A 57671-nucleotide genomic window follows, 5' to 3' on the forward strand; every position below is an offset into this window, starting at 1 on the left:
GTGCGGTCTGGTTCCCGATCAAGCAGCGCCGCACCATCCTGCATTTCCTGCGCAAGGCCACCGCACTGCCGGTGAAGTCGGCGATGACCATCGAGTTCCTGGTCCGCCCGGACGACTCCCCGCTGCGCCTCAACGGCAGCGGCATGCTGGTGCTCAATGCCCCCTGGCAGTTCGACCGTGTGGTCGGCCCGGCGCTGCCGGCCCTGCGCCAGCATCTGGGCGAGCCCGGTGCCAGCACCCGCCTGGACTGGCTGAAGACGGCCGAATAAGGGCCTTCACGAGGCTGTACGACCGTGAGCCTTTCGTTCACGGAATGCAGCCCCGGTGATGACACAATCGATGGACCACCAAGGAATCACCCGGTATGGCCACTCGCAACCGCATGCCGCCCTGGCATGAGATCTTCAAGGCTCCCAGCGGCCACGAGCTGCTGATCCGCCCCATCCGCCCCGAAGATGGCGCGCCGCTGCAGGCCGCCTTCAGCCTGTTCGGGCCGGAAGAAATCCGCGACCGTTTCCTGCAATCGGTGACCGAGCTGTCACCGGAAACGACCCAGCGCCTGACCCATCCCAACCCGAAGACCGAGATCACCCTGGTCGCCGCCGAGTCGCTGCCGGCCGGTGAGGCCGTGGTCGGCGCGGTGGCCCGTGCCTCGATCATCCCCGGTACCCGCGAAGCCGAGTACGCGATCCTGATCAGCCGCTTCCTGATCGGCCAGGGCCTGGGCCGCCAGCTGATGCGCAAGCTGGTGAAATGGGGCCGCGGCAAGTACCTGGACCGCCTGTATGGCGATGTCGCCGCCGAGAACGAGCCGATGAAGCAGCTGGCCGCCTCGCTGGGCTTCAAGCCGGTCCCCCATCCGAACGGGGCCGAAGGCCTGGTGCGGATGGTGCTGGAACTGGACAACTGACGGCAGCGCCGGGCCCTGCCCGGCGATGTTGATCCGGCCGCTGCGCTCGCCGGGCATGGCCCGGCGCTACCCCGGTCACGTAACGATCATGGGCCAGGCGGGGGCTTCTGCTAAAATCCGCGGTTCATGTCGCGTACTCAATACCCCGCCCCGCCGCTGCCACGTGCCGGCCAGCTTCGCGCCTGGTGGCGCGCCCCCGCCTCGCCCACTGCCCTGGCCTGGTACCTGGCCCAGGCAGCGCGCACGCATGACGCGCCGCTGCTGGTGGTGGCCCGTGACAACCACGGTGCCAACCAGATCGAAGCGGATCTGCATACCCTGCTGGGAGGCGACCCGAGCCTGCCGGTGGTGGCGTTCCCGGACTGGGAGACGCTGCCCTACGATCGCTTCAGCCCGCACCCGGACATCATTTCGCAGCGCCTGTCGGCCCTGCATCGCCTGCCCACGCTGAAGCGCGGCCTGGTGGTGGTGCCGGTGCAGACCCTGCTGCAGCAGCTGGCTCCCCGCAGCTATGTCATCGGCGGCAGCTTCAATCTTGAAGTCGGCCAGCGCCTGGACCTGGAAGCGGAGAAGCGTCGCCTGGAAAGCGCCGGCTACCGCAACGTGCCGCAGGTGATGGACCCGGGTGATTTCGCCGTGCGTGGCGGCCTGCTTGACGTCTACCCGATGGGCGCCGACGAGCCGCTGCGGGTGGAACTGCTGGACGAGGACATCGATTCAATTCGTGCGTTCGATCCGGAAAGCCAGCGCTCGCTGGACAAGGTCGAGGCGGTGCACATGCTGCCCGGCCGCGAAGTACCGATGGACGACGCCAGCATCGCCCGGGTGCTGGCGACCCTGCGCGAGCGCTTCGACGTCGATACCCGGCGCAGCTCGCTGTACCAGGACCTGAAATCGGGCCTGGCCCCGGCCGGCATCGAGTACTACCTGCCGCTGTTCTTCGAGCGCACCGCCACCCTGTTCGACTACCTGCCTGCCGGCAGCCTGCCGGTCGTCTGCGTGGGCGCCGCTGAAGCGGCAGAGACGTTCTGGACGCAGACCGGCGAGCGCTACGAGCAACGCCGCCATGACGTTGAACGGCCGCTGCTGCCACCGTCGGCGCTGTACCTGTCGCCGGACCTGCTGCGCGAGCGTTTGAACGACGCACCGCGCATCGAGGTATGGGCTGCCGATCACGCCCGCATCGCCGAGGCGCATGCGCTGGGCGACCAGCCGTTGCCGCCGCTGCCGGTGGCCGCGCGCGAGGCGCCGGCCGGTGACGCGCTGAAATCCTTCCTTGGCCATTACCCTGGCCGGGTGCTGATCGCCGCCGATTCGCCGGGCCGTCGCGAGGCCCTGCTGGAAGTGCTGCAGGCCGCCGAGCTGAAGCCACCGGTGGTGGCCGACCTGCTGTCCTTCCTGGCCAGCGACGAACGCTTCGCCATTGCCGTGGCGCCGCTGGAAGACGGCTTCGCCCTGGATGCGCCGCACATCGCGGTGCTGACCGAACGCCAGCTGTTCCCCGAGCGCGCCGGCAGCACCCGCCGCACGCGCCGCGCCGGACGAGAGCCGGAAGCGATCATCCGCGATCTGGGCGAACTGACCGAAGGCGCGCCGATCGTGCACGAGGACCATGGCGTCGGCCGCTACCGCGGACTGATCGCGATGGACGTCGGCGGCATGCCCGGCGAGTTCCTCGAAATCGAGTACGCCAAGGGCGACCGCCTGTACGTGCCGGTCGCACAGCTGCACCTGATCAGCCGCTATTCCGGCGCGTCCGCCGAAACCGCGCCACTGCATTCGCTGGGCGGCGAGCAGTGGAGCAAGGCCAAGCGCAAGGCCGCCGAGAAGGTGCGCGATGTAGCCGCCGAGCTGCTGGAGATCCAGGCCCGCCGCCAGGCGCGTGCCGGACTGGCACTGCAGGTGGACCGCGCGATGTACGAGCCGTTCGCCGCCGGTTTCCCGTTCGAGGAAACCCCGGACCAGCTGGCTGCCATCGACGCCACCCTGCGTGACCTGGCCAGCAGCCAGCCGATGGACCGTGTGGTCTGCGGCGACGTGGGCTTCGGCAAGACCGAAGTCGCCGTGCGCGCCGCGTTCGCTGCGGCCAGTGCCGGCAAGCAGGTGGCGGTGCTGGTACCGACCACGCTGCTGGCCGAGCAGCATTACCGCAATTTCCGCGACCGCTTCGCCGACTATCCGATGAAGGTCGAAGTATTGTCGCGCTTCAAGAGCACCAAGGAGATCAAGGCCGAGCTGGAGAGGGTCGCCGCCGGCACCATCGACGTCATCGTCGGTACCCATCGCCTGTTGCAGCCGGACGTGAAGTTCAAGGACCTGGGCATGGTCGTCGTCGACGAGGAGCAGCGCTTCGGCGTGCGCCAGAAGGAGGCGCTGAAGGCACTGCGCGCCAACGTGCACCTGCTGACCCTGACCGCCACGCCGATCCCGCGCACGCTGAACATGGCCATGGCCGGCCTGCGCGACCTGTCGATCATCGCCACCCCGCCGCCGAACCGGCTGGCGGTGCAGACCTTCATCACCCAGTGGGACAACGCGCTGCTGCGCGAAGCCTTCCAACGCGAGCTGGCACGCGGTGGCCAGCTGTATTTCCTGCACAACGACGTGGAGAGCATCGGCCGCATGCAGCGCGAGCTGTCCGAGCTGGTGCCCGAAGCGCGCATCGGCATCGCCCATGGGCAGATGCCCGAGCGCGAGCTGGAAAAGGTGATGCTGGACTTCCAGAAGCAGCGCTTCAACGTGCTGCTGTCGACCACGATCATCGAATCGGGCATCGACATCCCCAACGCCAACACCATCATCATCAACCGTGCCGACCGCTTCGGCCTGGCCCAGCTGCACCAGCTGCGTGGCCGCGTCGGTCGATCGCACCACCGCGCCTATGCCTACCTGGTCGTACCCGACCGTCGCTCGATCACGCCGGATGCGGAAAAGCGCCTGGAAGCGATCGCCTCGATGGACGAACTGGGTGCCGGCTTCACCCTGGCCACCCACGATCTGGAAATCCGCGGCGCCGGCGAACTGCTGGGCGAGGACCAGAGCGGGCAGATGGCCGAAGTGGGCTTCAGCCTGTACACCGAGCTGCTGGAACGCGCAGTGCGCAGCATCAGGCAGGGCCATCTGCCCGACATCGATGCCGGCGAAGAAGCGCGGGGCGCCGAGGTCGAGCTGCACGTGCCGGCGCTGATTCCGGATGACTACCTGCCGGATGTGCACACCCGCCTGACGCTGTACAAGCGCATTTCCAGCGCGCGCGACAGCGATGCGCTGCGCGAACTGCAGGTGGAGATGATCGACCGCTTCGGCCTGCTGCCGGATGCGGCCAAGAACCTGTTCGCCATTGCCGAGCTGAAGCTGCAGGCCAACACGCTGGGCATCCGCAAGCTGGACCTGGGCGAGAACGGCGGCCGCATCGTGTTCGAATCCAAGCCGAACATCGACCCGATGGCGGTGATCCAGCTGATCCAGAAACAACCGAACCTGTATGCCATGGATGGTCCGGACAAGCTGCGCGTCAAGCATCCGCTGCCGCTGCCCGAAGACCGCTTCAATGCCGCGCGGGCACTGCTGTTGACCCTGGCCCTGCGCTGATCGATCTGCAGGGTGCCGGTCCGCCGCGGGCGGCAGGCCGGCACCCCTTACGTTTCCTGTGCCCGCGACAAGGAGTGTTGCCGTGAATCGTTTCGCCCCCCTTCTGCTCGCCACCAGCCTGGGCCTGCTTGCGGCCTGCCACAGCGGCATGAGCAACCGCGATTACCTGCATGAGAATGTCGCCAGCTGGAACGGCACGGTCAGCATGGTCGAGCAATGGACCAACGGCCCGAACGGCGCGTCCTTCCATGCGTCGCTGCAGGACGGCAAGAGCATGCAGCAGCATCGCTTCGGCCTGAAGAACGCGCACAAGGAAATCGCCGACCGGCGGGTCTTCGTTCAACAGTTCACCCATGGCAAGGACGCCGATGCACTGCACCAGAACCTGCTCGATTCCCTGAAGAGCACCGAACACATGTTCGCCGTGATGGAACAGCTGGCCGCCCTCCCCGATGGCTACAGCGAAGAACAGGTCGCCCCGCTGCTGCAGACGCTGGACGAGGCCGTGACCAGAATGGACGAAGACATGCAGACCCTGAGCGACGCGCAGGACGCCTTCGCCAAAGCCCACCGCATCCACCTGCAGACCACCGGCTGATCCGCGCAGCCCCGGTTGCCGATGCGGCCGGGACCAAATGCTGCGTGCGACTGAACGCACAGCCCCACGCGGGACCGTCGATGCCCCCCGCGTGACACCGATGCGGGTACCCTATGCGCCGCCCCGGCCCGCTCTCGCGGGCCTTTCCGTTTTCTGCGCAGCTTCGCCGCGCCGCCAGTTCCGATGCCCCAGCCCAGACCTCCCGACCTCCTGCACGCGCAGGCCTGCCTGATCGACGCCCTGTCGATGTCGCTGCAGATGCGTGATGCCTATACCCGCTACCACTGTGACCGCGTGAGCCTTCTTGCGCAGCACCTTGCCCTGCATTGCGACCTGGATGAGGAGGCCTGCGCGCAGGTCGGCCTGGCTGCGCGCTTCCACGACATCGGCAAGATCGGCATCCCCGACGAGGTACTGCTGAGCCCGCGCCGGCACAGCGACGAAGAGCGCGCGATCATGCGCGAGCACCCGGTGCGCGGCGAGCACATTTTCCTGGCCACCGGCCGCAGTGATGCCGCGCCGGTCGCGCGACTGATCCGCGCCCATCATGAAGCGTTCGATGGCAGCGGCTATCCCGACGGCCTGCACAGCGAGGCCATTCCGCTCGGCGCCCGCATCGTCACCATTGCCGATGCCTACGATGCAATGACCAGCGTGCGCCCTTACCGCGCGGCGATGGAGCATGAGACGGTGCTGCGCATCCTTGATGAGCAGGCCGGTGGGCTGATCGATCCCTACGTGCTGCAGCGTTTCCACGGCATGCTCAGGAACGAGCCGGCGCTGGCCTGAGCCTTCACCGGCTGGACGGCGCCTCGCTTGCGCAGCCGCGACGATCCCCGCAAGCTGAGGGTCGGCCGCAGACGGCCCTGCTTACGAGGAGCATCACCCATGAAAGGAAACACCCGTATCGCCGCACCGCTGGGCCTGTTGCTGTTGGCCCTGGCGCCATTCGCGCAGGCCCAGCAGGATGGCACCGCGCCAGCCGCCGCATGCCTGTCGCGCAACCAGGTCACCGCTGGCACCTCACCTGCCACCCTGATGAATGCCCTGCCCCGCTGCGTGCAGGATGGACGCATGCAGGACGCCATCGATCTCTACAACATCGCCGGCGTGTTCGCCCATTTCGATCGCCAGCGCGTCGCAGACGAGACGGGGCACGGTGCCTACAACGCGCTGAAGGCGATGGCCGGTTCGGCCATGGGCGAGGAGAATCGCGGCCGCTTCGACAGCGCATTGAAGGCGCAGCTGAGCCCCGACAAGGCGCCAGCCTACGTCGCTGGCATCTGCACCTTCAGCAAGCGCATGGGGCCGCCCTCGTACACCCCGACCTACATGCTGGCCCATGGCATGTCCAATTTCACCGGCAAGGGCGGTGGCCTGGTGCCAGGCTTCGACCCGGCCAGCGCATGGCAGGCCACATTGTCGCAGTACCTGAAATGCCCGGGCTGATCTGCCGCCTGTTCTAGCCGACTGCAACGAGAAGGCCCGGCATTCGCCGGGCCTTCTGCTTCACGCGTTACCGGCGATCGCTTACCAGATCACCACGCGCTTGTCGTCCGCACGCACCATCGCATCGCCGGCCTTGCACTGGAACGCGGCGGCATAGGACGGCATGTTCGACGGCGCGCCGTTGGCACGGAAGTTCGCCGGTGCATGCGGATCGGTGTTCAGGCGCACGCGCAGCTCACCGTCGGTGAAGTTGCGACGCCACACGGTGGCCCAGTTCATGAAGAAGCGCTGGTCCTGGCTGTGACCATCCACCTCGACGTTCGCCTTCGGGTTCTCCTTCAGCGCCATCTGCAGGGCATCGTAGGCCACGGTCAGGCCACCCAGATCACCGATGTTCTCGCCCAGGGTCAGCTTGCCCTTCACGAACACGCCCGGCACCGATTCATAGCCGTCGAACTGCGCGACCAGCTGGTCGGTGCGTTCGGTGAAGGCCTTGCGGTCGCTGTCGGTCCACCAGTTGTCGAAGTTGCCGTTGGCGGCGAACTGGCTGCCCGAGTCGTCGTAGCCGTGCATCATCTCGTGGCCGATGACCGCACCGATGCCACCGTAGTTCAGCGCCGGATCGGCCTTGGCATCGAAGAACGGTGCCTGCAGGATCGCCGCCGGGAACACGATCTCGTTCTTGGTGGCGTTGTAATAGGCATTGACGGTCTGCGGGGTCATGCCCCACTCGGTCTTGTCCACCGGCTTGCCGATCTTGTCCAGCATGTAGCGGTAGTTGAACGCACGCGCTGCCTGCATGTTGCCCAGGTAGCTGTCACCGTTGGTCTGCAGGCCCGTCCACTCACGCCACTTGTCCGGGTAACCGATCTTCGGGGTGAAGCTGGCCCACTTTTCCAGTGCCTTCTTCCTGGTTTCCTCGCCCATCCACGGCAGCTGCTCCAGGCGCGCCTTCAGCGCCACCGACAGGTTCTGCACCAGGTGCTGCATGGCCTCCTTCGATTCGGCCGGGAACACCGCGTCCACGTACAGCTGGCCGAGGGCCTCGCCCATGCCGCCGTTGACCGACTCCAGCACGCGCTTCCAGCGCGGCTGCATTTCCTGCTGGCCGCGCAGGGTCTTGCCGTAGAACTCGAAGTTGGCCTTCTCGAACTGGCTGCTCAGGTACGGCGAGGCGTCGTCGATGGTGTGGAAGCGCAGGTAGGACTGCCAGGTGGCGGCCGGCACGTCGGCCAGCATCTTGTCCATTTCGCTGAAGAAGCCCGGCTGGGCCAGCGAGAACTTCTGCGCGGCCGGCACCTTCAGGGTGTCAAACAGCGCGGTCCAGCTGAAGTTCGGGGTCAGCTTGTCCGCGTCGGCGGCGCTGAGCGGGTTGTAGCGCTTGGCCGGGTCACGCATTTCGATGCGCGACATCGAGGCCTTGGCCAGGCGGGTCTCGAACGCCATCACCGCCTTGGCCTGTTCGGCAGCCTGCGCCGCGTCCACGCCGGACAGCGTCAGCACCTGCGCGATATAGGCCACGTAGGCGTCGCGGATCCTGGCCTGCGCGTCGTCGAAGTAATAGCCCTTCTCCGGCAGGCCCAGGCCGCCCTGGCCGACGTAGGCAATGACGTTGGCCGAATCCTTGTAATCGGCATTGGCGAACAGCGAGAACAGCACGCCCTGGCCCTGCGCCTGGCTGTCGCGCAGGTACTGGGTGATGGCGGCGGTGTCGTTCAGCGCGCCGATCTTGTCCAGCGTCGGCTGCAGCGGCGCCAGGCCGGCGGCCTCGATCTTCGCTTCGTCGTTGCCGGTCTTCCAGATGTCACCGATCTTGGCTTCCACCGAGCCGGCCTTGGCCTGGCTGGCGGCGGCCTGCTGCACCAGCGCGTGCTGCACTTCCAGCGAGCGCTCGCGCAGGATTTCGAAGCTGCCCCAGGTGGTCTGGTCGCCCGGCACCGGGTTGGCTTTGAGCCACTTGCTGTTGACGAAGCCGTTGAGGTCGGTACACGCGGCGATGGACGGATCCAGATCGGCGCTGTTGAGGCTGATCAGCGCGGTCTTGATCTGCGACTGGTCGAACGCCGGCTTGGCGGCGTCCGCAGCGGGAGCGGTCTCGTTCTTGCCGCAGGCGGCGAGCGAAGCAGCGATGGCGATGGTCAGGCCCAGCGGGACCAGATTGCGGACGTTCATGGCATGTCTCCAACGGCGAATCGTCCAGCGTAGCCGCTGCGGCGATGGTGGGGACCGGCCAAAGGTCACAGGGGGAACCCCCGTGGTCGCAACCGGGTGTGTACGGACCGTTGGTCCGCACACACCCTGCAGGGGAATACCCGGCAACGGTGGGTATCTACCGCGCCTTGCCCTGGTTGGCCACGGCTTCGGCGGCCTTGCGTGCCGCTTCCGGATCACCCAGGTAACGGAACGACTTCACGGTGAGGTCATCGTTCAACTCGAACAGCAGCGGAATGCCGGTCGGGATGTTCAGCTCGAGGATTTCCTCGCGCGAGACGTTGTTGAGGTACTTGTACAGCGCGCGCAGCGAGTTGCCGTGGGCGGTGACCAGCACGGTCTTGCCATCCTTCAACTGCGGCGCGATGGCGTCGTGCCAGTACGGCAGCACGCGGTCGAGCGTCGTGGCCAGCGATTCGGTGCCCGGCAGCGCGTTGCGATCCAGCCCGGCATAGCGGCGGTCGTGGATCGGGTGGCCCGGATCTTCCAGGTCCATCGCCGGCGGCGGGATGTCGTACGAACGGCGCCACACCTTGACCTGGTCCTCGCCATGCTTGGCGGCGGTCTCGGCCTTGTCCAGGCCCTGCAGGCCACCGTAGTGGCGCTCGTTGAGGCGCCAGGACTTGTTCACCGGCAGCCAGTCCTGCTCCAGCTCGGCCAACGCACCCTGCAGGGTGTGGATGGCGCGCTTGAGCACGGAGGTGTGGGCGACGTCGAACTGCAGGCCTTCCTCGCGCATCAGGCGGCCGGCGGCAGCCGCTTCCCGGCGCCCCTGCTCGGTCAGGTCGACATCGACCCAGCCGGTGAAGCGGTTGTCCAGGTTCCACTGGCTCTGGCCATGGCGCAACAGTACGAGTTTACGGGTCACTGCAGGGTCTCCAACGCGAGGAAAGGCAGGCGGCCATTGTAGCCCCGGCGCCCGCTCACCGCGCCGTGGCGGTGTGGATGTCATCCTGTGGCCGATGAATACACTGATCGACCCCGGGCGCTGGGAAGGCAGCGTCAGCGCCGCCCGCGAACAGCAGAAGCAGCTGGCGACCCGCGTGCAGCGGCAGGACCGGCTGCCCGCTACCGTGCGCTGGCTGGCCGGGCTGGATGTCGGCTTCGAGGAAGACGGCGCAATCACCCGCGCTGCGGCCGTGTTGCTCGACGCGGACACCCTGCAGCCGGTGGCGCAGAAGATCGCCCGCATCCCCACCGTGATGCCCTATATACCGGGCCTGCTCAGCTTCCGCGAACTGCCGGCGCTGCTGGCTGCGTTGGCGTTGCTGCCGCGCGCACCGGACCTGGTGTTCGTCGATGGCCATGGCATCAGCCATCCGCGCCGGCTGGGCATTGCCGCACACCTGGGCGTGGTGACCGACGTGCCGAGCATCGGCGTGGCCAAATCGAAGCTGGTGGGCCGCTTCATCGAGCCCGACCCTGAGGCCGGCGCGCACACGCCGTTGCTGGACGGCGGCGAGCAGCTCGGCTGGGTACTGCGCAGCAAGCTGCGCTGCAAGCCGCTGTTCGTCGCCGGCGGGCATCGGGTCAGTGCCGATACCGCGCTGGCCTGGGTGCAGCGCACGCTGCGCGGCTATCGCCTGCCCGAGCCGACCCGGCTGGCGGATCGGCTGGCCTCGCGGCGCGACGAACAGAGGTAGCGCCGGGCACCGGCCGCCACACCCGCTTCAGCGATGCACGTGACCGCGATGGCCCTGCGCATCGGCAGCGGCATGATCGTGCCCGGCGTGATCGTCGTCCTTGCCCGCCGACGGCTGGCCACAGGCTTCGCCGCAGTGGTCGGCTTCGATCTGCAGGGTCACGTGTTCGATACCGAAATCATCGTGCAGGCGATCACCGAGTTCGCGCCGCAGGCGGTCGGCGTCGTCGCCTTCGCGCATCACGATGTGCGCGGTCAGTGCCGGCGTGCTGGACGCCAGCGCCCACACGTGCAGGTCATGCACGTCCAGCACTGCGTCGTGGTCGGACAGGCGGTCGCGGACCCTGGCCACGTCCATGCCTTTGGGCACGCCTTCCAGCAGCACGTTGATGGCTTCGCGCATCAGCACATACGTGCGCGGCAGTACCCACAATCCGATCAGCACGGCCAGGATCGGGTCGATCGGCCTCCAGCCGGTCCATTGGATCAGCAGTGCGCCGGTGATCACCGCCACCGAGCCGAGCATGTCGGCCCACACTTCCAGGTAGGCGCCCTTCACGTTGAGGCTTTCACCGCTGCCGGCCTGCAGCAGGCGCATGGAGATCATGTTGATCACCAGGCCGACCGCTGCAATCACCAGCATGCCGGTGGAGGCGATCTCCTGCGGCTGGCGGAAACGACCGATGGCTTCCCACAGGATGTAGCCGGCAACCACGAACAGCATTGCGCCGTTGATCATCGCGCCCAGTGCTTCAAGACGGGCATAACCGTAGGTGCGGCGCGCATCCGGCGGGCGCCGGCTCAGCCGCACGGCCACCAGCGCGATCATCAGCGCCAGGGTGTCGGTAGCCATGTGCGCGGCATCGGACAGCAGTGCCAGACTGTTGGTCCAGAACGCACCGACCACCTCCACGACGAGGAAGGTGGAGGTCAGGCCGAGCGCCCACCACAGGGGTTTCTCGTGGCGGATCTCGGATGGCAGGTGATCGTGGTCGTGACCCATGGCAACAGCTCCTTAGCGATGGGAGTCAGGCTACGCCGGCGGGTGTCGGGAAACTATCACGGTGTTTATAACATTGCAGGCCACCGATACCTTCGCCGGGCATGGCCCGGCGCTACCGGGTAGCGCCAGGCCATGCCTGGCGGGCGTAGCCGAACAGCAGCCGCGCGCGGTCAGAAGCCGAAACGCAGGCTGGCCCAGTACGCGCGGCCGGGTTCGTTGTAGGTCGCCGCACCGGCGTCACTGCTGTTGGCCTCGCGGAACAGGCGCTTGTCGGCCAGGTTGTTGACGCCGAAGCCCACGCTGACCATGTCGGTCACCTTGTAGCGCGCGCTCACGCCCCAGACGTTGTACGCGCCGCGGGTCTGCAGCACGGTGGACGCATCGCAGTTGGCGGTGCAGCGCGGATCGTTGTTGATGTTGGCCGTGGCCGGTTCCTGCTTGCCGTAGAAGGTGCCGGTCAGCAGCAGCGACAGCTGCTCGGTGGCCTGCCAGTCCAGCATGGTGTTGACGGTGTACTTGGGAATCACCGACAGCGGCTGGCCGGTGCTCTTGTTTTCGTTCTCCACCATGTAGGTGAAGTTGTTGCTCCACTTCAGGTGGTCGCCCTGCTCGCCCAGCAGCGGGATCACCAGGTTGCCCTCGAGCCCCTGCACGATGGCCTTGGGTGCATTCTCCCAGCGGAAGATGCGGCCCTTGCGGTCGGCCGTCAGCCCGATCTGGGTGTAACCGGCCTGGATCTTGTCCTTGTAGTCATTGTGGAAATAGGTCAGCGAGGCCTGCCAGCCGCTCTGCGGTGCCCACTCCACGCCCAGTTCCTTGTTCAGGCTGGTCTCTGCCCTGAGATCCGCATTGCCCTGCATGTAGCAGCCGGCGCCCAGGCTCGGCAACGCGTTCGGGCAGCCGTTGCCACGGGTGTAATACAGATAGTCCGGGTTGGACTGGTACAGGTTCGGCGCCTTGAAGGCGCGTGCGATGCCGCCCTTGACCACCCAGTCACTGTTGAGCCGGAACTGCGCGTTGAGGCTCGGACTGGTGTTGTTGCCGAACTGGCTGTGATGGTCGAAACGCAGGCCCGGGGTCACGATCCAGCGCTCGCCGAGGTAGATGTTGTCTTCCACGTAGACGGCGGTGGTCTGTGCATCGGCCTTGCCGCGTGCACGATCGGCCGAAAGACCCGGAATGCCGCCACCGCTGCTGCTGGACTGGCTCATCGAATAGGGATCGGTCAGCCGGCTGTCGAGGTACTCGAACCCCAGCGTCCACACGTTCTCCGCGCCGCCGAGGGTGGTCGGGAAGCTGACTTCGCCGTCCAGCTGGTAGTTGCGCAGGCGCGAGGTCGACCAGTCGGCGCCATTGAAGCTGCCTTCCGGGCCGCCGGCCAGGCCTTCGTTGATGCGCGAGTTGTTGACCCCTTCCACCGCTGCGGTCAGCCGCGAGCTGACATCGCCCCAGCGTCCGCGATGGGTGATCGCGCCGGTGGTGCGATACATGCGGTTGGTCTCGGCCTGCTGCTCGGCCAGCGCGGCCAGGTCGACACCGGTGGAGGTACCAGTGGTACTGACCGCACGATCGCCGGCATAGATGTTGCCCTGGCGGCTGGTACCGGCCTCGAACTCGACCACCTGGTTGGCGGTCACGTCCCAACGCAGCAGCGCGTTGACGTCGCGGTTCTTGACGCCTTCGCGGCCCGCCGGCGGTACCGCATTGGCGCCGGTGGCGAAGTCGCGGTTGAGATCCAGCGAATCGGCATCGGTCTTGTTGAGGTTGCCGTACAACCGGAACGACAGCGTGTCGGTCATCGGCCCGCTCAGCTGCAGGCCGAGGCGCTCGCTGCCGCCCTCGGCACTGTGTTCGGGCACCAGGCCGTACAGGTCAACCGCACCGGTCAGGTCGCCGGTCGGGCGCTTGGTGATGATGTTGACCACGCCACCGGAGGCACCCGAGCCATAGCGTGCCGCCGCCGGGCCACGCAGCACTTCGATGCGTTCGATCATTTCCGCCGGCACCCAGTTGGTATCGCCGCGCGTGTTGCGCTCGCCACTGCGGCCCATGCGCACCGCGTCGCGTGCACCCACGCGCTTGCCGTCGATCAGGATCAGGGTGTTTTCCGGCCCCATGCCGCGCAGATCGATCTGCCGGTTGTTGCCGTACTGGCCCGATGCACTGTTGCCGGTCAGATTGACGCCGGGCATCGTCCGCAGCAGTTCGGCGATGTCGTTGACCGGCGGCCGCTTGGCGATGTCCTCGGCGGTGATGGTGGAGGTGCCCAGCGCCTGCCGCGCGATCTGCGAGGCAGTGACATGCACGGTGTCGATATCGGTGGCATCGGTTTCCGCATGGGCGGTGACGGCAGCGGTGGCCAGCAGTGCAGCGACGGCGAGCGCCAGCGGGCGCGGTGAAAGAGTGTTTGCAGGCATGTTCTGAACCTTCTGGCAGGGCAACGGAAGCCTCTGGCATAGGGCACGAGGCGGCGACGGGGGAGGCGGAACGATCACTGCGGGATGCCTGCAGGTCGGTTCCTGCCGTCATTTTTTCATAAATGCGATTGATTCTCAAATGCGTCAACGCATTGCGGCATCGGCCGGCGTGTGCTTCATCCGCGTTTTTCGGCCTGCATGGCGCTTAAACTGGCCGGCTTCCCTGCCATCAACCGTCGACAGCTGCGGCCGATACCGTGGTCTGTTGTGCGCCGTTAGAGATCGACGTGGATACACCCCAACTGGACGAAGCCAGCCAACCGCTGGCCCAGGCCTGGCAGCAGTGTCTGCTGCTGGCCGGCCCCGCCGCCGCCGCGCTGCTGCATGCCGTGGCCGCCGATGCACCGCCGACGCTGGCGCAGCGCTTCTACGAAGTGCTGCTGCAGGACACGCGTGCGCGCCGCTTCCTGTCCCACGAACAGGTCAAGCAGCGCCTGCAACCAGCGATGCAGCGTTGGTTGGCCCAGCTGCTGACCACCGATGCGGATGGCATTGCCGCTACCGTCGCCGCACAACGGGTGATCGGCGATGTACACGCACGGGTCGGTATTCCGGTGGACCTGGTGGCCCGCGGTGCGCGCGTACTCAAGCACGAGCTGTTCATCCGCCTGCGCGCCGATGCCGCTGACAACGACACCGCCTTCGCCGCCATCGATTGCCTCAGCGCGATCATGGACATCGCCATGGAAGGCATGACGCTGGCCTATACGCACGCCCGTGAGCGGTCTTCGCGCACCGATGCGGCGTACCGGCTGTTCTCGCTGGTGCAGAACGTCAGCACCGAGCGCGAGCGCCAGCGCGCCCTGCTGCTGGATTGGGAAAACAGCCTGCTGTACACCCTCGCCGGCCATGCGACCGGGACCGACAACGCCAGTCTGGCAAGCTCCGAGTTCGGCCTGTGGTTCACCCACAAGGGCATTCCCAGCTTCGGCGAAAGCAGCGAGACGCAGCAGGTGGGCCAGCTGATGGCACGCATCGACAGCCGCCTGCAGCGCGCCACCGATGAAGATCCGGCACGGCGGCTGACCGCCCTGCCGATGATCCGCGAAGACCTGGCCACCATCCGCAACCTGATGACCCTGCTGTTCGAACGCATCGGTGAACTGGATGCGGGCAGCGATGCGTTGACCAACCTGCTCAACCGGCGCTTCCTGCCGACCGTGCTGCGCCGGGAGATCGAGTTGTCCACGCGCAACCACACGCCGTTCTCGTTGTTGCTGCTGGACCTGGACCATTTCAAGGCGATCAACGATGGCCACGGTCATGACGCCGGCGACCGCGCGCTGCAGCACGTTGCCGCCCTGCTCGGCCAGCAGACCCGTGGCAGCGACTACCTGTTCCGCTACGGCGGCGAGGAGTTCGTGGTGGTGCTGGTGGCGGCAAGCGAGTCGCAGGCGGAGGTGATCGCCGAAAGCCTGCGCCGGCAGATCGCGCAGTCGCCGATCACCCTGCCCAACGGACAGACGCTGGGCCTGACCGCGAGCATCGGCGTGGCCGGACACGATGGTCATCCCGATTACGAGCGGCTGATGGCGCGTGCCGACGCAGCGATGTATGCCGCCAAGCGACAGGGCCGCAACCGGGTGGTGGTGGCCGACGACGCACTGCCGGAAGCTCCGGGACGACGCGCGCTGCAACGTTGAGCCTGCAGCGCGCGTGACGTGGCGTCGGACGGTCTCGACGCTACGCAGCGTCCTTGCGCGGTATGCGCCACGTCGCCCACCACGTCAGTGCGACCAGCGCGATGCCCGCGCCCAGCGCGCACACCGCCGGCCACCCATAGCGCGCCTGCGTCCAGGTGCCTGCCGCAGCCCCCACACCGCTGCCCACGGCATAGAACAGCATGTACAGCGCCACCAGGCGTCCATGCTGTTCGGCCGGTGCACGCAGCAGCAGGGCCTGGTTGGACACATGCAACGCCTGCCCGCCCAGATCCAGCACCACTACGCCCAGCAGCAACAGGGCCAGCGAATGCGGCAGGCCCAGCAACGGCACCCAGGCGACCAGCATCAGCAGCAGTGCCCCCAGGCTCACCCGGTGGGCAAGGCCACGATCCATCCAATGCCCGACCCGCGCTGCCAGTAGTGCGCCGATGATGCCGGCCAGGCCCAGCGCGCCGATGGCAGCGGTCGACCAGTTCAACGGCGGCGCCGACAACGGCAGTGGCACCGCGGCCCAGAACACGTTGAGACCGGCAAACAGGAACAATGCCAGCGGCCCGCGTTCGCGCAGCGCGCGATCCTGCCGCAGCATATCGGCCATCGAACGCAGCAGGTTGCGCCACGACGGCGGCATTGCGGGCACCGGCACGTGCGGCAGGCGCTGCCACAGCAGCAGTGCCAGCGCCGCCATCAGCAATGCCGACAGCAGGTACACCGCGCGCCATCCCGCTACGGCGGCTACCGCACCTGAGACCACGCGCGCCGATAGGAGGCCGATGAACACGCCGCCCTGGACCATGCCGACCACCCGCCCGCGTTGCTCCGGTGCAGTGAGGTTGGCGGCGTAGGCGATCAGTCCCTGGGTGAGCGCGGTACCCAGCAGACCCGCCAGCAGCATGCCCGACAGCAACCACGCGGTACTGCGGGCGGCGGCCAGCCATAGCAGCGCCACCACCAACGCCAGCAGTTGCATCCGCAGCAACCGACGGCGATCGCCACGGTCGGCCAACGGCAGCAGCCCGAGCAGGGCCAGCACGCTGCCGGCCTGGGTGGCAGCCAGCACTGCACCGGCCACGGCGGCATCCAGGGCGAAATCATGGGCCAGGCGCTCCAGCAGCGGCTGCGCGAAATAGACATTGGCCACGCTGGCACCGGCAGCAATGGCGAGCAGGCCCAACACGGGGCGGGACAGCGAAGGCATCATCAGTGCGGTTGCATTTTGAAACCAGATGCACGGTAGCGCCACTGGTTTTAAACTGCAACCACAATCGATGGAGTCCGCCATGCACGCCAACAGCCCCTGCCCCGTGGCCCGCAGCGCCGATCTGCTCGGCGACCGCTGGGCGTTGCTGGTCATCCGCGATGCCTTCGATGGCGTCAGTCGCTTTGGCGATTTCCAGCGCAGCCTGGGCGCGGCGCGCAACATCCTCAGCGACCGCCTGCGGCGCCTGGTCGAGGCGGGGCTGCTGGTGCAGCAGCCCGCCGCCGATGGCAGCGCTTACCACGACTATGTGCTGACCGCGGCCGGCCAGGACCTGTTTCCGCTGCTGGTGGCCCTGCGCCAATGGGGAGAACGGCATTGCTTCGCTGCTGGCGAAGCGCACTCGCAACTGATCGAATCCAGCAGCCGCCGGACACTGCCCTACATGCAACCCCATGGCCGTGACGGCCAGCCCGTGCGCGCCGCCGATACCCGCGTGCGCAAGCTCAAGGGGGAAGGCGGCCGGGCCTGATCCGCCCGTTCGCGCACACCGGTGGCGTCCGTGGGCGGTTAGCATCGCTCGTCTCCTGCCGCTGGATGCCGCCGATGCCGAACCACGCCCGAACCCTGTCGATCCTGCTGCCACTGGTCCTGCTGCTGGCCGCACCACTGGCCTCTGCCCGCGACGTGGCAGCACCTGCAGAGCACGTGGACAGCGACGGCCCTTACCTGTTCCGTGAGGGCGCGCAGCTGAAAGCGCAGTGGATCTGCCAGGACCAGGTGGAAACCCATAGCGTGCAGGCCGGCACCGATGGCACGGAGGTTACCGCGCGCTGCGGCTACCCGCATGCGGTGCATGTGCTGCCGCCGAACGCGCCGTCGGCATCGGTGCTGCCGGCCGTGCCGCGCATCGTCGCCGTGTCCGACATCCACGGCCAGTACGCACTGCTGGTCCGCCTGCTGCGCGCCAACCGGGTGATCGACACGCAGGACCGCTGGGCACTGGGCAGGGATACGCTGGTGATCGCCGGCGACGTGTTCGATCGCGGCCCGCAGGTGACCGAAGCGTTCTGGCTGCTGTATGGCCTGCAGCAGCAGGCGGCCGCCGCCGGTGGCGCGGTGCATTTCGTGCTCGGCAACCACGAGACCATGGTGCTGTACGACGACCTGCGTTACGTCAATCCGAAGTACCTGCGCAGCGCGCAGCTGCTCGGTCGCAGCTACCCGCAGCTGTATGCTGCCGACTCGGTGATCGGCCAGTGGCTGCGCACGCGGCCGGTGCTGCTGCAGATCGGCGATACCCTGTTCCTGCACGGCGGCATCTCGCCCGAAGCGGTGCAGATGGCATTGGACCCGGCCCACACCAATGCCGCCTACCAGGCCTCGCTGGGCATTCCCAAGGCCGAGGTGAAGGCAGACCCCGCCACCGCACCGTTGTACGACGGCAAGAGCAGCCCGATCTGGTACCGCGGCTACTTTGACGGGCGCCTGGACAGCCAGAGAGTGCAGGCGGTGCTCGACCGTCTCCAGCTCAAGCGCATCGTGGTCGGCCACACCTCGATGCCACACGTCAGCAGCTTCCACGACGGCCGCGTGATTGCCATCGACAGCAGCATCAAGAATGGCGAGAACGGCGAACTGCTGTTCATCGAGGACGGCAAGCTCAGCCGTGGCCTGCTGGACGGAACGCGGGTGCCGCTGGCCAAGGGCGAGCCCGGCCTGCAGGACTGAACGAAGGGCCAGCGCCGGGTGTGCCGGGGGCCCCCACGCCTGCCACCTCCACCCCGTTTGCCGCTACCCTCGGCAGCCGAGAGGCCCGCCCTGTCCAGCGGGCGGCCCATCCGCCCCCAGGAGCCCCGCGCATGCGTGTACTCATCGCAGAAGACGACCCGGACATCGCCTCTGGCCTGTGCGCCTCGATGCGCCGACAGGGCCACGTGGTCGACCACGTGGACAATGGCGCGCATGCCGATGCGGCCCTGAACTCCACCCAGTACGCGCTGCTGGTGCTGGACCTGGGCCTGCCCCAGCTGGATGGCCGCGACGTGCTGCAGCGGCTGCGCCAGCGCGGCGATGGCTTGGCCGTACTGGTGGTCACCGCACGCGATGGCCTGGCCGAGCGCGTGCGCGTGCTCGACCTGGGAGCCGACGACTATCTGGTCAAGCCCTTCGCGCTGGACGAATTCGAAGCACGCGTGCGTGCACAGCTGCGCCGAGTCACCAGCAACGGCAACCCCGACCTGCGCATCGGCCGGCTGCGCCTGGACCTGACCGGCCACCGCGTATGGATAGACGAGCAGACACTGGAACTGACTGCGCGCGAATTCGGCCTGCTGTCCGCCCTGGCGGTGCGCGCCGAGCGCATCGTCTCGCGTGCGCAGCTGGTGGAGGCCCTGTGCGACTGGGGCCAGGACCTGACCGACAATGGCCTGGACATCGCCCTGCACCGCCTGCGCCGCAAGCTGCAGCCGGGCGGCATGGGCATCCGCACGGTGCGTGGGCTGGGCTACATGCTGGAAGACGCCAGCGCGTGATCAGCGGACCGCCCAGCCTGCGCCGACGCCTGCTCGCCTTCCTGGCGCTGCCGATGCTGGGCCTGCTGACCTTCAACACGCTGCTGGCCTACTACATCGCGCTGGACTACTCCAACCGCATCCACGACCGCAACCTGACCGATGACACCGTGTCGTTCGCACAGATGCTCAGCACGATGCCGGTCAGCAGCGACCTGTCCCCGCAGGCACGTTTTCTCATCGAATACGACCCCGACGGTCATCGCTACTTCAACGTCGACAGCAGCCGCTTGGGCACCATCGCCGGCAACGCGGATTTCAGCGCCTATGCGCCCTCGCAGGACTGCAGCGGCATCCACCCGGCGCTGTACGAGGGTGAATTGAACGGCCAGCAGGTGCGCATGTCGACGGTCTGCACGCAGGCGATGAACGATCCACAGGACCAGCTGGCGGTGACCGTGGCCGAAAGCATGGCCGACCGCCGCCAGCGCGCACGCGAAATCCTGATGATCGTCATTCCGCTGATGGCCATGCTGGCGCTGGGAATGGCCGCGCTGGTCTGGTTCGGCGTCACCCACGGCCTGCGTATCCTGACCCCGCTGACTTCGCGCCTGGCACAGCGCCGCGGCGAGCTGGCACCGATTTCCGACGCGGACGTGCCCGAGGAAATCCAGCCCCTGATCAGCACCATCGATGGCCTGTTCGCGCGGCAGGCGGAAATGATCACGCTGCAGAACCGCTTCATTGCCGACGCCGCCCACCAGTTGCGCTCGCCGCTGGCGGGCATGGCACTGCACGTGGACCAGGCACTGGCGCACGGCGATCCAGAGACCGTGCGCGAAGCGCTGCAGAACATCCGCCGGCTCAACCAGCGCACTGCACGCGTCAGCACCCAGCTGCTGGCGTTGAGCCGGGCACAGACCGTGCCGGAGACGGTAGAGGCGCTGGATGTATCCGAGCTGGTGCCGCAATGGGTGGGCATGCGCGTGCCCGAAGCGATCCGCGATGGCATCGACCTGGGCTACCTGGGTCCGCAGCAGCCGGTACGGATACTGGGCAACGGCGCACTGCTGCACGAGGCGCTGGACAATCTGATCGACAATGCCCTGCGCTACGCCGGCGCGGATGCGACCGTCACCGTCGGTGTGCAGGCCCTGGACGACAACGATGTCGAGCTGTACGTCGAAGACAACGGCCCGGGCGTGCCCGGGGACGTGATGTCGCGACTGGGGGAGCGCTTCTTCCGCGCGCCTGGCACTGCCGCCAGCGGCACCGGCCTGGGCCTGGCCATCGCCCATGAGGCTGTCGAACACCTGGGCGGACGCCTGGGCTACCTCAACCGCCCCGGCGGTGGCCTGAAGGTGTCCATCACCATACCGTTGCTGAAGGGATCTTGATCCAGACGGACCGTTGAAAGGTTGCCGAAAATCGCGCTTGCGATGCTGACCTTCCCGACTGCCGCGCTGGAGCCGACTGGTGCCCGCACCCCATGAGTTCTTTCTTCCCGGTGGCCCGCAGGGTGTCCTGCTGATCCATGGCCTGACCGGCACGCCCGCCGAAATGCGCATGCTGGGCAAAGGGCTGAACAACGCGGGCTTCAGCGTGCATGGCGTGCAGTTGCCGGGTCACTGCGGCAGCGTCGAAGACCTGCTGCAGACCCGATGGGAACAGTGGTACCAGGGCGTGGAAGATGCGGCGGCGGACCTGCGTGGCAAGGTCGACCAGCTGTTCGTCGGCGGCCTGTCGATGGGGGCTGTACTGGCGCTGGCGCTGGCCGCGCGGCGGCCGGACTGGGTCTCCGGCGTGGGGGTGTACGGCGCCACCTTCCGCTACGACGGCTGGAACATTCCGGCGGTCGCACGCTTCTCATTCCTGTTGCCGTGGTTCAAGCGCCTGGGCATCGGCCGCGACCGCATGTTCATGGAAGAGCCGCCGTATGGCCTGCGCGACGAGCGCCTGCGTGCGCAGGTCAGCGCCGCCATGCTCTCTGGTGACAGTGCCGCTGCCGGCCTGCCAGGCAACCCGTGGCATGCCCTGGCCGAAATGCGTGCACTGAGCACCTGGACACGGCGTCACCTGCACCAGGTCACGGCACCCTGCCTGGTGATGCATGCCCGCGAGGACGACGTGGCCAGCATGGGCAATGCCGAACTGGTGATCTCGCGCGTAAGCGGACCGACCGAACTGGTGGTACTGGAAGACAGCTACCACATGATCACCATTGATCGCGAACGGCGCGAGGTGATCCGCCGCAGCGCGCGCTTCTTCAGCGACATCGGCGAACGTGCGGGCGTGCTGCAGGCGGTCGCCTGAGATGGGATCGCTTGCGACCCTGCTGTGGCTGGTCAACGTGGTGCTCGACACCGGCGGCCAGTTGGCCTTCAAGGCTGCCGCCAGCGACCCGCAGGATGGCGAAGGCCTGCAGCGCTGGAAGCACATGTTCGGCCGTCCCTGGCTGTGGCTGGGCATCGCCTGCTACGTGCTTGAATTCGTCGCCTGGATCGCTTTCCTGTCGCTGGTGCCGTTGTCGCAGGGCGTGCTGCTCGGCTCGATCAACATCGTCGCGCTGATGGTGGCCGGCCGCATCCTGTTCCGCGAGCGGCTGACGCCGTTGCGGGTGACCGGCATGCTGCTGGTCAGCGCCGGCGTTGCCGTGGTCGGAGCCGGAACATGAGGCGGCTGTACCTGGTCGGCTTCCCGCTGCTGATGGCCTTCGACACCCTGGCCCAGCTGTGCTTCAAGTATGCCGGCGACGCCGCGTTGCCGGTCGAGGCCAACAGCGCATGGCTGCTGCGCGTGCTGTCACAGCTTTGGGTGTACGGCGCGATGCTCGGTTACGTCGGCGCGTTCTTCACCTGGATGAGCCTGCTGCGGCACGCGCCGATCGGCCCTGCGTTCGCGGCCTCGCACCTGGAAGTGATCAGCGTGCTGCTGCTGTCGGCGTGGCTGCTGCACGAACCGTTGACGCTGCATCACCTGATCGGTGCGGTGCTGATCGTGGCCGGCATCATCTGCCTGGGCCGTGCCGAGGCGGATGATCCGCATTCAGTTACCGAAGCAGCCCCGTGAGCCTGCTGTCGCGCGAGTTGCCTCCCACCGCTGGCCTGCCCCTGCAGGCCAGCGATTTCCTTCCCGGCGGCGGCGACCTGTGCACGATTCTCGCCGGGCAGCTGGGCACGCCGCCGCTGCAGCTGACCTGCTCGGGCACCCATGCCCTGCTGATTGCCCTGCGCACCCTGCGCAGGCGCGCGCCGCAGCGCGATACGGTGATCCTGCCGGCCTATACCTGTCCGCTGGTACCGATTGCCGTGCACAGCCTCGGCCTGCGCATACACCTGTGCGATACCCGCCGCGACCATTTCGATTTCGACCCGGTGGCGCTGCACGCCGCAGCCGATGCGCGCACGCTGGCGATCGTGCCCACGCATCTGGGTGGGCGCATCGCCGATGTTGATCGCGCATGTGCCATTGCGCACCGCGTCGGTGCGTGGGTGATCGAGGACGCTGCACAGGCACTGGGGGCACGCGTGGCCGGTAACAGCGTCGGCCTGCGCGGCGATATCGGCTTCTTCAGCCTGGCCGCCGGCAAGGGCCTGAGCCTGCATGAGGGCGGCCTGCTGCTGACACGTGATGAAGAACTGCGTGCGGCATTGATCGAGCAGGCCGCAGGACACACGCCCTTCAACCCGCGCTGGGAGCTGACCCGCAGCCTGCAGCTGCTGGGCCTGGCGGCCTGCTACCGCCCTTCCCTGCTGTCGCTGGTGTATGGAAATCCGCTGCGGCGTGCCCTGCGTCGCGGCGATCTGGAAGCTGCGGTGGGTGATGTGTTTTCGTTGGCAATCCCGCAGCATCGCGTCAGCCGCTGGCGGCAGAACGTCGGGGCACACGCTGCACAGCGCCTGCCCGCCTTCCTGCAGGCCGCCCGCCAGCGCGCACTGCAGCTGCGCGTGCAGCTGGAATCGCTGCCTGCCGTTGAAGTGGTGGACGGGATGCCTGGCACCCTTGGCACCTGGCCGATGCTGATGCTGCTGCTGCCCAGCGAACGTGCGCGTGACAAAGCGCTTTCATCGCTGTGGCAGCGCGGCCTGGGTGTCAGCCGCATGTTCATCCACGTCCTGCCGGACTACGCCTATCTGCGTGGCGTCGTCGCGGACGCGGACGTACCCAATGCCCGCGACTTCGCCGCCCGCTCCCTGACCGTGGGCAACAGCCCCTGGCTGACCCACGAAGACAGCTGCGAGATCGTGAAGGTACTGGCTGGCCAGTAGAGGCTGAAGGCGAGCAAAGCCTGCTTCGCGCTCACTGTCTGAACGTTTCCCGAGTGCCTCCGTTCGGGCTTTCAGGTGGAAAGGAACGAGAAAGACGGCCTGCCTACATTGGCCCCGTCGCCGGCATCGTGCCAAGGCCTCTCTTCATCGACGGAGCTGCCCATGCAATGGAGCATCCTGTGTGACTTCGATGGCACCATCAGCCTCGAGGACGTCATCGATTCACTGCTGGAAAACTTCGGCCAGCCCGGTTGGCAGCAGCTGGAAGACCAGTGGCGCTCAGGCGAGATCGGTTCGCGTGAATGCATGCAGGGCCAGGTCCGCCTGCTGAAGCTGGATCCGGCCACCCTCGATGCACACCTGAACCAGGTACGGATCGATCCGGGCTTCGCCGCTTTCGTCAAACGCGCGCAGGCGTTGGGCCTGCCACTGCGCATCGTCAGCGACGGCCTGGACTACGCAATCCATCGCATCCTCGCCAACCACGGCCTGCCGCCGCTGCCTGTGGTGGCCAACCACCTGCGCTGGTGTAACGACCATTGGCAGCTTGAATCTCCGTACCAAGCCGAAGGCTGCCGCAGCGGCACCTGCAAGTGCACCTGCGCGGCGCAGGCGCGTGCAGACGAAGCTCCCCGCGTGCTGATGATCGGCGATGGCGCCTCGGATTTCTGCGTGTCCGAACACGCCGATTTCGTATTCGCCAAGCGCCGCCTGATTGCCCATTGCACCGACGCCGGTATTCCCCACGCCGCCATCGACACCTTCCACGACGCTACTGCGCTGCTGCCGCGCCTGCTCGACGGCAGCCTGCTTCAGCCCTCGCTTCCGCGGCTGCTCGCCACCGCCTGATCGCTGCGCCCGTTGCTTCCTTTGAATGCCCTCTCCGGAACCGAACCGATGAATATTTTTGACAAGAACGCCGATGCCGCCATCACCGATGCGCAGCTGCTGGCAGACGAAGCCCGCTACAGCTCCTTCGGCGACACCGTGCACTACGTTGATCCGCCGAAGATCTTCCAGCGCTGCGAAGGCAGCTACATGTTCGATGCCGCCGGCACCCCGTACCTCGATCTGCAGATGTGGTACTCGGCGTGCAACTTCGGTTACGCCAACCAGCGCCTGAACAATGTGCTGAAGGACCAGATCGACACCCTGCCGCAGGTCGCCAGCCAGTATCTGCACCCCACGCGCGTGCAGCTGGCCAAGACCATCGCGGTGGACATGCACGAGAAGTTCGGCCTCGATGGCCGGGTGCATTTCAACGTCGGTGGTGCGCAGGCGGTGGAGGATTCGCTGAAGATCGTCCGCAACGCGCGCAACGGCAAGAGCCTGATGTTCGCCTTCGAAGGCGGCTACCACGGCCGCACCCTCGGCGCCTCGTCGATCACCTCCAGCTACCGCTACCGCCGCCGCTACGGCCATTTCGGCGAACGCGCGATGTTCATCCCGTTCCCGTATCCGTTCCGTCGCCCGAAGGGCATGACCCCGGACGAGTACTCCGACCACTGCGTGCACCAGTTCGAGCGCCTGTTCGAAAGCGAGTACAACGGCGTGTGGGATCCCAAGGTCGGCCAGGCCGAGTACGCCGCGTTCTACGTCGAGCCGATCCAGGGCACCGGCGGCTACGTCATTCCGCCGCGCAATTTCTTCAAGGGCCTCAAGCGCGTGCTGGACAAGTACGGCATCCTGATGGTCGTCGACGAGATCCAGATGGGCTTCTGGCGCACCGGCAAGCTGTGGTCCATCGAGCACTTCGGCGTCACCCCCGACGTGCTGGTGTTCGGCAAGGCGCTGACCAACGGCCTCAACCCGTTGTCGGGCCTGTGGGCGCGCGAAGAGCTGATCAACCCGACCGTGTTCCCGCCGGGCTCCACCCACTCCACCTTCAACTCCAATCCGCTGGGCACGCGCCTGGGCCTGGAAGTACTGAAGCTGGGCAAGGAGATGGACTACGAGCGCACCGTGCCGGAGAAGGGCGCCTACTTCCTCGACGGCCTGCGCGGCCTGCAGAAGCGCCATCCGGAAATCGGCGATGTCGATGGCCTCGGCCTGGCACTGCGTGCGGAAATCTGCGCCGCCGATGGCTTCACCCCGAACCGTGAACTGCTGGACCGCATGGTCGACATCGGCCTGGCCGGCGACCTGCTGCACGACGGCAAGCGCATGGGCCTCGTGCTCGATGTGGGTGGCTGGTACAAGAACGTGATCACCTTCGCGCCTTCGCTGAACATCAGCTACGAAGAGATCGACCTGGCGATTACCCTGCTGGACCAGCTGCTGACCAAGGCCAAGGGCTGAGCGGGAATGCGCTGCCGGTTCCCGTGCCCCGCATGGACATGATCCCGCGTGTATCCAGCACCGCGCTGGAACCGGCCGCGCTGCTGGAGGGCTTCCTGGCCCACCCGCCCCTGGGGTTCGATGCCAGCCGCCTGCCCAGCGGCCTGCCCAGTTTCCGTGCGCCATTGGACCTGACCACAACCCTGGACGATGCACTGCGCTCGCGCCTGCTGGGGCTGCCGCTGTCGCGCCTGTGGCGGCCGTGGCTGACCTGGCAGACGCGGTTCATCGGTGCCACCAGCACCGAGTACACACCACTGCCGGCGTATGTGTCGGCGGCTGCACTGGCCGACGACGTGCTGCGCCATGGCGTCGGTGACAGCCGGCTGCTGGTGGTCAAGGATCTGGCGATCGATTCGCCCTTGCTGGACGATGCCGCCAACGCACACAGCCACGCCTTCCTGCAGGCGCTGGAAGCACGCGGTTTCATCCCGCTGGAAGGCATGCCGCTGGCATGGGTGGCGATCGATTTCGATTGCATCGACGCCTATCTGGCACGCCTGTCCGCAGCGCGTCGCAAGAACATCCGGCGCAAACTGCGCTCACGCAGCAACCTGCAGATCGACTGCATCGCCACCGGTGACCCGGCCCTTGCCGAACCGCGGCTGCAGGCCGAACTGCTTGCGCTGTACCTGCAGGTGTATGCACAGAGCGCCGTGCATTTCGACCGGCTCGACCTGCCCTTCTTCCAGCACCTGCTGGCAGACACGCAGGGTCAGGGACGTTTGTTCCTTTACCGCCACAACGGCGAGCTGATCGGCTGGAACCTGTGCTACGTGCACGCCGGCAAGCTGGTGGACAAGTACATCGGCCTGTCCTACCCGCAGTCGCGCGACCACAACCTGTACTCGGTCAGCTGGATGCACAACCTGGAATACGCGTTGCAGCACGGCCTCAGCCACTACGTTGCCGGCTGGACCGATTCACGCATCAAGGCCGAACTGGGTGCCCGCTTCACCTCCACCGTACACGCGGTGCATGCGCGTTCGCCGCTGCTGCGCGCCGTCCTGCGCAGGCTGGCCCCGCACCTGCAGGCTGAGCCGGATGGAGGAGGCTGACGGATGCAACTGCGTCCGCCGCTGATCTTCGACCTCGACGGAGGCGTCCTGCCATTGCCGCAGGCACGCACGCTTGCGCTGCAGCACTGGCATGACCCGCTGCGCTTTGCCTGCCGCAACGCCACGCTGTCACGCTTCGCCACTGAAGTTCTTCGGCCGCTGCCGGCACAGCTCGGCACGGTCATGCTCGGCAGCGGCGACTTCCACCATCTCAGCCTGCCGCTGCTGCAGCACCTGCACACGCGTGCCCCGTTCCAGCTGGTGGTGCTGGACAACCATCCGGACAACATGCGCTTTCCCTTCGGCATGCACTGCGGTTCGTGGGTCAATGCTGCCGCCGCATTGCCACAGGTATCGCATGTACATGTGCTGGGCATCACCTCCGCCGATATCGGCCTGGGCCATGCGTGGGAGAACCACTGGCGGCCGCTGCTGGGGCGGCGGCTGACCTACTGGTGCATGGATGTGGATGTGGGCTGGGCCAGCCGCGTGGGCATGGCAGCTGCCTTCCGCCGCTTCGACCATCCCGAGGCCCTGGTCGCCGCGTTCGCCGCCGAACAGGCGCAGGCCCCTCAACCGACCTACCTGTCGATCGACAAGGACGTGTTCGCTGAAGATGTTGCGCGCAGCAACTGGGACCAGGGCCGCTTCCAGCTTGAACACGCACTGATGGTGATCGAGGCCCTGCGCACCGGTGGACTGGTGGGCAGCGACATCACCGGCGAGGTGTCACTTGCCAACTACCAGAGCCGTTTCAAGCGATGGCTATCATCGCTGGATGGGCAGCCCGACATCAGCGCCGATGATCTTCCGGCATGGCAGCAGCAGCACCAGCAGGTGAACCGCGAACTGCTGGCGGCGATGGCCGCCGTTCCGACGGCCTGCTGAGCGGGGGTAGTGCCGGCCCCTGGCCGGCAGCTGTACCACGATCTGCCAACCAAGGTTGGCACCTGCCAGACCCAGGCAGAGTCGGTAGTGCCGGCCGCTGGCCGGCAACCTCATTGTTCCCGGGCTCAGGAGGATGCCGGCCAGCGGCCGGCACTACACTGGACGTCTGCCCCAGGAGCCCTCGCCATGCCCCAGACCGTCATCCCGCAGCTGCGCATGCGCCATGCCGATACCAGCCTGCCCTTCTACGTGCAGGGCCTGGGCTTCATCGTCGACTGGGAGCACCGCTTCGAACCCGGCTTCCCGCTGTTCGCCCAGCTCACCCGCGAAGGCCAGACGATCTTCCTGACCGAACACAGCGGCGACTGCGAGGTGGGCGGTGCGGTGTATTTCATCGTCACCGACGTCGATGGCCTGCACCGCGCGTTCAGCGCTGCGGGAGTACCCATCGAGCAGCCGCCACACGATACCGACTGGGGAAGCCGCGAGATGCTGATCGTCGACCCGGATGGCAACCGCCTGCGCTTCGCCACCGACGCTGGCTGAATGCCACGCGCTTGAACGGGAATATACGCTTCGTATACGCTTCATATATCCCCAATCGAGAACGTCCATGGGCATCGTCAACATCGATGACACCCTGCACGACCAGCTGCGTCGTGCCTGCACCGTCTCCAACCGCTCGATCAACGCCCAGGCCACGTTCTGGATCCGGGTCGGCATGCTGTGCGAGATGAACCCGACCCTGAGCTTCCAGGACGTCGTCGCCAGTGAACTGCGCGCCGCCGGTGTGCAGCCGCCGCTGCTTGCCCCCGGCCGGGCCTGAGCCGATGGCCATGATCAAGCGCCCGGACGAGATCGACCGCCTCGCCGAGTCCGGACGACTGCTGGCGCAGGTCTTCGCCATGCTCGACGCCCTGCCCCTGCAGGGCCGCAGCACGCTGGAGATCAACGACATCGTCGAGCGGATGATCGTCGACGAGCTGCAGGCACGGCCTGCCAGCAAGGGGCAGTACGGGTTCCCGTACGTGCTCAACGCCTCGATCGACAACGTCATCTGCCACGGCATGCCGTCGGCCGATGACGTGCTGCGCAAGGGCCAGATCGTCAACCTCGACATCACCCTGGAGAAGAACGGCTACATTGCCGATTCCAGCACCACGTATGTTGTGGGTGATGCCGACTACGCCGCGCGCAAGCTGGTGCAGGTGACCTACCAGGCCATGTGGAAAGGCATCGCCGCCGTGCGGCCCGGCGCGCGCCTGGGCGATATCGGCCACGCCATCGCCCGCCACGCCCGCAGCCACGGCTACAGCGTGGTCAAGGAGTACTGCGGCCACGGTATCGGCCAGGAGATGCACGAGGAGCCGCAGATCCTGCATTACGGCCATGCCGGCACCGGCATGGAGCTGCAGGAAGGCATGGTGTTCACCATCGAGCCGATGCTCAACCAGGGCAAGCCGGCGATCCGCCAGCAGCCGGACGAATGGCCGGTGTACACCCGCGACGGCAAGCTGTCGGCGCAGTTCGAGCACACCGTGGCCATAACCGGCAGCGGCGTGCGCGTGCTGACCCTGCGCCCTGGTGAAACCCCGTTGTGCGCGGTGGATGCGGCCTAGAGCGGGCGCAGCAGCAACAGCAGCGCAAGGCACAGCATGAAAGCCGCCACGCCTGCATCCAGCAACCGCCATGCTGCCGCGTTGCGGAACACCGGCTGCAGCAACCGGGCGCCGAACCCCAGCCCGCAGAACCAGAGCACGCTGGCCACGCAGGCGCCCGCTGCGAACGCCCAGCGCAGGTCACCCGGGTAGCGCGTGGACAGGCTGCCCAGCAGCACCATCGTATCCAGGTACACGTGCGGGTTGAGCAGGGTGAAGGCCAGGCAGGCCAGCAGCACCTGCCGCCGGCTGCCACCACTGGCATCGGCCGCGGCCAGCTCACTGCCACCGCGCCACGCGCGCAGCCCAGCCCGCAGCCCATAGCACAGCAGGAAGGCGGCGCCGCCGAAGCGCAGCACCTGCAACAGCAACGGCCACTGCAGCACCAGCGCCCCCATGCCGCCAACGCCGGCCAGGATCAGCGCGGTGTCCGCGCCCATGCAGGCCAGTACCACCATGCCCACGTAGCGGCGCTGCAGCCCCTGCCGCAGCACGAAGGCGTTCTGCGCGCCGATGGCGATGATCAGGCCAGCACCTGCAAACAGACCGGCCAGGGCCGCAGCAATCCACATCCGACGCTCTCCACATTGAAAAGAGGCGCAGGGTGCGACCAACGGGCTCGTTAAGGCCAGCTGGTTTTTCTTTATCCTGTGCAGAAAAACTGAAGAGGCACCGCGTGGACCTGGTACATCCGCAGTTGAGCGCCTTCACCGCCGTGCTCGAAGAAGGCAGCTTCGAGGCCGCCGCACGCCGCCTGTCGATCAGCCCATCGGCGTTGTCGCAACGGATCAAGGCGCTTGAAGACCGGCTGGGCCAGGTGCTGGTGGTGCGCCAGGCCCCGTGCCGGCCTACCGCTGCCGGCGAAGTGCTGCTGCGGCGGGTGCGGCCGATGCAGGCACTGCAGACCGAAGCGCTTGCCGAACTGCTGCCGGAACGCGGCAGCGATGCCACCCGTACGCCGATTCCGCTGGCGGTCAACGACGATTCGCTGGACACCTGGTTCGTCGCCGCCATCGCCGAGCTGCACCAGCGCCACGGCTACCTGTTCGACCTGCGCATGGACGACCAGGACCACACCCTGGAACTGCTGCGCACCGGCAGCGTGCTTGGCGCGGTCACCGCCGAACGCAGACCGCTGAAGGGTTGCAACGTGCATCCGCTGGGCGCGATGCGCTACCGCGCCATCGCCTCACCGGCATTTGCGCGCCGCCACTTCAGCGCGGGCATGCCGGCCGAAGCATTGGCCTCGGCGCCGATGATCGTGTTCAACCGCAAGGATGAACTGCAATGGCGTTTCCTGCGCAGGCTCACCCGCGCGCGAATCCAGCCGCCCGTACACTATCTGCCCTCCTCCACCGGCTTCGTCGATGCTGCCGCGCGTGGGCTGGGCTGGTGCCTGGCGCCGGAGGCGCTGGTCACGCCAGCGGCAGAGTCCGGGCAGATAGTGGTGCTGGAACCGCGTCGCTGGCTCGACGTACCCTTGTTCTGGCAGCATGCCGCCGTGCGTTCGAGCACGTTGCAGCACATCACCCACGCGCTGCGTACCGCCGCGGGCAATACCCTACGTTGAAAAGAGCATGATCCAGACCACCGCAGACCCCGGCTTCACGCGCGGACCACTACCGTTTGCCCACTTCTTCACTACAGGAACGGCATGCGCCTGAGCTGCCCACGGACAAGGATGCATCGCGCGCTCGGCGCTGCCGGCCTGGCCTTGCTGGCCAGCCTGCCGCTGGCTGCAGCGGCACAGACCAGCGCGCCTCCCGCACTGGAATGGGAACAGGCGCGGCAGCGTCTGGAACAGGTCTCCGACGCGCTGGCCGCTGCTGATGCCGGCGTGCGCAACAAGGAAGAACTGCACGAGGCCACTCGCCTGCTGCGCCTGCCGGAGATCACCGGCGAAGTGCGGCGCCTGCAGTTCCAGAAGACACTGACCCTGCCGCTGGGCTCGCTGGCGCCGGTGGCCGAAGCCTTTGGCATCGACTCACCGCTGTCGTTCACCGAGCGCGACTGGCGCACACGGCCGGTGGTCACTGCGGTGCTGCCGCTGTACACCGGCGGCCTGATTCCGGCCGCGCAGCGTGCTGCCGGCGCGGCCAGCGAACAGGCCAGCGCCGAGCGCGAAGCGCAGCGGCAGTCGCTGACCGTGCAACTGGCCCAGGCCTACTTCGGTCAGCGCTTGGCCGAACAGGCAGTGATCGTGCGCCGCGATGTGCGCGACGGCTTGAACCGCCACCTGTCCGATGCCGAGAAACTGGAACGCGAGGGCTTCGCCACGCGTGCGCAGCGCCTGCAGGCCACCGTCGCCCGCGACAAGGCCGAGCGCGAGTACCAGAAGACCCTCAATGATCTGGCCACGCTGAAGGCTGCGCTGGCCACGCTGTTGCGCAGTGGCGGCGATGTGCAGCCGCTGTCGCCGCTGTTCGTGCAGCGCGCGCCGCTGGAACCGGTCGCCAGCTTCGAGCGCACCGCGCAGGCACGGCAGCCGCAGATCGCCCGCCTGCGCGCGATCGTGGCGCAGGCCGAACAGGGCGTGCGCGTGCAGCAGGCCAAGCTGAAGCCAACGGTATTCCTGTTCGGCCAGTACGACTTCCGGCGCCGCGACGAAATGCTGACCGATCCGGACTGGGCGTTTGGCATCGGCCTGAAGTACACCTTCCTGTCGCCGAACTCACGGCCGGCACAGATCAGTGCGGCACGCGCACAGCAGGAACAGGCCGAGGCCGGCCTGCGCGAGGCCGAGAACCAGGTCGCGCTGGGTGTGCGCAAGGCCTGGAACGAGCTGGAAACCGCACGCCAGCAGTTCGTGCTGCTGGACAGCAGCATCGCCCAGGCCGACGAGAACCTGCGCCTGCAGGAGCTGGCCTTCCGCGAAGGCCAGGCCACCTCGCTGGACGTGATCGACGCGCGGCTCGGTCTCGGTGGTGCGCGCGTCGAACGTGCGCAGGCCGCCTACCAATACGATATCGCCTTGGCACAACTGCTCGAGGTGAGTGGACAGATGGACCGCTTCGAAGACCATCGGCGGCGTGCAGACGAGGTAATTGATCATGAGTGATGTGTTGCACGACGAAGCAACGACGCCCCCGGGCAAGCGCCGGCTGGGGCCGGTTCTGCTGGTGGTGCTGCTGGTGGCGGTGGTGCTGGGCCTGTGGCTGGCCTGGCGCAGCCCCGCCGACCAGATCCAGGGCATGGCCGACGCCGACACCCTCAACGTGTCCGCCAAGATCACCGCGCGCGTGGCCGAACTGAAGGTGCGCGAGGGCGATCGCGTGCAGGCCGGGCAGGTGCTGTTCCTGCTCGACAGCCCCGAAGTAGCAGCCAAGGAACAGCAGGCGCACGGCGCACTGGCTGCGGCGCAGGCGGTGGCCGACAAGGCCGCCGAAGGCGCACGCAGCGAAGACATCCGCGCAGCCGAAGCCAACTGGAAGCGCGCCGAGGCCGGTGCCACGCTTGCCGATGCCACCTACCGGCGCGTGCAGAACCTGTTCAACGAAGGGGTGATGACCCGGCAGAAGCGCGATGAAGCGGCGGCCCAGGCCACCAGCTCGCGCGAACTGGCCCGCGCCGCCCGCGCCCAGTACGACATGGCGTTGACCGGCGCGCGCGAACAGGACAAGCGTGCCGCGCAGGGCCAGGTGCAGCAGGCCCAGGGCGCGGTGGCGGAAGTCAACGCCGCGCGCGTTGAAGTGGAAGGCCGCGCGCCGGTGGCCGGCGAGATCAACAAGCGCATGGCCGACCCGGGCGAACTGGTGCCAGCCGGCTACCCGGTGTTCACCCTGGTCGACATCGACCGCATGTGGGTGTCGATGAATCTGCGCGAATCGCAGATGCAGGGCCTGAAGGTCGGCAGCAAGCTGCAGGGCAGCGTGCCGGCACTCGGCAAGGACGGTGAGTTCGAGGTCTACTTCATCAATCCTGCGGGCGACTACGCCACCTGGCGCACCACCCGCCAGTCATCGGGCTATGACGTGCGCAGCTTCGAAGTGCGGGTGCGCCCGGTACGCCGCATCGAGGGCTTCCGCCCCGGCATGAGCGTGCTGTTCGCATGGCCGCAGCACTGAACACCAGCCGCAGCAGCTTCGGCAGCTCATGGCAGCGCGAACTGCGCCGGTTGCGCAGCAACCGTGCGGACCTTGCACTGGTCACCGTGCTGCCGCTGTTGATGCTGGTGGTGATGGCCTGGATGTTCTCCGCATCGGTGATGCGCGATGTGCCGATTGCCGTGGTCGACCTTGACCACAGCAGCGACAGCCGCCTGCTGCTGCGCATGCTCGACGCCAGCCCCGGCGTGCGCATCGCCCGCCAACCGGCCGATATGGAGGAGGCGCGCACGCAGCTGCGCCGGCTGGAGGTGTTCGCGGTGGTGCTGGTGCCGCGCGATGTGACCCGCCAGGCGCTGCGCGGCCGGCAGGGTACGGTGTTTTCCTATTACAACGCCACGTACATGACCACCGGCCAGTCCGCCGCTCGGGATATCGGCGACGCGGTATCGGCATGGAACGCGCGGTTGCTGCGCGAACGCATCGGCCTGCAGGTCGGGCCGGGCAAGTTGCGTGCCGCCCCCATCGCGGTGCAGTCGGACATCCTCTTCAATCCGGCGCGCAGCTACGAACTGTTCCTGCTGCCACTGATCTTCCCGGCGGTACTGTCGCTGGTACTGGCGCTGGCCGTGGCCGGCAGCCTCGGCCGTGAGATCCGCGACGGTACCCTGCCCGCCTGGCTGGGCCATGCACCATGGTCGGCCATTGCCGGCAAGGTGCTGCCCTACGTGCTGCTGTTCTCGTTGTACGGCGCGCTGGGCGCGGCCTACCTGGCCTGGCTGCGTGGCGACGGCATCGCTGGCAGCGTGCTTCTTCTGCTGCTCGCACAGCCGCTGTTCTACCTGGCCACCGCGGCCTATGCCCTGTTCTTCGTTGGCGTTACCCGTGACATGGGCACGGCCCTGTCCGCCGTGGGCCTGAGCATCGGCACCGCGCTGGCGTTCTCCAGCGCCACGTTCCCGGTGATCGACGCACCGTTGTTCACCCGCGTCTGGCACCTGCTGCTGCCGCTCAGCGCCTACATCAAGCTGCAGACCCAGCAGCAGTTCATCGGCTCGCCGTTGGCGGTGTCGCTATGGCCGCTGGCCACGCTGCTGCTGATGATCGCGGTTGCTGGCGGCATCGGCGGCTGGCGCCTGCTGGCGTTCGCGCGCACGCCGCAGGCCGCGCAGCCGGCCGGGGCGGGCGCATGAGCCGGATCTGGCACAGCCTGCGACAGACCCTGTTGGCCGTGCTCTGCGACCGCTATGCGATCGTGGTGATGGTCGGCGCGGTGATTCTGTACTCGTTCTTCTACCCCGCTGCCTATCGCCATCAGGTGGCCGGCAACCTGCCCGTGCTGGTGGTCGATGAAGACCACAGCGCGACCAGCCGCGAGCTGCTGCGCAAGCTCGATTCGCTGCGCGTGGCCCATGTGGTCGGGCAACCGGCCGACCTGCAGGAAGCGCGCGCACAGCTGGAGGCGGGCCAGGCCGAAGGTATCGTGCTGATCCCGGCCAACCTGGAACGCGACATCCTGCGCGGGCATCCGGCCAAACTGGTGCTGCTCGGCAACGGCGCCTACCTCGGCCGCGCCAGCTGGGTGCTGGGCAGCGTGGCCGATGCACTGGGTGCGTTCGGCCGTGAAGCGGCTGTCACCCAGGCCGCGTTCATGGGCGCGCCACAGGCACCACCGGTCACCCTCGTGCAACGGCCCCTGTTCAACACCCAGGAAGGCTATGGCAGCGCGATCGTGCCCGGCGTGGCCGAACTGATCGTGCACCAGACGCTGCTGATGGGCATCGGCGTGCTGCTCGGCGGTCGCCGGCTGGTGCTGGGGCGGCGCCTGCAGTTCGACCTGCCCACCCTGACCGGCATGGCCCTTGGCTTCGGCCTGATCGGGCTGTTCGGGCTGTTCTGGTACGCCGGCTTCACCGCCTGGGTGCAGGACTATCCGCGTGGCGGCAACCCGCTCGGCCAGCTGCTCGGCGGCACCCTGTTCATCGCTGCCACGGTGGCGTTCGGCCTGTTCGTCGGCAGCTTCTTCCGCACCCGCGAACGCGCCTTCCAGTACATCATCGCCACCTCGATCCCGCTGTTCTTCCTGGCCAGCCTTTCGTGGCCGGCGGTGATGACCCCGCGCCCGCTGGTGTGGCTGGCGCAGCTGCTGCCGACCACCTCCGGCATCAACCTGATGGTGCGCCTGAACCAGATGGACGCCAGCCTGGCCGAGGTCAGCCGCGAACTGATCACTCTGGTCGTGCTGCTGGTGCTGTACGGCGCCCTCGCCCTCTGGCGCCTGCACAGCCCAAAGCGGACGGAGGAGATTGAGTTGTAGCTGGCACGGAGAGGGAGAAAGCGACTTAATCCCCTCCGTCTCCTTTTACGGCTCCGGCGCGTACCAGAACGGGATGCTGTATTCGCGACGACGGCTGGGGCCGCGTTCGCCGCCGTCCACGTTCCAGACCAGTCGCAGGTCATGCCGGCCCGGCTTCAGGTCCGCCATCGGCAGATAGCCCACCAGCCCACGCATGTCCAGGTCGCGGCGTTCCATCGGCACGAAATCGTGCAGGTCGACCTTGCCGCCGTCGAGCTGCACCGTCCACAGCGTGGCCATGCAGTTCACCGCTGCTGTCGCGGCCAGTGCGCCCTGCGCTTCGTTGCGTGCACCACCGGCGCAGCGCTGTCGCGCCACCGGGTTGTCACGCTGCGGGCGATGGGGAATGAACAGGCGCAACCGCGATGCACTGATGGTATCGGCCGGAATCATCGGATAAGGCAGCAACTGGTCGTGCGCCGAGCGCAGCGATTCGTAGTGCGCGCCCAGCATGCCGTGGTTCACTGCCTCCTCGGTCAGCACGCTGTAGCGGTTGAACAGCGAGAACGTCATCGAGCCATAGACCTGCAGGGCGGCGAGCACCATCGCCAGCATCACCGCCGAAATATAGATCACCGTGAACGAGCGGCCGCGCAGGTTGCTCTGCAGGGTCCACTGCATGGTCTGCAGCAGGCGCAGCATGGGTACCCGCTGCAGGCCAGCCAGCACCGACTGCAGTCGCTTCTCCTGCCGTGCCGTGTCCAGGCCCCGCGCGCGACGCCGCGCGATCGACTTTTCCAGCAGCATCGGCACCATCGCCAGACCGAGCAGACAGAGCATCAACACCGCAACGATTCCCAGCGTGATGCGATCGACATCGCCGAAGGCGGCGCCGATGGCCATCGCCACGCCAAGCGAGACAATGGCCACCACCAGCGTGCCGGCCAGGGTCTGCACGCACAACAGCGTGGTCGAGAACAGCATGGTGGCAAGCCGGTCCGCGCGTTCAATGGTGCCGTCGAGGCCGCCGTCGCGCTGCTGCAGGAACGCGCGTGAGAACGGCCCCAGCATCGTCAACCGGTCCCAGTCGATACCGTTGGGGAAGTGCGATTTCAGGCCGATCAGGCCGATCCAGTAGCCGCGCACAGCCAAGTGGATGATCAAGGCCACCGCCAGCACGTAGCACATGCCGACGCCGATGCTGAAGGCGAACCACAGCGCCTGGAAATAGACACCTTCGGTATGCAGGCTGCTGCGCGCCCACGCATCGAACAGGTAGCCCGGCACAGCGAGCAGTGCGAAGGCGAGCAGGCCGGATATGAACAGCTCCAGCTCGTCGGTGCGGTCACGCACGCGGGAGTAGCTGGCTGTCGTGCGAGGCATTGCATCAGCAACATCGGACGATTCCCGACGGTCTACAGCGCTCGACTCGTTCACTGGCGATTCATCCCTGGAGGTCGGCGCAGTATAGGCATGCGCCCTGCCCCACGGAACCGGTCCGGAAACGAAGAGCGCCGGCACAGGGCCGGCGTTCGGGGTACAGCAGTGTGGAAGGGGTTATCGCATGGAGAGATCAGCGATAGACGCGCTCACAACGGCGCTCGACCACGCGGTCGCCAGTCTTCTGCTGATGGTTGCCCTGGATCTGCCGCCCAGCTGCACCGCCTGCCACGGCACCGGCGACAGTCGCCAGCTTCTTGCCATTGCCGCCGCCTACCTGGTTGCCCAGCAGGCCACCGACCACGGCGCCCGTAGCGGTACCGGTGATGCGGTTGGGATCGCGGGTATTGCGCTGCACTTCCACGTTCTTGCAGACCACGCGGCTGCCATCGTTGAACTTGCGCCCTTCATCACGCGGGCCGTAATTCTGTGCGCCAGCAACGGACGAGGCCGCCAGCAGGGTGCCCAGCACCATCAGTCGGGTCGAGGTCTTCATGGCCATCTCCTGTGCTCCGGTATGGCGCAAGTGTCTGCCTGCACGTGGCAAATGCAGGTGAAATCCACGTCTCCAGGCGCTCAGCGGCCATCATCGGTTCAGGAACAAAAATGCGCCCATCGCGACCAGCCTCGCGATGGGCGCCGTCTCCCACCCGGCTTAGAACTCTTCCCACCCACCCGTGTTGGCAGCGAGCGACGGGGCATTCCGGAGAGGCCCCCCGGTCACGCGACGCACTGGCGGCACGCTCGCAGCGACCGCAGCGAGCATCGGCCGGACCGCTGCTGCCGCCACCGTCGCACCGGTGCGGAACACCGACACCGCCTCGGCCAGCAGGTTGGCCTGTTCTTCCATTGACCGCGCAGCAGCGCTGGCCTCTTCCACCAGCGCAGCGTTCTGCTGGGTGGTTTCGTCCATCTGCATCACCGTCTGGTTGACCTGCTCGATGCCCGAGCTCTGCTCCTGCGAGGCTGCAGAGATCTCCGCCATGATGTCGGTCACCCGCTGCACCGAGGCGACAATCTCGCCCATCGTCGTGCCGGCCTGACGCACCAGCGCCGAGCCGTCGGACACCTTGCCCACCGACTCCTCGATCAGGCCCTTGATCTCCTTGGCCGCACCCGCCGAGCGCTGTGCCAAGGTGCGCACCTCGCTGGCCACCACCGCAAAACCCCTGCCCTGCTCACCCGCACGTGCCGCTTCCACGGCGGCGTTGAGCGCCAGGATGTTGGTCTGGAAGGCGATGCCATCGATCACGCTGATGATCTCGGCGATCTTCTTCGACGACGCTTCGATGGCGCTCATGGTGGTCACTACCTGCCCCACCACTTCGCCGCCCTGCGAGGCCACCCCATGCGCACCGATCGCCAGCTGGTTGGCCTGGCGCGCGTGTTCGGCGTTCTGCTTCACCGTGGAGGTCAGCTCCTCCATCGACGCTGCCGTTTCCTCCAGGTTGGCCGCCTGCTGCTCGGTACGCCGTGACAGATCGGTATTGCCCGAGGCAATCTCCCCCGCCGCCAGATTGATGCTGGATGCACTGGTCTGGATGCGGCCGACGATCTGGGTCAACTGCTCGACGGTGGCATTGCAGTCGTCCCGCATGCGGGCGAACACGCCGTGGAAGTCACCCTGCATGCGTACGGTCAGATCGCCGCGCGAGATCGCCTGCAACAGGCTCGACACCTGCACCAGGTTCTCGTCGGTGGTCTGCATCAACCGGTTCAGGCCGGCCACCATCTCGCCGAAATCATGCTCGAAGCGCGTTTCGTCGCCACGCAGGCTGAAGTCGCCTGCGGCCGCGGCTGTGGCCAGACGGCGGATCTCGCCGTTGATGGCCGACAGACTCGATTTGGTCTCGTCCATCGCCTGGGTGATCGCCGCCTTCTCGCCCGGCAGGCGATCCATGTCCACCGACAGGTCGCCGCGCGCGTAGTGCTTCATCACCTCGATCAGGCGGTTCTGCACGTGCACGTGCGAACCCACCAGCGCGTTGGTGTCATGCACCATGCGCCCGTAGTCGCCGGGGAAGGCGCTCTCGTCCATGCGATAACCCAGGCTGCCATCATCGTGCTGCCGCGCCATCTCGCCCTGCGCGGCCATCACCGCCTGCAGCTGCCCCTGCATGCGCTGCATGGACTTCAGCAACTGGGTCACCTCGTCGTTGCCCGAAGCATCGATGACGTTGTCCAAGCGGCCGTTGGCGATGCCATCGGCCAGCTTCACCGCGCCCGCCAAGGGGCGGGTCAGGCTGCGGGTGATCGCCCACGCAGCCAGTGCGCCGAGAATCAGGCTGAGCACACCGAAGGCGATGGACAGGGTTCCCGTCCACGCTTCCGTGGCGCGGTATTCCTCACGGCTGCGTTCGGTCAGGGTCTCCTGGTGCCGCAGCAGGCTGGAGATCGCTCCATTCCAGGCGGTGGCCAGACCATGCTCGGCCAACAGCTCGGTAGCTGCACCGTCGTAGTCGCCCGCCTTCATCCGCTCGTGCAATTGTTGAGTGGAGACGTCGGTGGCCTTGCGTGCCGCCGCGATCTGCGCCACCAGCGTATCGCCGGTGGCATCGCGGGGAATCTTGACGTACTTGTCCCAGATACCGTCGTAGGTGCGGCTCAGTTCCTGCGCCCGCTGGTAATCCTTGTCGAACTCCTCGCCGCGCTTGATCACCATCAGGCGACGATGCATCAGCACCGCGTTGTTGGTATCGAGCATGTCGTTCAACAATCGCATCTTGACCATGTTCACGCCCACCACTTTCTCGAACTGGGCGGACTTCAGATGGTTTCCGTACAGCACCAGGCCGACGATGGCCAGGATGAACAGCAACAGCAGACCGAAGCCGGCGGAAAGCCGGGATCCCACACGGAGGTTGCGTAAGGCGAGCATCTCAATTCCCTTGATCGTGGCCCTATATCGGTGGCGGCACGACCCTGGGGAAACTTTAAGCACATTTATTGAAACAACGCCTCATTAACATAAATGCGTTCAAGCGGATTTTCTTTCTTTGCTGCCTGCTGATTGCCCCCCCCCCCGCAGCCCCGCATCGTCCAGCAATGAAGGCGGGTTGGGAACGTATCACCCCGATGAATAAGTCGCGCGCTCTTTGGCAGCGCAACGCTATAGTCAGCGCATGACCGTATTCCTGCAGATCGAAGGCACCGCCATTGTTGATATCCCCAGCCTCTATGCGGAAATCAACCGGGTATTCATGGCCGGCGAAGCCTGGCAGCTCGGGCCCAGTCTCGATGGGCTGGACGATCTGCTGTACGGCGGTTATGGCGCGCTGGCCGGGCACGAAACCGCCACGCTGGTCTGGCGCGACATCGACCGCAGCCGAGAGGCACTGGGATTGGAGGCCACGCGCGCGTGGCTGGAAGACAAGCTGCGGCAGCCGGGTACGTTCAATGCCGAAACCATCGGCCGCCAGCTGGACGCCCTGCAACGTGGCGAGGGGCAGACCTACTTCGACATCGTGATGGATATCTTCGCCAGCCACCCGGACATCACCCTGGTACAGGCCTGAGGCTGCCACGCCTGCTGCCGACGCCCATCAAGGAACGTGGCAACAGGTACCACATGCACAGCAGGAGCTTGCACCACAGCACTTGAGCGACTGTCCGCTGCCATCCTGGCACTTCGCTGCACAACATCCCTTATCGCGAGCGGTTGCCATCGGCGAGGCGATGGCACAGGCAGTCGCCCTGCCATCTCCTTCCGAGGGCGACGCCTCCAACGAATAGTCCAGCACCTGGACGTCGACCTGTCCCCCGCCCAGCCCACGCTTGCGGACACCCAGCGGCCGCCCCTCCAGTGCCGCCGCCTGCACCATCGCCGGAGAGATCGTCAATGCGCCCTCCTGCAGCAGCGTCCCGTCCTGCCACAGGCTCCACTGCAGGTCTGCACCCGCTTCGCCGGCGATTGCCTCCGCTTCGGCAATGTCGACCACCAGGCTATAGCGTTGCCCATGCCTGCCCTCCAGCGCGACGGTCGCCGTGCGCCCCTGCCGCACGCTCAGCCGGGGCGAGAACGCGGGGACCCCGTCGTGCAGCACCCGCAACGCAAGGTGGTGCAGGTCATTCGACGGCGCCGCCTCTGCCGCCAGGGAAAGACCCGCGGTGCAGGCCAGAAATATCGCAAGCAACACCCGAAGGAACATGCATGACTCCGTTTGACCGCCCGATTGCGGCGATCCACCCTCCGCCGGAAATCCCTCCGAAAGCTGTGACCCATAACGCGGATTCACCCAGCACCAGCAGGCTGGCGCCGGCAACGACCGTTTCACTCGCAATCGCCCATCGCCCGAGCCTCCCGCACAACCATTGAAAGTCGCACGCGCCACCGCAGCTGTTCACCTGCGACACGTGCCACGCCCCCGGCAAAAGCGTCCCCCCTGCCCCGACCAGTTACCATGGACAGCCCTGTACCGGCTCCGCCCCGCTGCCCTCCGGCGCGAGCGGACGCCCCTGATCCACGAGTCCCATGTCCAAAGACAAGTCCGCCGAACACACCCCGCTGATGAAGCACGATGGGTTCACCGGAATCATATGCAAGCAAACCCTTCTGCAGCAATGATTCTGGCCCATTGGTGGCCGAACAGCGTTTAAAACGCCACACCGTCGCAACACGTTCCCCCGCAGCAAGCACGCCCCATTTGTTGATTGGAATCGATTCCAATCTCGGAGTCTGAGGAGATGAGACGCGAGCGGTAGTAGGATTGGGTTGCCCCATTCACTTGGTCACTCAACAGCTGCCTGATGACGAAATCCATCCAGGTTATTTCTGCATCTAAGTTCGCTACAACCTTTGCCCTCCGACCCGAGCTTCATGCCTGGCTTCTCGGTGCCGGCGCTTCTGCGGCCTCGGGCATCCCTACGGGCTACGACATGATCCTGGACTTCAAAGCCAGGCTCTATTGCCAAGAGACCCGGTTTCCCCGCCGAAACGTTGATCCTAGTGATCCACTGTGGGTTCAACGCATCGACGAGTTCTTCTCTCGCACCCCCCTCCTTCCGCCTCCTAACGATCCGACCGAGTATGCGGCCGCGTTCGAGGCGCTTTATCCGCAAGAGACCCATCGTCGGCAATACATCGCTGACGCCATCAGCAAGGGCACCCCTTGTTTTGGGCACCGCATGCTGGCCGGTCTGATAAGCGCCTCAAAGGCCCCATGCGTCTTTACAACCAACTTTGATCCTCTGATTGAAGAATCCAGCCTGCTGGCGGCATCGCTGATGGCCCCTGGCACTGCGGCCAAGCCCGCGGTAGCGGCGCTAGACTCTGCCAATGTAGCAACCCGCTGCTTGGATGAAGGTGACTGGCCCCTCATCGCCAAGCTTCATGGCGACTACCATTCCACGTCCCTAAAAAACACCACAAGCGAGCTCGCTTCCCAAGACAATGACATGCGCCGGGCCATGGTTGAGGCCTGCAAGCGATTCGGCTTGGTCGTCGTCGGCTACAGCGGCCGCGACTCCTCCGTTATGGAGGCGCTGGAGTCCGTCCTGGCCTACGAGAATCCCTTCCCCAGCGGCCTCTATTGGTGCACGTCTTCCCGCACCAAGCTCCTGCCGGCGGTAAGTGATTTCTTGGCAAATGCTGCTTCTGCGGGCGTCAATGTCTTCATCATAGAGTCCGCGACGTTCGACGAGTTGGCCGGCGATCTGCTCAACCAAATCAGCCTTCCAGCCCCGCTACTGGACCATGTCCTGTCTTTCCAGCCCGCGCAACTCGCAGCGCCTGCCCCAGTACGTACGACGGAAGCTCGGAAGTTCCCTGTGCTTCGCCTTTCCGCGTTGCTGGTGGAGAGTCTCCCCACCACGGCCAGAAGGGTAACCTTAGGCCGCCCATCCTCCATCCTTGAGGTACGGGAAATGCTCAAGACCAGTAAGTGCCGCGCGGCGGTTTCAATGGTGGGAAATGAGCTCGCAGCCTTTGGCAAGGACGCAGAGATCCTTGCGGCATTGCACACACTGAAGCCAGCACTTAACGGGCACTGGACGCTGGACCCTCGCCGAGACAGCTGGGCGCTAGGACTCACCTATGACGCCCTTCTGCGCGCGTTGGCTAGGCGGCGACCGTTGATTCCCAGACTCAAGCGTTCCGGCCACTCCCTACTGGTTGCGAGCACGAGAGACGGAGAAACGGAAGAACAGCGGCAGCGTCGTGAAAGTCAGCTTTCAAAGCTGAAGGCAGCCTATGGTGGCAAGCTCACCGGACAAATCTACGGCCGCAACTACAACGAAGCCATCTCGGTTCGGCTAGAAGAAATTGAGGGACGCTGGTGGTGCGGGTTCGATCCCTACACCGCCGTAGAAGTGCCGCGCGATGAGCGGGCTGCTCCTTCAGACGCGGCCGCGAGCGACCCACTGGCTTGGTCGCCGCAGCGCCGGCCAGATCCGACCGCTGACTGGAGAAGAGAGCGGTGGGCCACCAAATACAACGGTGCATGGGCCAACATCATCGACGCGTGGGCAAGCTTGCTCACGTCCCCACGGGGCATCACCTTTCAAGCATTCGGAATCGAAGCTCAAGAGGGAGTCGATGCGGCTTTCCGCATTTCACCACTCACGGGCTTCAGTCGTCCCGGACATCACGACAAATACTTTGACCGGAGGCAGTAATGGTAGATGTTTCTCGCTCGCAGCTACCACCGCTGTCCCTGCTTTCGGAGCCGGAGCTGGCCTTTTCTCCTGAACAGTCCGGGGGGCGAGATGTCCACCCCCTTCGCGGGCTGGCGCACTACGGCCCCTTCTCGCACCAGACATTCAGCCAGTTCACGCCCACCGTTCGCATTGCCACAGTGGGCCCAGAAAGGGCGTTCAAGACCCGTGGCGCACTCATGGCATCGCTGAAGCAGCAACATTCGGCCAGCGACAGAAGCGGCTACGCGCCAGATTTTCCCGGCTTTGCCAGTGTCTTCGGCGTGGACTTGGCTTCCTCTGACAAGGCTAACCACATCCGTTGGCCCGACTCCATCAACGATCTTCCAGGATCTGGTCCGCTTCAGACTCGCTTGGTGGCCGCCTTCGATGCAGCCCTCTCGCAACTAAGCACAAGACACGAGCAGTTTGATGTGGTTCTAGTTCATCTCCCGGAGGCATGGCTTCCTCACACATCCGGGGACGGATTCGACGCGCACGATGTTCTCAAGGCATTGGGAGCAAAGCACGGCATCCCAACCCAGGTGCTCAACGACCGGACCTTCAGTTTCTCAAACAAGGCTCAGCTGGCTTGGAGGCTGTCGATCGCGCTCTATGTCAAAGCCGGCGGCATTCCTTGGAAGCTCGCCCCTCTAGCGGGAGTGCCCGCGGACACTGCCTACATCGGTTTGGCATACGCGCTGAAGAAGGTCAACGACGAAACCCACTTTGTCACCTGCTGCTCGCAGGTGTTCGACATGGACGGGGGCGGCATGCAGTTCGTGGCGTTCGAGGCAAAGGATCCGGTCAAGGACGTGCGCGAAGCACGAAGGAATCCGTTCTTGTCACGAGAAGACATGCGAGCGGTCATTGCCCGCAGTCTGTCGATCTACCAACAGCGCAACGGTGGCACCCTTCCTCGGCGAATGGTCATCCACAAGAGCAATGCGTTCAAGCAAGACGAAGTTCTAGGTGCTCGTGACGCCTTGACCGCCGTCCCCGAGGTGGAATGCGTTGAGATCAGCTCCAGACCGACTTGGCGGGGAGTATGGCTGGTCAAATCCTCTAGCGGGACTGCGCGCACCCAACCAGCCAGATATCCAGTTCCTCGCGGCACCTTCGTGCCTCGGTCGGGCACGTGCGCTCTTCTTTGGGCTGCGGGCAATGTTTCAGACGTTTCAAGCAAATCAGACTACTACCAAGGCGGGAAGAGCATCCCACGTCCACTTCTACTGACCCGTCACGCGGGCAGCGGACCACTGGAAACGATCGCCCACGAAACGTTGGCGCTGACCAAAATGGACTGGAACAACGACGCACTCTACGACCCAGTGCCCGTCAGCATCCGCTACTCCCAGAAGCTAGCCAGAACCATCTCCAACGTTCAGGATCTCCCTGGAAACAGCTACCCCTACCGGTTGTTCATGTAATACCACATCGTGACGTTAGCAAAAGGAGATCGATACCATGATCGGTAAGATGCAGGACGCCTACATCGAAAAGCCGTCCGGGGAATTCAAAGGTCCCTACCAAGCCAGTTTTGCAGGACCGACCGTAATCTTGAACGACCGCACCGCAGACGTGGACGTTGGCGACCATGTGACCAGGACGCTTCCAAACGGAAAAACTGAGCGCTCCTACATCGTGGGCGTCGCCTTCTACGATGGGAGCGTTGGACGCTTTGGACCACACTACCAGTTGAAGACTGGTGCGGCCCCTGTGAATCAACAGCGAGCGCCCACCATCAACATTCAAGGATCGCACTCCATCCAGATCGGCGACTACAACACCCAGAACGTTGTCGGTGCGGTCCAAGCGCTGCATCAGGCTATAGAAGCCTCAAGCGCCACAGAAGACCAGAAAGTGGAGGCCAAGTCGCGCTTGGCCAAGCTGCTCGAACACCCCATTTTCGTTGCGATCGCCGGCGGTATTGCGGGCGGTCTCGCTGGCTGAGCACTAACCAGGAGACGCGGCTCTAGCGCGTCGGTGGTCCAGCGAGTCACCAGACCATCTTCAACAGCTCCAGCGCACTGCGGACATCAAGCTTCTCAAGTCAGGGTAGCCCGCTGAGCTTCCGAGTCTGGTCTTCAGGTCACCGCCTGGCCTGTGCGAGCCAGTCATCGATGAGCCCTGCCAATGTGCGATCGGAATGCCTATGCGCGTTTTCAGCACGGCCAAAGCTGATGGTTTTCCAGCACGACCAACTTCGGCTTCTGTGAAAGAAGGCCCAAAATCCCGGGTTGCCAAGTGAGGCGATGGTGCTTTGATGAGCGCACCACCTCGGCTCAAAGGAGCTCAACCATGTTCTCTCACCCGCAATTCCAAGTCGCCAGCCAACTGCTCATCGGGCTCATGTTCCAAGGACCTTCTCGTCAACTCGGCGACCGCGTCGAAGACGTGAGGCATGCCTTGGAGGTGTCTGCTGAACTGATCCGACAGTGGGAGGAGGACCAGCCACGGCGTGGCAAGTTCACACCCCCAACGCCGGTGCCACAGACGCGCACACGTGAAGCCGTGGTGGACCGCACCTTCATCCCTACAGATGAGTGGCGGCGTAGCCGCGCCAAGAAGAGCACGTCACCTTCAACATCGCGAGGCTCGGGCCCTGCTATTCACTGAAAGATGCCACCTGAAACGAGAAGAGCCCCGCTAGGCGGGGCTCGTTGCGTTTAGTGCAATCTGGGGCGCCGTGGAATGGCGGATGGCTGGGACGCGTCCGACGCGACGGGCCACTCTTGGAGATCCGACTGCGCCTCCCGGGTTGGCTCGGCTCGAACAGAGCAACGTTCCAAGACAGCCACGCTCGCAGCCTCCAAGCACTCTTTCCGCAAGCGTAGGTCCTCGGCCAAGATCGCCTCTTGCTCCGGGCTTGTGGCAGCTTGGGCTGCAGCCAACTCAGCAGACCGCTGCTCCAGAGCTGCCAACCGGCGGCCGCGACGCCTGGCCCACTCACGAGCCGTCCAAGACACCCCGGGTTCCGGGTGGTTGGCCACAAAGTCGTCCCACGCCTGTTCAGCCATGTGCCGCAATCGGATCGCACGGCGCACAGCTTTAAGACGCTTGGGGAAACGGACCAATGCTGCTGCAAACCGCTTCAAGCCCAGCAGCAGTGCGTTGAGCGCCGAACGATGCTCCTTGCACTCTTCGGGAACGACTTCTCCGCTCGCCAGTGCACTGACCGCTTTCAGCGTGGAATGGAGCGCATGGGCAGCCAATTCATCCCTGAGCGCGTCGCCTTGACGGACCACCTCAATCCGGATGGTCTCCACCGAGGGGGCCTCCCTGGGAGCGCCCTCGGTGCTGCCGTCGGAGCGCCTCTCGCCGATGGCTTTGCCCAACCCGTGCGATACAACGATCTGCCCATCGGAGAAGGCAAGCGTCTGATCGATGGTCGAGCGCTTTGCCTCGCGGTGGGCCTGCGCTTCACTGTGCCCCTCAGGCGCCGCGGCCCGGTTTTCCTGTTCAAACCGGGCTAGCACTTCATCGAAGGCGTGTTGGTTCGCCTCCTGAATGGACCTGTTCCTCTCCCCTAGCTCTGAGTACTCCCCGCGGCGCTCGATGGCTGACGCGTCTTTTCCCAGGTGACGCGTGGGAGCCCTCGATAGCACTGCGGCGGCCACGAGGTCCCCGCGCGCGAGCGCCTCGTCGGACTGGGCCTTCAGACTGCGATGATCCACGCGAACGTCCAGGTTTGCAGCTTCCAGATGCACATTCGTCGTCGCGGCCACCAGTTCCCTGATCCACTCGACCTCGGCCCGGCCTGCAGGGCCTCCGTCGAGCTCTCGGGTTTTGTCCAGGAAGCCATCAGGGCCAAGCCGGCGGGTGGTTGCCAGAATGTGGACATGCCAATTCATGCCTCCTTTGCTGCCGGGACTGTGGATGCTGGCTTGTGCAGCAAAGCCGTAGCGGTCCACCAAGGCCCGCGCCACTGCGAGGGCAAGAGACGATCGCTGGTCATCGTCCAACTCGTGGGGCAGCGCAAACTCGAACTCCCGTGCGATGGTGGAATCCTTTCGGCGTTCCGCGGCCTCGGCCTCCGTCCAAAGTGCGGCAGGCACCAGGGCCCAACCTGGTGCATCGCCGGGAATAATGCAGCGTGATTCAACCACGCCGTCCCGCCGACGGTAGTCGTGGCGCTGCCCAGTGCGCGTGTCTTCGAGAAGAAGCCCAGCGCGGTAGGCGGCAGCGGCAATGGACGAGTGCCCCTTAGCTCGACTGAAGGTTTTGACATTCGCGTGGTAGATGGCCATGTGGCTCCAAAGCAGTGGATGTGGCTTTGTTTATGCCGTGGCTTTGGATTTTCGCAAGCGCTGAAAGCGATTGGGGTTCAAGGGGCGAAGCCATTTGCGCACGCGTCACGTAGTGACGCCTAGGTGCGCTCTTGCTCTTCCAGATTTTGCTCTAATTCTCGATGGTAGGGGAGCTAGATGGGCGAGTAGATGTCGCGGCTCCAGTGATCTTGACGTGGCCGATTTATTTGCTTCACTCAAAATCAATCGACAAAGGAGATCGGCATGACAGCACCAAACCAATACCCACCTTCACACCCTACGCCAGGTCATGGACAGACTCGCCAAAGCAGACTGTAAGTATCGTTCAGCCAAAGGCGCAGACCTGCTTCCCAAGGCGACCAGTCGATTCAGCGCCTTGTCTTTCAATGGCTTTCGGGACGGTGACAAGCCAACGCACAGCTGATTGCGCGGATCACATGTCAGTTGGAAGGACCTTACCCCAATTCGACCTTCCTCCACGGGTAGAGACGCTAAGATGGCCGCCCCGCCAAATCCAAGTGGGTTGGGATCGGGCCCGTCTAAACTCCCATCAACGCAGACGGCGCCAACGGTGGGGGCGTGAAGCTTCGGGATGGGCGGAAACGCCACTCAGATCCCTGTGGCGAGTCCAACAGAGCCTTAAACCGCAAGTGGTTTTTACTAGAATCGGAACCTCGACCAGCAAAAATATGTCCCATTCACATTCTTAGGAGTGAGTGCATGATCACCCCAAATTCCTCACTGAGCCAACTGCAGGCTCACGTCGCGCAAGCTGAACTTGCCCGTGGCTTCCTCACCCAGAGCGCTGCAGACAAGTGCCTGCTCCTCGGCGAGGAAATGGGTGAACTGTTCAAGGCGATTCGTAAAACATCGGGCTTGGCCATTGATCCTCAATCCCAAGTCGGCGAGGTCGGCAGTGAGCTGGCCGACATCCTTAACTACCTGCTCGCCATCGCTAACCGTTACCACATTGACCTGGGCGAGGCTTTCGTCTCCAAAGAGGTGGTCAATGAAACAAGAACTTGGACCGTTAGCCCAGCTTCTTGAACTCAATCCTCGCACCGAAGTTGGCACAAAGTAATTGTGCCGGCGGCCCCACGTGGCCGCATCCATAAGCGGCGAAGCCAAACGTGCGGCCTAACGTTCACCACACTTAGAAGCAATTGCCTACCGACGGCCGTCTGCCGAGCCAACTTCTGGCTACCCACCTTTAGCACGCTAATCCCGGTGTTAGTATTTCATTAAACCCAGTACCCCGCCCGCTTCAAACTCCGGACCCAGCGGCTTCTGGAAACGCTTTTGTGACATCTATTTAGCGACACCGTATTGAAAGTTGCAGCCCGTCATGGGCATTATTTAGGCGGGGTACAAAAGCTCATGCAACGCAACTGACCTGTTCAACGGCGCAGGGGGCGCCTGGCAGTTATGGGGATTCTGCGGATTGTTCTGCTCAGCGGTCCTTTCAAGGTTGGGAAGTCCACTGTCACCGGCGAGCTAGTTCAGCAGTTTGGCTACCTCAAGATCAGCTCTAGTGACTACCTTCGCTCGCTGAGTCCCGGGGTGGAGCGATTAGAGCCTGCGCAGGCTCGCTTGAGACTGCAAGAAGCAGGTGACGACTTGGACCGGAAGACTGACTTCCTCTGGGTGGTGGATCCGATTGCGACTTCTGCTGTCGCCAATGCCCCAGACGCGTTCAACTGGCTTTTCGACGCAGTGCGTAAGCGACGGCAGGTCGAGCACTTTCGAGGGCAGTTTGGTTCCGCTGTCATGCACGTCCACCTGACAGCCCCGGATGACGCCCTGAGGATCCGTAGCGGCTTGTCCGACACGGCCTACGGAATTGCGGCCTCTCATCCCAACGAAGTCAATGCACGTTCCCTCATCGACATTGCTGATCGTGTCTTCGACACCACTGTGCAGACGGCACACGAGATTGCGATGCAGATCAATCAGGCGGGAGGCTGGTATGAAGAAGCATCATGTCGTCATCATTAGTGGCAAGACCTGCACAGGGAAGACAGGGCTAGCCGAGAAGCTGCGGCAGACGTACGGATTTCGGGTGGTTTCCTCCCGCGACATCCTCAACATGCAGCTAGAGCTCGACGGCAAGGGTAGCCGCCCTGTCCTTATCGAGGAGGCGCGCAAACAGGATGAACAAAGCAACTCCAAGTGGATTGTGGAGGGCGTGCTGCCTCAGTTTGAGCTGTTGCAGGATCACGAGCCAGGCATCGTGGTCGACCACGTCAGCAGTGCCGAACAGGTTCGCCAATTTCGGGAGTGCTTCAGCACCAACCTGGTTCACGTCCATCTCTATGCCACCCAAGCCACCTTACTGAAGCGCTATGAAGAAACAGAATCTTCGTCTGATGCTCCCAATTACTCGGACATCGACCACCTAACACCCGAGTCGGTGGAAAGCCTGAAGGCGGACGCCGACGTTCGCATCTTCACCGAACGCACGGACAGTGAAGACACGCTAGTGCGTGTCGCAGCCCAGCTCCATTTGCTCACCCCACCCGAACTGCGATGCGTGGATGTGTTGGTTGGAGGTCAATACGGCAGCGAGGGCAAGGGAAACATCGTGGCTTACTTAGCCAACGAGTATGACGTACTGATTCGGGTCGGCGGCCCGAATGCAGGCCATACCGTGGCCAACGCAGACGGCAAGATCGTCCACCACCAGTTGCCCTCAGGAACGCGCTTTTCCAATGCCAAGATCCTTCTGGGACCTGGCATCACTCTTAACGTTAAAGCGCTGCTGGCTGAGATCGCGAGATCGGAGATAGGACCGGAAAGGCTGTTCATCGACCCGCAGGCCACCATCATCGATGCGGAGGATATCGCCAACGAAGAGGGTGGAGTAAAAGGCACCATTGCTTCCACCGGCAGTGGTAGCGGCGAGGCCAAGGCGAGGCGCATCCGTAACCGAGGCAAGCCGGATCAACCAAAGTTAGCCAAGGACATCCCTGAGTTGGAGCCCTATCTGGGTTCGACGGTGGAACATTTGGAACTGGCATACCGACATGGTCACTCTGTCCTGCTTGAAGGCACGCAAGGCAGTGCCCTGAGCCTGTATCACGGCGAGTATCCCTACGTGACCTCCCGCGACACCAACGTGGCCGGATGCCTGGCCGAAGCAGGCATCTCACCCAGCCGGGTGCGCAAAATACTGATGGTGGTTCGCACGACGCCCATTCGAGTGGCTGATCCCGATGGGAACAAGGGGAACATCTCCGGTCACCTAAAGGTTGAAACCACGTTCCGCATCATCGCCGAGAGCGCGGGCCTCAACCCTGACGACGTCGAGGCGGCCGAAAAAACCTCGACCACCAACCGTAAGCGGCGAGTGGGCTGGTTTGAGTGGAGTCAGTTCCGACGGGCCTGCGACCTCAACGCGCCCACGGACATCGTGCTGACATTCGTGGACTATCTAAGCGCGAGCAACCAGAAGGCGCGGAGATTTGAGCAGTTGTCCTCCGACACGATCAAGTTCATTGAAGAACTGGAGCGTGTGGCACAGGCACCCGTGTCATTGATCAACACGCGATTCCCTCAGAAGGACGGTGATTTCAAGGATCTCCGCTCCATCATTGACCGTCGCAATTGGACGGCCCGCTCTCCCATTAGGTGACCCTGTGCAACTGGAAAAACTCCTTATTCGTTATCCGTTCGTCTACCACATGGCTGAAGCGGGCACGTGGCCTAGCATCCAACAGCGCGGCCTGCTGTCCACCACTGCTTCGTTGGATGCGCTTGGAATAGCCGGTGCACAGCGCAATGCCCTTGAGAGCTCCTATCGGCCGGAGATGTTCCACTTGCGCCCAGGTGCGGCCGATAACATCGTTTTGCGAGACCAGCGTCCAATGCCCCCTAGCCGGCTGGAGCAAGCACTGCCAGCCGGGCTTAGCACTGATCAGTGGTATCGCCTCATCAATAGCAAAGTATTCTTCTGGGTGAGTCCGGAGCGACTGGGTAGGTTGCTTCGATCCTATGGAGCCTCTCAGCACGACGTTCTGCGAGTAAACACGGCTAGCTTGCTGGATGCGCACTTCGCGCGCACCTGGCTCTGCCACATGAACTCGGGCAACACCCTGCCCATTCCTCATTACCGTGATGAGACCATCTTCAAACGCATTCCGGACTACCCGGTGAACCGAGTCGGCAACCCAGTAAAAGAGGTGGTGGAGCTGGTCGTCGACTACTCAGTGCCCGACATCGCGAACCACGTGGTCGACGTGACCCGGGTCCAAGGCGATACCCAGCTAGCAGTGGTGTGGACGCGGTGATGTATTTCTACCTAACACCCCAATATATGAGACAAATTGGGAACTCGACACACCCGGGTACCCGCCATCTTTTGAAAAAGAGGAGCTCAAGCTGAGGCGCTCGCATAGAGTGAGATTGGGCGCCTTGAGTCGCCCCAACTCTTAGAAAACAAAGCCTAACAAGCCAATAGCTCATTTATATTTCATTCATTAATGTGACGGCCAACGAGTGAAGCGATTGTTAGCTAATTCCTTGCAAACAGTACGCAATTGACTGCTATTGATTGCTTGAAAATCGCTCGAAACACCTTGTTTTAAAGGACTTCAAGGAGATAACTGATTTAGCGGGATGGTGAGGGCACCCTCGCAGCCGGAGCAACGTCTAGGGATGTTGAGCCGGGCGAAAATTTTTGTATCAACCCGGTTGACGAATTTGCGGCCTGTTTTATCCGTACTTCCATCCCCCAGATGGAAGTGAACCAATGACCGCTCTACCCTCCGCAGCACTCGCCGATTACATTGCCGCACCCTTTGGCACCCTTCATCTGGAGGGCATCCACATTGGTCGTTTCCGGATTGAACGAGCTACGATTCAAGGTCGCGAAGCTGCAATCAATCTTCAGGAGTGCATCCTGACAGCGCTGGACGAAATCGGCCGCAAGAGCGCGCTGAAGAACGGAACCCGGTATCCCCAACAGCTGCCCATGGGCACACCGGCGCGTCCCCTGGCCAAAGAGATCGATGATCACCTCGCGGACATGCGCCGCCGGCAGCTGGATCCCAAGACAGTGCTGGCCACGGAGCGCACCCTCAAGCTCCTCCTGCTGACCTGCGGCAACATTTCGGCCTGCCGCGTGGATTACAAGCATATCCAAGCATTGTGGCAGCTGCTGCGCTGGGCTCCGAAAAACCTGTTGTCGGATCCCTTGCTGAAACGCCTCAGCTTCGATGACGCGATCACTTTGGGGAAGGAGCAGGACGTACCGCCCTTGGCTCCGGCCACCGAAGAGCGCCACCGCCGCTTCCTGGTTGCTTTCTTCAACCACCTGGTCAACGGGCAAGCCATCGCGTCCTCGCCCATGAAGGCCTTCCGCAAACCAAAAGAAGATCACGCCATCGATCCCGACAAGGCCATCCGCCTGTTCGAGGACGGAGACCTGCAGGCCATCTTCGACCCGGCCACCTTCATCCCTTGGGCGAGAAAGCCGCAGCACTGGTGGGCACCGATGATTGGCCTCTACACGGGCGCTCGCGTCAACGAAGTATGCCAGCTGAAGCTGACCGACATCCTCCAGGAACGCGGGATTTGGTGCATCGCCTTCCAGAAGACCGTCGATGAAGACCTCGCTGCAGATCCGAAGCGCCAGCGCCGAAGCCGTCAGAGCATGAAAGGAGCCGGGTGCATGCGCATTGTCCCCATCGCCAAGCCCTTGCTGGACGCTGGCTTTCTCGAGTTCGTCGAAGACATGAAGACCACTGGCCACCCGCGGCTGTTCCCCTTTCTCTCTGCCGGCGTGAACCGGAAGACCGGAGAGACCAACGCCCGTTACAGCCAGCAATTCGTGGTGGATTTCGGCCGCTACTTGAAGAGCCTTGGGTTCGCCAAAGGTATTGGGTTCCATGCCTTCCGCCACACCCTAGCAACCGAATTGGATGTCAACGATGTTCCAGAGAAGGAAATTGCGCTTGTTACCGGCCACAGCACCGATCCCCGAGATCGGGTTCAGGTGTTGCGCAAGCACTACCTCCACAAGAAACCACAGGTGACCCGGAGCAAACAGATCAGCGCCCTGGAGTTGTATCAGCCCAACGTGGAACTGCCGCGCTACGAGCGCGGGCAATTTGCCGAGCAGTTGAAGGACCCAAGCAAGTTCCATCCGTGATACCAGCAGCTGTTGCCCAGGCCCCAGGCAAGTTCTGGAGGGGGCCTAGGCTGATCAGGGCGCGTTCGCATCGAATTCCATTTGGAATTACGCTAAAGCCCTCTACGCTTGGACCACACAGATGACCATTGATGTCAGCGGCCTGTCGGCCAAAGAACTCAAAGCCCTGATCACTCAGGCAGAAAAGCAGCAAACCAAAGTGCTGACTCGGCCCAAAGCTGCTGCCATGCGAGCCAAGATCAACAAATACGTCAAAGATCATGGTTACACGATAGATGAGCTTTACGGAGCGGTTTCAACGGCCTCTTCCGAGACCTCCAAGAAGCGCACCGGCCGCAAACCCGCGAAGTCCGCCGGCGGCAAGGTCGCCCCTAAGTACCGCAATCCGGCCAACCCCAGCGAAACGTGGTCCGGCCGTGGCCGCCAACCAAGGTGGCTGGCTGCGCTGGTTGTAAAAGGCAAGTCAGCGGACGAGTTCTTGATCAAATGAATGTGAATTCGTTGGCCTGACGAAGAGGCGACCGGCGTCGGTGCGCTGAACGTTGGCCGAGCAAAGACTATCTTCGATAACCCGGTCCGTGCGCACTCGTGGGCCATCGGCTTGTCGCGACCTCTCTCACGGACACAGAATCTTCATGTAAGTGCGTGCGGCCTGACCCATTGTGGCGCACACAACAAGAGATATGATAGTTAGCCGTACAAACGCCTCCTCTCTCACTCGAGAGGCCACCTTGAGTTTAGGTACAAGTGCCGCGCTCAGCAGGATATGTTCATGTTTGACTCCTTCTCGCCAGGGTATAGACTGTCACTGAAAGCGGAGTGCTTATGAAGATCAATGACATAGTTGCAGTGGAGCCTTCGACGGAGCTTGCGTGGATGCGAATGCCCGAGCCCGATCGTCAAAAAGTGGCCGAAATGTTGAAAAATACGAGCCTTACACAAGCTCACACCACGGGTGAAAGCAAGAGGCGGGCGCTTGATACAGGCCATTTTAGAATTATTTACGAAGTAACTCAGGATGGGGCCAACGTCATAGTGGTATCGGTGGCGACGGCAAGAGAGGCGCGCATTCTTCGCCGATAATACTGAGGCACTTATGCTTAAACAGGGAATGTTTCACTCAGTCACGTCATCAACGTTGACTGGGAAGTGGATGCGGGCAGAACTGCAGAAGTTCAAGGCGGTTCTTGATGCAGGTATCGGCTCTGGAAAAGGGGTGGATGAGACTACTCTTCTGCACTGGTTCGCACAGAGTGCCGAGCACGTTGCGTTGCTCGCTTATGCAACTAAGGGCGTAGTCCCCACGAGCGTGGGCCGCGAGATCCCTCTCGGAGGGTTTAGGGCCGATTTCGCCTGGGCCGCTGTCGATGCTCACGCTGCACCAACAATCGTTTTCATCGAGTTCGAGGCCGCCCTTTCCGATACGCTTTTTGAGATCAAGAAGAAGCGAACCACCCCCTATATAGGAGCGGCTTTTCTTGAGGGCTTTAGCCAGATTGTCGATTGGTGCGCATTCGGACAGCACGAGGCAATGACGAACCCATTGGTATCCCAATTGCTAAGAGGGGTCGCAAGACCACCAATTTACCAGTTTACGTTGATTGCCGGCCTCGACCATTTTGCAAGCGACCCCGCCCTCACGTCTCGCCTCACTTGGTGGAAGCAGAACATTAAATATGCCGATGGAGCCGAAATGTATAGCTTCACAGATGTGCTTGAAAATGGAATGCGCAGGGTCGGCCATTGGCTTTAGTGGTTGCTCGAAAGAAGTAGAGGCATGCATCTGTAGCCCCCCCCCTACTACGCCGAGCTTCAAACGGCACGAGCATCGAACTTGCAGGTGATTGAAGTACAGCAGTACCGGGGCGTGTTGGCGCCCGTAATTTTTGCGCTTGCAGCGATGTAATGAGTCAATGGTGTCTCGGCTACGCTTGTGGACCTCCCTTTCTCACCAGAAAACGGGCACCTATGCTCAGTCATCCTCGGTCAGCTTCTTCTTCAACTGAGGCACCTTGCAAGTATGTGGCGGAGGAAAGCGCTGCTGATTCCATTTAGCTCCCAGCGCCGATATCGGTTATTTTTCAAATTACCTAGCGTTGCCAGCCAGCATAAAGAATACCAATATCAGCACGATGTACTCTTCCGTGTCCGCGGCGAAACGCTAATTAACCGATCCCGATTATCGACCTTGGGCACCCTATCCATCCCTGCCAGCCTTTCTCCGTGGCGCCGACTCTTGGCGACAAAACAAGCGCGCGCTCACTCTTGCCAAGAGATGAGCCACTCACCCTGCGGGGAGAATTCGCACGATGCGCCATCGATAGCCACCCGAATCAGTGAGAGCTTTCAACGGCATGGAGTATGACACTAGCCGGAGCGTACGCCCACGCAGGGAGAGACGAATATGTATTCACCATTGCCGTGCAGCAGGCGCCCTGCGCCTTGACTGCCAAGGTGAGCGCGGATGTTGTCGCTCCCAAATAAGGATGAACAATGGAAAATGGTCGACGTGCAGCGACAGATCCCAAGGAGCCTTCTGTTAGGTCCGGTGCTTCGCTGCGTGCATCTCAATCCGTGACTGACAGCAGTCCCCCTTTGCGTGCTGCGCAACCTGCGGGACCCCATTCAAGGAAGGAATTGAGTCGGAGGAGAGCTTCGGCTTCTGGTGACTTGCAACAGAGCCTGCTCAGGAGCAAAGTTCACTCATCCAGGGGGGATGAGCAATGGAACGCTCGCAATTCATTATCGATCGCGCACTGTATTCAGATGACGTCGCGGCTCGGGCCGTGCATCGCCATACCGGCGAGTTTGGTGTGGAGGTGCGCAACAAAGGCGCCAACCTCACCGTTAGCTTTTGGTCTCTGGACGGCTCCAACCTGCCAGACGACCTCTGGGCCCGCTTTTCCCGAGACTTGCTGGACGAACGCCTGCGCGCGGCCGTGCGATTAGAGACCAACGGGCTGCAGCAGGAGCTGATTCGCGCAGCGCTAAACCAAGCAGAGCCGGTGGTTTCCCGTGTCGAGGTTTAGGTCCGCTGAGGCTTTCGCCGCCCCATCGGACTACCAACTGTTGCCTCTACGGTTCCGGCGCCTGCCCTGGCATCACGATCGGGCTTTCGTCTCGTCGATGGCCGGCGACTGGCTCTTGATGAAGATGGAGGACGTTGAGCGCCTGGTGACACACCAGCTTCCGACCGAGTCCGCCCTTTTTGCGGATTTGGAAGCCCGGCATTTGGCCGTTGCCGGGACCGATCGAAGCAGCTTGGCCCCCTTGCTTAGTCAGATCCGCAGCCGAAAGTCCTACCTGATGGGAGGCCCTGCTCTCCACATCTTCGTGGTGTCGCTGCGCTGCCACCACACATGCAACTACTGCCAGGTG

General features: G+C 64.4%; 53 protein-coding genes (2 of these 53 running past the window's edge). 42 read left to right on the forward strand and 11 right to left on the reverse strand.

The features are described 5' to 3' along the window. From ACUXVE_RS06030 to ACUXVE_RS06055, 6 genes are all read left to right on the forward strand, one after another. A protein-coding gene (locus tag ACUXVE_RS06030) for a 23S rRNA (adenine(2030)-N(6))-methyltransferase RlmJ (protein ID WP_093817710.1) crosses the window boundary here: on the forward strand, positions 1 to 269 show its 3' portion. It extends 589 nt beyond the left edge of the window; 269 of the gene's 858 nt are visible here — the last part of the coding sequence; its start codon lies off the left edge, out of view; the stop codon is at positions 267 to 269. Positions 270 to 364: 95 nt separating this feature from the next. Beyond that, positions 365 to 910, forward strand: a complete 546-nt coding sequence (locus tag ACUXVE_RS06035; protein WP_025879325.1) for a GNAT family N-acetyltransferase — start codon at positions 365 to 367, stop codon at positions 908 to 910. Between the two features lie 126 nt (positions 911 to 1036). Continuing rightward, positions 1037 to 4501, forward strand: coding sequence for a transcription-repair coupling factor (gene mfd, locus ACUXVE_RS06040; RefSeq protein WP_445513997.1), 3465 nt, complete (start codon positions 1037 to 1039; stop codon positions 4499 to 4501). Between the two features lie 82 nt (positions 4502 to 4583). Further along, on the forward strand, positions 4584 to 5099 hold the full coding sequence (locus ACUXVE_RS06045; RefSeq protein WP_445513998.1) for a hypothetical protein: 516 nt from the start codon (positions 4584 to 4586) through the stop codon (positions 5097 to 5099). 183 nt (positions 5100 to 5282) lie between these two features. After that, a complete protein-coding gene (locus tag ACUXVE_RS06050; RefSeq protein ID WP_093817707.1) occupies positions 5283 to 5888 on the forward strand; it encodes an HD-GYP domain-containing protein in 606 nt (201 codons plus the stop codon). 99 nt (positions 5889 to 5987) lie between these two features. Beyond that, positions 5988 to 6548 (forward strand): hypothetical protein, encoded by a 561-nt coding sequence (locus tag ACUXVE_RS06055; RefSeq protein WP_445513999.1) that lies wholly within the window; start codon positions 5988 to 5990, stop codon positions 6546 to 6548. An 81-nt stretch (positions 6549 to 6629) separates the two neighbouring features. Here the strand turns inward: ACUXVE_RS06055 and ACUXVE_RS06060 are convergent, their stop codons facing one another. Both ACUXVE_RS06060 and gpmA read right to left on the reverse strand, forming a co-directional pair. Then, positions 6630 to 8720 carry a M13 family metallopeptidase gene (locus ACUXVE_RS06060; RefSeq protein WP_100436003.1) on the reverse strand — a complete coding sequence of 697 codons (2091 nt, stop codon included), beginning with the start codon at positions 8718 to 8720 and terminating at the stop codon, positions 6630 to 6632. Positions 8721 to 8877: 157 nt separating this feature from the next. Then, positions 8878 to 9627, reverse strand: coding sequence for a 2,3-diphosphoglycerate-dependent phosphoglycerate mutase (gpmA, locus tag ACUXVE_RS06065; protein WP_025873769.1), 750 nt, complete (start codon positions 9625 to 9627; stop codon positions 8878 to 8880). 94 nt (positions 9628 to 9721) lie between these two features. Here gpmA and nfi point away from each other — a divergent pair, with 94 nt between their 5' ends. Continuing rightward, positions 9722 to 10402 (forward strand): deoxyribonuclease V, encoded by a 681-nt coding sequence (gene nfi / locus ACUXVE_RS06070; protein ID WP_445514000.1) that lies wholly within the window; start codon positions 9722 to 9724, stop codon positions 10400 to 10402. A gap of 27 nt (positions 10403 to 10429) precedes the next feature. On the opposite strand, the gene ACUXVE_RS06075 is transcribed toward nfi, so the two are convergent. Continuing rightward, positions 10430 to 11404, reverse strand: a complete 975-nt coding sequence (locus tag ACUXVE_RS06075; protein ID WP_093817703.1) for a cation diffusion facilitator family transporter — start codon at positions 11402 to 11404, stop codon at positions 10430 to 10432. Positions 11405 to 11574: 170 nt separating this feature from the next. Next, positions 11575 to 13821 (reverse strand): TonB-dependent siderophore receptor, encoded by a 2247-nt coding sequence (locus tag ACUXVE_RS06080; protein ID WP_445514001.1) that lies wholly within the window; start codon positions 13819 to 13821, stop codon positions 11575 to 11577. 287 nt (positions 13822 to 14108) lie between these two features. Here ACUXVE_RS06080 and ACUXVE_RS06085 point away from each other — a divergent pair, with 287 nt between their 5' ends. Further along, positions 14109 to 15524: a GGDEF domain-containing protein gene (locus ACUXVE_RS06085; protein WP_093817701.1), complete on the forward strand. Its 1416-nt coding sequence runs from the start codon at positions 14109 to 14111 to the stop codon at positions 15522 to 15524. Positions 15525 to 15564: 40 nt separating this feature from the next. On the opposite strand, the gene ACUXVE_RS06090 is transcribed toward ACUXVE_RS06085, so the two are convergent. Continuing rightward, complete coding sequence (locus ACUXVE_RS06090) at positions 15565 to 16746, reverse strand: MFS transporter (RefSeq protein WP_445514002.1); 1182 nt, start codon at positions 16744 to 16746, stop codon at positions 15565 to 15567. Positions 16747 to 16825: 79 nt separating this feature from the next. Here ACUXVE_RS06090 and ACUXVE_RS06095 point away from each other — a divergent pair, with 79 nt between their 5' ends. From ACUXVE_RS06095 to map, 15 genes are all read left to right on the forward strand, one after another. Continuing rightward, positions 16826 to 17275: a winged helix-turn-helix transcriptional regulator gene (locus tag ACUXVE_RS06095; protein WP_222390188.1), complete on the forward strand. Its 450-nt coding sequence runs from the start codon at positions 16826 to 16828 to the stop codon at positions 17273 to 17275. A gap of 74 nt (positions 17276 to 17349) precedes the next feature. After that, a complete protein-coding gene (locus tag ACUXVE_RS06100; RefSeq protein ID WP_445514003.1) occupies positions 17350 to 18474 on the forward strand; it encodes a metallophosphoesterase in 1125 nt (374 codons plus the stop codon). A 131-nt stretch (positions 18475 to 18605) separates the two neighbouring features. Then, complete coding sequence (locus ACUXVE_RS06105; RefSeq protein ID WP_025873777.1) at positions 18606 to 19277, forward strand: response regulator; 672 nt, start codon at positions 18606 to 18608, stop codon at positions 19275 to 19277. Next, positions 19274 to 20653, forward strand: a complete 1380-nt coding sequence (locus ACUXVE_RS06110; protein WP_445514004.1) for an ATP-binding protein — start codon at positions 19274 to 19276, stop codon at positions 20651 to 20653. Before ACUXVE_RS06105 ends, ACUXVE_RS06110 begins: the two co-directional genes overlap by 4 nt. Positions 20654 to 20732: 79 nt before the next feature. Continuing rightward, positions 20733 to 21569, forward strand: coding sequence for an alpha/beta hydrolase (locus ACUXVE_RS06115; RefSeq protein WP_445514005.1), 837 nt, complete (start codon positions 20733 to 20735; stop codon positions 21567 to 21569). Position 21570: 1 nt separating this feature from the next. Continuing rightward, on the forward strand, positions 21571 to 21930 hold the full coding sequence (locus ACUXVE_RS06120; protein WP_025873780.1) for an EamA family transporter: 360 nt from the start codon (positions 21571 to 21573) through the stop codon (positions 21928 to 21930). Beyond that, positions 21927 to 22325 carry a DMT family transporter gene (locus tag ACUXVE_RS06125; protein ID WP_445514006.1) on the forward strand — a complete coding sequence of 133 codons (399 nt, stop codon included), beginning with the start codon at positions 21927 to 21929 and terminating at the stop codon, positions 22323 to 22325. The genes ACUXVE_RS06120 and ACUXVE_RS06125 overlap by 4 nt, the downstream gene beginning before the upstream one ends. Then, the gene (locus ACUXVE_RS06130) at positions 22322 to 23524 is read left to right on the forward strand and encodes a DegT/DnrJ/EryC1/StrS family aminotransferase (RefSeq protein WP_445514007.1); all 1203 of its coding nucleotides are present in this window, start codon (positions 22322 to 22324) and stop codon (positions 23522 to 23524) included. The genes ACUXVE_RS06125 and ACUXVE_RS06130 overlap by 4 nt, the downstream gene beginning before the upstream one ends. A 162-nt stretch (positions 23525 to 23686) precedes the next feature. Then, complete coding sequence (locus ACUXVE_RS06135; protein WP_445514008.1) at positions 23687 to 24373, forward strand: MtnX-like HAD-IB family phosphatase; 687 nt, start codon at positions 23687 to 23689, stop codon at positions 24371 to 24373. Between the two features lie 48 nt (positions 24374 to 24421). Beyond that, complete coding sequence (locus tag ACUXVE_RS06140) at positions 24422 to 25822, forward strand: aspartate aminotransferase family protein (RefSeq protein ID WP_445514009.1); 1401 nt, start codon at positions 24422 to 24424, stop codon at positions 25820 to 25822. Positions 25823 to 25854: 32 nt separating this feature from the next. Then, positions 25855 to 26919 carry a GNAT family N-acetyltransferase gene (locus ACUXVE_RS06145; protein WP_445514010.1) on the forward strand — a complete coding sequence of 355 codons (1065 nt, stop codon included), beginning with the start codon at positions 25855 to 25857 and terminating at the stop codon, positions 26917 to 26919. Between the two features lie 3 nt (positions 26920 to 26922). After that, positions 26923 to 27807, forward strand: a complete 885-nt coding sequence (locus ACUXVE_RS06150) for an arginase family protein (protein ID WP_222390201.1) — start codon at positions 26923 to 26925, stop codon at positions 27805 to 27807. A 186-nt stretch (positions 27808 to 27993) separates the two neighbouring features. Continuing rightward, the gene (locus tag ACUXVE_RS06155; protein ID WP_093817690.1) at positions 27994 to 28353 is read left to right on the forward strand and encodes a bleomycin resistance protein; all 360 of its coding nucleotides are present in this window, start codon (positions 27994 to 27996) and stop codon (positions 28351 to 28353) included. A gap of 67 nt (positions 28354 to 28420) precedes the next feature. Further along, the gene (locus ACUXVE_RS06160; RefSeq protein WP_445514011.1) at positions 28421 to 28633 is read left to right on the forward strand and encodes a ParD-like family protein; all 213 of its coding nucleotides are present in this window, start codon (positions 28421 to 28423) and stop codon (positions 28631 to 28633) included. A gap of 10 nt (positions 28634 to 28643) precedes the next feature. Then, positions 28644 to 29426: a type I methionyl aminopeptidase gene (gene map / locus ACUXVE_RS06165; RefSeq protein ID WP_445514012.1), complete on the forward strand. Its 783-nt coding sequence runs from the start codon at positions 28644 to 28646 to the stop codon at positions 29424 to 29426. On the opposite strand, the gene ACUXVE_RS06170 is transcribed toward map, so the two are convergent. Beyond that, positions 29423 to 30037, reverse strand: a complete 615-nt coding sequence (locus ACUXVE_RS06170; RefSeq protein WP_093817688.1) for a LysE/ArgO family amino acid transporter — start codon at positions 30035 to 30037, stop codon at positions 29423 to 29425. The two genes, map and ACUXVE_RS06170, sit on opposite strands and share 4 nt — an antisense overlap. 104 nt (positions 30038 to 30141) lie before the next feature. Here ACUXVE_RS06170 and ACUXVE_RS06175 point away from each other — a divergent pair, with 104 nt between their 5' ends. From ACUXVE_RS06175 to ACUXVE_RS06195, 5 genes are all read left to right on the forward strand, one after another. Further along, positions 30142 to 31035, forward strand: coding sequence for a LysR family transcriptional regulator ArgP (locus ACUXVE_RS06175; RefSeq protein WP_445514013.1), 894 nt, complete (start codon positions 30142 to 30144; stop codon positions 31033 to 31035). A gap of 111 nt (positions 31036 to 31146) precedes the next feature. Continuing rightward, the gene (locus ACUXVE_RS06180) at positions 31147 to 32523 is read left to right on the forward strand and encodes a TolC family protein (protein ID WP_445514014.1); all 1377 of its coding nucleotides are present in this window, start codon (positions 31147 to 31149) and stop codon (positions 32521 to 32523) included. Further along, complete coding sequence (locus tag ACUXVE_RS06185; protein WP_229291083.1) at positions 32516 to 33529, forward strand: HlyD family secretion protein; 1014 nt, start codon at positions 32516 to 32518, stop codon at positions 33527 to 33529. The genes ACUXVE_RS06180 and ACUXVE_RS06185 overlap by 8 nt, the downstream gene beginning before the upstream one ends. Then, positions 33514 to 34701, forward strand: a complete 1188-nt coding sequence (locus tag ACUXVE_RS06190) for an ABC transporter permease (protein ID WP_093817684.1) — start codon at positions 33514 to 33516, stop codon at positions 34699 to 34701. Before ACUXVE_RS06185 ends, ACUXVE_RS06190 begins: the two co-directional genes overlap by 16 nt. Beyond that, complete coding sequence (locus ACUXVE_RS06195) at positions 34698 to 35825, forward strand: ABC transporter permease (protein ID WP_445514015.1); 1128 nt, start codon at positions 34698 to 34700, stop codon at positions 35823 to 35825. Before ACUXVE_RS06190 ends, ACUXVE_RS06195 begins: the two co-directional genes overlap by 4 nt. Before the next feature lie 45 nt (positions 35826 to 35870). Here ACUXVE_RS06195 and ACUXVE_RS06200 read toward each other — a convergent pair whose 3' ends face one another. The 3 genes from ACUXVE_RS06200 to ACUXVE_RS06210 all read right to left on the reverse strand — a co-directional run bounded on the left by ACUXVE_RS06200 (position 35871) and on the right by ACUXVE_RS06210 (position 40122). Then, the gene (locus ACUXVE_RS06200; RefSeq protein ID WP_202908355.1) at positions 35871 to 37187 is read right to left on the reverse strand and encodes a hypothetical protein; all 1317 of its coding nucleotides are present in this window, start codon (positions 37185 to 37187) and stop codon (positions 35871 to 35873) included. A 190-nt stretch (positions 37188 to 37377) separates the two neighbouring features. Next, entirely contained in the window at positions 37378 to 37746 is a 369-nt protein-coding gene (locus tag ACUXVE_RS06205; RefSeq protein ID WP_025873797.1) for a glycine zipper 2TM domain-containing protein, read from the reverse strand. Between the two features lie 153 nt (positions 37747 to 37899). Then, positions 37900 to 40122, reverse strand: a complete 2223-nt coding sequence (locus ACUXVE_RS06210) for a methyl-accepting chemotaxis protein (protein WP_445514016.1) — start codon at positions 40120 to 40122, stop codon at positions 37900 to 37902. A gap of 244 nt (positions 40123 to 40366) precedes the next feature. On the opposite strand from ACUXVE_RS06210, the gene ACUXVE_RS06215 reads away from it, so the two are divergent. Beyond that, a complete protein-coding gene (locus ACUXVE_RS06215; RefSeq protein WP_222390212.1) occupies positions 40367 to 40759 on the forward strand; it encodes a ribonuclease inhibitor in 393 nt (130 codons plus the stop codon). Between the two features lie 27 nt (positions 40760 to 40786). Here ACUXVE_RS06215 and ACUXVE_RS06220 read toward each other — a convergent pair whose 3' ends face one another. Continuing rightward, positions 40787 to 41392: a hypothetical protein gene (locus ACUXVE_RS06220; protein WP_445514017.1), complete on the reverse strand. Its 606-nt coding sequence runs from the start codon at positions 41390 to 41392 to the stop codon at positions 40787 to 40789. A gap of 598 nt (positions 41393 to 41990) precedes the next feature. Here ACUXVE_RS06220 and ACUXVE_RS06225 point away from each other — a divergent pair. From ACUXVE_RS06225 to ACUXVE_RS06235, 3 genes are read left to right on the forward strand one after another with little or no spacing between them, the layout of a single operon-like run. Then, entirely contained in the window at positions 41991 to 43856 is a 1866-nt protein-coding gene (locus ACUXVE_RS06225; protein ID WP_445514018.1) for an SIR2 family protein, read from the forward strand. After that, positions 43856 to 45304: an argonaute/piwi family protein gene (locus ACUXVE_RS06230; protein ID WP_445514019.1), complete on the forward strand. Its 1449-nt coding sequence runs from the start codon at positions 43856 to 43858 to the stop codon at positions 45302 to 45304. Before ACUXVE_RS06225 ends, ACUXVE_RS06230 begins: the two co-directional genes overlap by 1 nt. Positions 45305 to 45341: 37 nt before the next feature. Further along, on the forward strand, positions 45342 to 45827 hold the full coding sequence (locus ACUXVE_RS06235; RefSeq protein WP_445514020.1) for a hypothetical protein: 486 nt from the start codon (positions 45342 to 45344) through the stop codon (positions 45825 to 45827). A gap of 716 nt (positions 45828 to 46543) precedes the next feature. On the opposite strand, the gene ACUXVE_RS06240 is transcribed toward ACUXVE_RS06235, so the two are convergent. Further along, entirely contained in the window at positions 46544 to 48124 is a 1581-nt protein-coding gene (locus ACUXVE_RS06240; protein WP_445514021.1) for a MobA/MobL family protein, read from the reverse strand. 741 nt (positions 48125 to 48865) lie between these two features. Between ACUXVE_RS06240 and ACUXVE_RS06245 the strand changes: the two genes are divergently transcribed. The 10 genes from ACUXVE_RS06245 to hxsB all read left to right on the forward strand — a co-directional run. Beyond that, entirely contained in the window at positions 48866 to 49192 is a 327-nt protein-coding gene (locus tag ACUXVE_RS06245; protein WP_445514022.1) for a MazG nucleotide pyrophosphohydrolase domain-containing protein, read from the forward strand. A 570-nt stretch (positions 49193 to 49762) separates the two neighbouring features. Continuing rightward, positions 49763 to 50140 (forward strand): hypothetical protein, encoded by a 378-nt coding sequence (locus tag ACUXVE_RS06250; RefSeq protein ID WP_445514023.1) that lies wholly within the window; start codon positions 49763 to 49765, stop codon positions 50138 to 50140. After that, complete coding sequence (locus ACUXVE_RS06255; RefSeq protein ID WP_315829516.1) at positions 50112 to 51776, forward strand: adenylosuccinate synthetase; 1665 nt, start codon at positions 50112 to 50114, stop codon at positions 51774 to 51776. The genes ACUXVE_RS06250 and ACUXVE_RS06255 overlap by 29 nt, the downstream gene beginning before the upstream one ends. A 4-nt stretch (positions 51777 to 51780) precedes the next feature. Then, entirely contained in the window at positions 51781 to 52431 is a 651-nt protein-coding gene (locus ACUXVE_RS06260; protein ID WP_049455419.1) for a DUF7002 family protein, read from the forward strand. 461 nt (positions 52432 to 52892) lie between these two features. After that, positions 52893 to 54293, forward strand: coding sequence for a site-specific integrase (locus ACUXVE_RS06265; RefSeq protein ID WP_445514024.1), 1401 nt, complete (start codon positions 52893 to 52895; stop codon positions 54291 to 54293). 121 nt (positions 54294 to 54414) lie between these two features. Continuing rightward, the gene (locus ACUXVE_RS06270) at positions 54415 to 54783 is read left to right on the forward strand and encodes an H-NS histone family protein (RefSeq protein WP_445514025.1); all 369 of its coding nucleotides are present in this window, start codon (positions 54415 to 54417) and stop codon (positions 54781 to 54783) included. Positions 54784 to 55118: 335 nt separating this feature from the next. Continuing rightward, entirely contained in the window at positions 55119 to 55376 is a 258-nt protein-coding gene (locus ACUXVE_RS06275) for a hypothetical protein (protein ID WP_445514026.1), read from the forward strand. A 70-nt stretch (positions 55377 to 55446) separates the two neighbouring features. Further along, positions 55447 to 56046, forward strand: a complete 600-nt coding sequence (locus tag ACUXVE_RS06280; protein WP_445514027.1) for a hypothetical protein — start codon at positions 55447 to 55449, stop codon at positions 56044 to 56046. A gap of 970 nt (positions 56047 to 57016) precedes the next feature. Further along, positions 57017 to 57322 (forward strand): hypothetical protein, encoded by a 306-nt coding sequence (locus tag ACUXVE_RS06285; RefSeq protein ID WP_445514028.1) that lies wholly within the window; start codon positions 57017 to 57019, stop codon positions 57320 to 57322. Beyond that, positions 57309 to 57671: the start of a His-Xaa-Ser system radical SAM maturase HxsB gene (gene hxsB, locus ACUXVE_RS06290; RefSeq protein ID WP_445514029.1), read on the forward strand. Its footprint extends 1134 nt past the window's final position; the window shows 363 of its 1497 coding nt (coding positions 1-363); its start codon is at positions 57309 to 57311; its stop codon lies off the right edge, out of view. The genes ACUXVE_RS06285 and hxsB overlap by 14 nt, the downstream gene beginning before the upstream one ends.

The sequence above is a fragment of the Stenotrophomonas sp. 3(2025) genome, assembly GCF_052665395.1.

Bases quoted from the DNA above. Each gene is read 5' to 3' on its own strand.
- ACUXVE_RS06275 (WP_445514026.1), top strand. From the start codon at position 55,119: ATGAAGATCAATGACATAGTTGCAGTGGAGCCTTCGACGGAGCTTGCG.
- ACUXVE_RS06210 (WP_445514016.1), bottom strand. From the start codon at position 40,122: ATGCTCGCCTTACGCAACCTCCGTGTGGGATCCCGGCTTTCCGCCGGC.
- ACUXVE_RS06255 (WP_315829516.1), top strand. From the start codon at position 50,112: ATGAAGAAGCATCATGTCGTCATCATTAGTGGCAAGACCTGCACAGGG.
- ACUXVE_RS06135 (WP_445514008.1), top strand. From the start codon at position 23,687: ATGCAATGGAGCATCCTGTGTGACTTCGATGGCACCATCAGCCTCGAG.
- ACUXVE_RS06125 (WP_445514006.1), top strand. From the start codon at position 21,927: ATGAGGCGGCTGTACCTGGTCGGCTTCCCGCTGCTGATGGCCTTCGAC.
- ACUXVE_RS06155 (WP_093817690.1), top strand. From the start codon at position 27,994: ATGCCCCAGACCGTCATCCCGCAGCTGCGCATGCGCCATGCCGATACC.
- ACUXVE_RS06105 (WP_025873777.1), top strand. From the start codon at position 18,606: ATGCGTGTACTCATCGCAGAAGACGACCCGGACATCGCCTCTGGCCTG.
- ACUXVE_RS06265 (WP_445514024.1), top strand. From the start codon at position 52,893: ATGACCGCTCTACCCTCCGCAGCACTCGCCGATTACATTGCCGCACCC.
- ACUXVE_RS06090 (WP_445514002.1), bottom strand. From the start codon at position 16,746: ATGATGCCTTCGCTGTCCCGCCCCGTGTTGGGCCTGCTCGCCATTGCT.
- ACUXVE_RS06245 (WP_445514022.1), top strand. From the start codon at position 48,866: ATGATCACCCCAAATTCCTCACTGAGCCAACTGCAGGCTCACGTCGCG.
- ACUXVE_RS06230 (WP_445514019.1), top strand. From the start codon at position 43,856: ATGGTAGATGTTTCTCGCTCGCAGCTACCACCGCTGTCCCTGCTTTCG.
- ACUXVE_RS06280 (WP_445514027.1), top strand. From the start codon at position 55,447: ATGCGGGCAGAACTGCAGAAGTTCAAGGCGGTTCTTGATGCAGGTATC.
- ACUXVE_RS06180 (WP_445514014.1), top strand. From the start codon at position 31,147: ATGCATCGCGCGCTCGGCGCTGCCGGCCTGGCCTTGCTGGCCAGCCTG.
- ACUXVE_RS06145 (WP_445514010.1), top strand. From the start codon at position 25,855: ATGGACATGATCCCGCGTGTATCCAGCACCGCGCTGGAACCGGCCGCG.
- ACUXVE_RS06225 (WP_445514018.1), top strand. From the start codon at position 41,991: ATGACGAAATCCATCCAGGTTATTTCTGCATCTAAGTTCGCTACAACC.
- ACUXVE_RS06055 (WP_445513999.1), top strand. From the start codon at position 5,988: ATGAAAGGAAACACCCGTATCGCCGCACCGCTGGGCCTGTTGCTGTTG.
- ACUXVE_RS06095 (WP_222390188.1), top strand. From the start codon at position 16,826: ATGCACGCCAACAGCCCCTGCCCCGTGGCCCGCAGCGCCGATCTGCTC.
- map (WP_445514012.1), top strand. From the start codon at position 28,644: ATGATCAAGCGCCCGGACGAGATCGACCGCCTCGCCGAGTCCGGACGA.
- ACUXVE_RS06060 (WP_100436003.1), bottom strand. From the start codon at position 8,720: ATGAACGTCCGCAATCTGGTCCCGCTGGGCCTGACCATCGCCATCGCT.
- ACUXVE_RS06285 (WP_445514028.1), top strand. From the start codon at position 57,017: ATGGAACGCTCGCAATTCATTATCGATCGCGCACTGTATTCAGATGAC.
- ACUXVE_RS06080 (WP_445514001.1), bottom strand. From the start codon at position 13,821: ATGCCTGCAAACACTCTTTCACCGCGCCCGCTGGCGCTCGCCGTCGCT.
- ACUXVE_RS06190 (WP_093817684.1), top strand. From the start codon at position 33,514: ATGGCCGCAGCACTGAACACCAGCCGCAGCAGCTTCGGCAGCTCATGG.
- ACUXVE_RS06150 (WP_222390201.1), top strand. From the start codon at position 26,923: ATGCAACTGCGTCCGCCGCTGATCTTCGACCTCGACGGAGGCGTCCTG.
- ACUXVE_RS06140 (WP_445514009.1), top strand. From the start codon at position 24,422: ATGAATATTTTTGACAAGAACGCCGATGCCGCCATCACCGATGCGCAG.
- ACUXVE_RS06160 (WP_445514011.1), top strand. From the start codon at position 28,421: ATGGGCATCGTCAACATCGATGACACCCTGCACGACCAGCTGCGTCGT.
- ACUXVE_RS06235 (WP_445514020.1), top strand. From the start codon at position 45,342: ATGATCGGTAAGATGCAGGACGCCTACATCGAAAAGCCGTCCGGGGAA.
- ACUXVE_RS06050 (WP_093817707.1), top strand. From the start codon at position 5,283: ATGCCCCAGCCCAGACCTCCCGACCTCCTGCACGCGCAGGCCTGCCTG.
- nfi (WP_445514000.1), top strand. From the start codon at position 9,722: ATGAATACACTGATCGACCCCGGGCGCTGGGAAGGCAGCGTCAGCGCC.
- ACUXVE_RS06195 (WP_445514015.1), top strand. From the start codon at position 34,698: ATGAGCCGGATCTGGCACAGCCTGCGACAGACCCTGTTGGCCGTGCTC.
- ACUXVE_RS06215 (WP_222390212.1), top strand. From the start codon at position 40,367: ATGACCGTATTCCTGCAGATCGAAGGCACCGCCATTGTTGATATCCCC.
- ACUXVE_RS06035 (WP_025879325.1), top strand. From the start codon at position 365: ATGGCCACTCGCAACCGCATGCCGCCCTGGCATGAGATCTTCAAGGCT.
- ACUXVE_RS06120 (WP_025873780.1), top strand. From the start codon at position 21,571: ATGGGATCGCTTGCGACCCTGCTGTGGCTGGTCAACGTGGTGCTCGAC.
- ACUXVE_RS06185 (WP_229291083.1), top strand. From the start codon at position 32,516: ATGAGTGATGTGTTGCACGACGAAGCAACGACGCCCCCGGGCAAGCGC.
- ACUXVE_RS06240 (WP_445514021.1), bottom strand. From the start codon at position 48,124: ATGGCCATCTACCACGCGAATGTCAAAACCTTCAGTCGAGCTAAGGGG.
- ACUXVE_RS06205 (WP_025873797.1), bottom strand. From the start codon at position 37,746: ATGGCCATGAAGACCTCGACCCGACTGATGGTGCTGGGCACCCTGCTG.
- ACUXVE_RS06270 (WP_445514025.1), top strand. From the start codon at position 54,415: ATGACCATTGATGTCAGCGGCCTGTCGGCCAAAGAACTCAAAGCCCTG.
- ACUXVE_RS06170 (WP_093817688.1), bottom strand. From the start codon at position 30,037: ATGTGGATTGCTGCGGCCCTGGCCGGTCTGTTTGCAGGTGCTGGCCTG.
- ACUXVE_RS06220 (WP_445514017.1), bottom strand. From the start codon at position 41,392: ATGTTCCTTCGGGTGTTGCTTGCGATATTTCTGGCCTGCACCGCGGGT.
- mfd (WP_445513997.1), top strand. From the start codon at position 1,037: ATGTCGCGTACTCAATACCCCGCCCCGCCGCTGCCACGTGCCGGCCAG.
- ACUXVE_RS06100 (WP_445514003.1), top strand. From the start codon at position 17,350: ATGCCGAACCACGCCCGAACCCTGTCGATCCTGCTGCCACTGGTCCTG.
- ACUXVE_RS06200 (WP_202908355.1), bottom strand. From the start codon at position 37,187: ATGCCTCGCACGACAGCCAGCTACTCCCGCGTGCGTGACCGCACCGAC.
- ACUXVE_RS06075 (WP_093817703.1), bottom strand. From the start codon at position 11,404: ATGGGTCACGACCACGATCACCTGCCATCCGAGATCCGCCACGAGAAA.